This window comes from uncultured Dokdonia sp. (assembly GCF_947492815.1).
Taxonomy (GTDB): domain Bacteria; phylum Bacteroidota; class Bacteroidia; order Flavobacteriales; family Flavobacteriaceae; genus Dokdonia.
This window is the reverse complement of the sequence record NZ_CANLOB010000001.1, coordinates 230,686-287,911: the sequence shown is the minus strand read 5'-3', so window position 1 is coordinate 287,911 and position 57,226 is coordinate 230,686. Positions and strand designations below refer to the sequence as shown.

At 34.0% G+C, this 57,226-nt stretch carries 64 protein-coding genes and 1 tRNA gene (2 of these 65 running past the window's edge); 54 read left to right on the top strand and 11 right to left on the bottom strand.

Features of this window, described 5'->3' with window-relative positions; genetic code table 11:
- From Q1A01_RS01480 to Q1A01_RS01405, 16 genes are all read left to right on the top strand, one after another.
- A protein-coding gene (locus tag Q1A01_RS01480; protein ID WP_299674875.1) for an NHLP leader peptide family RiPP precursor crosses the window boundary here: on the top strand, positions 1–126 show its 3' portion. Its footprint begins 198 nt before the window's first position; only the last 126 of its 324 coding nucleotides appear in the window; its start codon lies off the left edge, out of view; it ends in the stop codon at positions 124–126.
- Positions 127–161: 35 nt separating this feature from the next.
- Positions 162–2,183: an adenylate/guanylate cyclase domain-containing protein gene (locus Q1A01_RS01475; protein ID WP_299674872.1), complete on the top strand. Its 2,022-nt coding sequence runs from the start codon at positions 162–164 to the stop codon at positions 2,181–2,183.
- Between the two features lie 236 nt (positions 2,184–2,419).
- Positions 2,420–2,758, top strand: a complete 339-nt coding sequence (locus Q1A01_RS01470; protein ID WP_299674869.1) for an NHLP leader peptide family RiPP precursor — start codon at positions 2,420–2,422, stop codon at positions 2,756–2,758.
- Between the two features lie 81 nt (positions 2,759–2,839).
- Positions 2,840–3,229 (top strand): NHLP leader peptide family RiPP precursor, encoded by a 390-nt coding sequence (locus Q1A01_RS01465; RefSeq protein WP_299674866.1) that lies wholly within the window; start codon positions 2,840–2,842, stop codon positions 3,227–3,229.
- 27 nt (positions 3,230–3,256) lie between these two features.
- Complete coding sequence (locus Q1A01_RS01460; protein ID WP_299674864.1) at positions 3,257–3,637, top strand: NHLP leader peptide family RiPP precursor; 381 nt, start codon at positions 3,257–3,259, stop codon at positions 3,635–3,637.
- A gap of 15 nt (positions 3,638–3,652) precedes the next feature.
- The gene (locus Q1A01_RS01455) at positions 3,653–4,033 is read left to right on the top strand and encodes an NHLP leader peptide family RiPP precursor (protein ID WP_299674860.1); all 381 of its coding nucleotides are present in this window, start codon (positions 3,653–3,655) and stop codon (positions 4,031–4,033) included.
- Positions 4,034–4,053: 20 nt separating this feature from the next.
- Positions 4,054–4,455: a hypothetical protein gene (locus Q1A01_RS01450; RefSeq protein WP_299674857.1), complete on the top strand. Its 402-nt coding sequence runs from the start codon at positions 4,054–4,056 to the stop codon at positions 4,453–4,455.
- A gap of 654 nt (positions 4,456–5,109) precedes the next feature.
- Positions 5,110–5,760: a helix-turn-helix transcriptional regulator gene (locus Q1A01_RS01445; protein WP_299674854.1), complete on the top strand. Its 651-nt coding sequence runs from the start codon at positions 5,110–5,112 to the stop codon at positions 5,758–5,760.
- Between the two features lie 228 nt (positions 5,761–5,988).
- Positions 5,989–6,240 (top strand): hypothetical protein, encoded by a 252-nt coding sequence (locus Q1A01_RS01440; RefSeq protein ID WP_299674851.1) that lies wholly within the window; start codon positions 5,989–5,991, stop codon positions 6,238–6,240.
- Between the two features lie 123 nt (positions 6,241–6,363).
- Positions 6,364–6,885, top strand: coding sequence for a cyclic nucleotide-binding domain-containing protein (locus tag Q1A01_RS01435; protein ID WP_299674848.1), 522 nt, complete (start codon positions 6,364–6,366; stop codon positions 6,883–6,885).
- Positions 6,886–6,897: 12 nt separating this feature from the next.
- Complete coding sequence (locus Q1A01_RS01430) at positions 6,898–8,463, top strand: TolC family protein (RefSeq protein WP_299674845.1); 1,566 nt, start codon at positions 6,898–6,900, stop codon at positions 8,461–8,463.
- Positions 8,464–8,475: 12 nt separating this feature from the next.
- Positions 8,476–9,735: an NHLP bacteriocin system secretion protein gene (locus Q1A01_RS01425; protein ID WP_299674841.1), complete on the top strand. Its 1,260-nt coding sequence runs from the start codon at positions 8,476–8,478 to the stop codon at positions 9,733–9,735.
- 33 nt (positions 9,736–9,768) lie between these two features.
- Entirely contained in the window at positions 9,769–11,958 is a 2,190-nt protein-coding gene (locus tag Q1A01_RS01420) for an NHLP family bacteriocin export ABC transporter peptidase/permease/ATPase subunit (protein WP_299674838.1), read from the top strand.
- A 5-nt stretch (positions 11,959–11,963) separates the two neighbouring features.
- Complete coding sequence (locus Q1A01_RS01415) at positions 11,964–14,882, top strand: NHLP bacteriocin export ABC transporter permease/ATPase subunit (protein WP_299674834.1); 2,919 nt, start codon at positions 11,964–11,966, stop codon at positions 14,880–14,882.
- 13 nt (positions 14,883–14,895) lie between these two features.
- A complete protein-coding gene (locus Q1A01_RS01410; protein WP_299674832.1) occupies positions 14,896–16,065 on the top strand; it encodes a hypothetical protein in 1,170 nt (389 codons plus the stop codon).
- Positions 16,066–16,083: 18 nt separating this feature from the next.
- Positions 16,084–16,239 (top strand): hypothetical protein, encoded by a 156-nt coding sequence (locus Q1A01_RS01405; RefSeq protein ID WP_299674829.1) that lies wholly within the window; start codon positions 16,084–16,086, stop codon positions 16,237–16,239.
- A gap of 143 nt (positions 16,240–16,382) precedes the next feature.
- Here the strand turns inward: Q1A01_RS01405 and Q1A01_RS01400 are convergent, their stop codons facing one another.
- Positions 16,383–17,414, bottom strand: coding sequence for a hypothetical protein (locus tag Q1A01_RS01400; RefSeq protein WP_299674826.1), 1,032 nt, complete (start codon positions 17,412–17,414; stop codon positions 16,383–16,385).
- A gap of 413 nt (positions 17,415–17,827) precedes the next feature.
- Here Q1A01_RS01400 and Q1A01_RS01395 point away from each other — a divergent pair, with 413 nt between their 5' ends.
- Both Q1A01_RS01395 and Q1A01_RS01390 read left to right on the top strand, forming a co-directional pair.
- Positions 17,828–18,397: a hypothetical protein gene (locus Q1A01_RS01395; protein WP_299674823.1), complete on the top strand. Its 570-nt coding sequence runs from the start codon at positions 17,828–17,830 to the stop codon at positions 18,395–18,397.
- 108 nt (positions 18,398–18,505) lie between these two features.
- Positions 18,506–18,682, top strand: coding sequence for a hypothetical protein (locus Q1A01_RS01390; RefSeq protein ID WP_299674820.1), 177 nt, complete (start codon positions 18,506–18,508; stop codon positions 18,680–18,682).
- A gap of 186 nt (positions 18,683–18,868) precedes the next feature.
- On the opposite strand, the gene Q1A01_RS01385 is transcribed toward Q1A01_RS01390, so the two are convergent.
- The 4 genes from Q1A01_RS01385 to Q1A01_RS01370 all read right to left on the bottom strand — a co-directional run bounded on the left by Q1A01_RS01385 (position 18,869) and on the right by Q1A01_RS01370 (position 20,216).
- Positions 18,869–18,994 (bottom strand): hypothetical protein, encoded by a 126-nt coding sequence (locus tag Q1A01_RS01385; RefSeq protein ID WP_299674817.1) that lies wholly within the window; start codon positions 18,992–18,994, stop codon positions 18,869–18,871.
- Between the two features lie 151 nt (positions 18,995–19,145).
- Complete coding sequence (locus tag Q1A01_RS01380) at positions 19,146–19,586, bottom strand: hypothetical protein (RefSeq protein ID WP_299674814.1); 441 nt, start codon at positions 19,584–19,586, stop codon at positions 19,146–19,148.
- Positions 19,583–19,912, bottom strand: coding sequence for a hypothetical protein (locus tag Q1A01_RS01375; RefSeq protein WP_299674811.1), 330 nt, complete (start codon positions 19,910–19,912; stop codon positions 19,583–19,585). The genes Q1A01_RS01380 and Q1A01_RS01375 overlap by 4 nt, the downstream gene beginning before the upstream one ends.
- A 223-nt stretch (positions 19,913–20,135) precedes the next feature.
- Positions 20,136–20,216 (bottom strand) — tRNA-Leu (locus Q1A01_RS01370).
- A gap of 145 nt (positions 20,217–20,361) precedes the next feature.
- On the opposite strand from Q1A01_RS01370, the gene Q1A01_RS01365 reads away from it, so the two are divergent.
- From Q1A01_RS01365 to Q1A01_RS01305, 13 genes are all read left to right on the top strand, one after another.
- Complete coding sequence (locus Q1A01_RS01365; RefSeq protein ID WP_299674808.1) at positions 20,362–21,303, top strand: ribose-phosphate pyrophosphokinase; 942 nt, start codon at positions 20,362–20,364, stop codon at positions 21,301–21,303.
- Between the two features lie 26 nt (positions 21,304–21,329).
- The gene (locus Q1A01_RS01360; RefSeq protein ID WP_299674805.1) at positions 21,330–21,947 is read left to right on the top strand and encodes a 50S ribosomal protein L25/general stress protein Ctc; all 618 of its coding nucleotides are present in this window, start codon (positions 21,330–21,332) and stop codon (positions 21,945–21,947) included.
- A 151-nt stretch (positions 21,948–22,098) separates the two neighbouring features.
- Entirely contained in the window at positions 22,099–22,728 is a 630-nt protein-coding gene (gene pth / locus Q1A01_RS01355; protein ID WP_299674802.1) for an aminoacyl-tRNA hydrolase, read from the top strand.
- A 2-nt stretch (positions 22,729–22,730) separates the two neighbouring features.
- A complete protein-coding gene (locus Q1A01_RS01350; RefSeq protein ID WP_299674799.1) occupies positions 22,731–23,666 on the top strand; it encodes a bifunctional riboflavin kinase/FAD synthetase in 936 nt (311 codons plus the stop codon).
- A gap of 6 nt (positions 23,667–23,672) precedes the next feature.
- Complete coding sequence (locus Q1A01_RS01345; RefSeq protein WP_299674797.1) at positions 23,673–25,016, top strand: HTTM domain-containing protein; 1,344 nt, start codon at positions 23,673–23,675, stop codon at positions 25,014–25,016.
- 155 nt (positions 25,017–25,171) lie between these two features.
- Entirely contained in the window at positions 25,172–26,443 is a 1,272-nt protein-coding gene (gene serS / locus Q1A01_RS01340) for a serine--tRNA ligase (protein ID WP_299674795.1), read from the top strand.
- 85 nt (positions 26,444–26,528) lie between these two features.
- Positions 26,529–28,322 carry a tetratricopeptide repeat protein gene (locus tag Q1A01_RS01335; protein ID WP_299674792.1) on the top strand — a complete coding sequence of 598 codons (1,794 nt, stop codon included), beginning with the start codon at positions 26,529–26,531 and terminating at the stop codon, positions 28,320–28,322.
- Positions 28,323–28,330: 8 nt separating this feature from the next.
- Complete coding sequence (locus Q1A01_RS01330; RefSeq protein WP_299674789.1) at positions 28,331–28,711, top strand: hypothetical protein; 381 nt, start codon at positions 28,331–28,333, stop codon at positions 28,709–28,711.
- Positions 28,708–29,022, top strand: a complete 315-nt coding sequence (locus Q1A01_RS01325) for a DUF4286 family protein (RefSeq protein WP_299674786.1) — start codon at positions 28,708–28,710, stop codon at positions 29,020–29,022. Before Q1A01_RS01330 ends, Q1A01_RS01325 begins: the two co-directional genes overlap by 4 nt.
- Positions 29,015–29,452 (top strand): hypothetical protein, encoded by a 438-nt coding sequence (locus Q1A01_RS01320; protein WP_299674783.1) that lies wholly within the window; start codon positions 29,015–29,017, stop codon positions 29,450–29,452. Before Q1A01_RS01325 ends, Q1A01_RS01320 begins: the two co-directional genes overlap by 8 nt.
- Positions 29,436–30,302, top strand: a complete 867-nt coding sequence (gene rsmA, locus Q1A01_RS01315; protein WP_299674781.1) for a 16S rRNA (adenine(1518)-N(6)/adenine(1519)-N(6))-dimethyltransferase RsmA — start codon at positions 29,436–29,438, stop codon at positions 30,300–30,302. The genes Q1A01_RS01320 and rsmA overlap by 17 nt, the downstream gene beginning before the upstream one ends.
- 37 nt (positions 30,303–30,339) lie before the next feature.
- Positions 30,340–31,686 carry a magnesium transporter gene (gene mgtE / locus Q1A01_RS01310; RefSeq protein WP_299674778.1) on the top strand — a complete coding sequence of 449 codons (1,347 nt, stop codon included), beginning with the start codon at positions 30,340–30,342 and terminating at the stop codon, positions 31,684–31,686.
- Positions 31,683–32,108 carry an acyl-CoA thioesterase gene (locus Q1A01_RS01305; RefSeq protein WP_299674775.1) on the top strand — a complete coding sequence of 142 codons (426 nt, stop codon included), beginning with the start codon at positions 31,683–31,685 and terminating at the stop codon, positions 32,106–32,108. The genes mgtE and Q1A01_RS01305 overlap by 4 nt, the downstream gene beginning before the upstream one ends.
- An 11-nt stretch (positions 32,109–32,119) precedes the next feature.
- Here the strand turns inward: Q1A01_RS01305 and Q1A01_RS01300 are convergent, their stop codons facing one another.
- Positions 32,120–33,505 (bottom strand): TlpA disulfide reductase family protein, encoded by a 1,386-nt coding sequence (locus tag Q1A01_RS01300; protein WP_299674772.1) that lies wholly within the window; start codon positions 33,503–33,505, stop codon positions 32,120–32,122.
- Positions 33,506–33,627: 122 nt separating this feature from the next.
- Between Q1A01_RS01300 and Q1A01_RS01295 the strand changes: the two genes are divergently transcribed.
- The 13 genes from Q1A01_RS01295 (at position 33,628) to Q1A01_RS01235 (ending at position 43,159) form a co-directional block, all read left to right on the top strand.
- Positions 33,628–34,035, top strand: a complete 408-nt coding sequence (locus Q1A01_RS01295) for a cupin domain-containing protein (RefSeq protein ID WP_299674769.1) — start codon at positions 33,628–33,630, stop codon at positions 34,033–34,035.
- 53 nt (positions 34,036–34,088) lie between these two features.
- Positions 34,089–35,027: a 2-hydroxyacid dehydrogenase gene (locus tag Q1A01_RS01290; protein ID WP_299675586.1), complete on the top strand. Its 939-nt coding sequence runs from the start codon at positions 34,089–34,091 to the stop codon at positions 35,025–35,027.
- A gap of 43 nt (positions 35,028–35,070) precedes the next feature.
- The gene (locus Q1A01_RS01285; protein WP_299674766.1) at positions 35,071–35,484 is read left to right on the top strand and encodes a response regulator transcription factor; all 414 of its coding nucleotides are present in this window, start codon (positions 35,071–35,073) and stop codon (positions 35,482–35,484) included.
- A 99-nt stretch (positions 35,485–35,583) separates the two neighbouring features.
- On the top strand, positions 35,584–36,078 hold the full coding sequence (locus Q1A01_RS01280) for a DUF4199 domain-containing protein (RefSeq protein WP_299674763.1): 495 nt from the start codon (positions 35,584–35,586) through the stop codon (positions 36,076–36,078).
- Between the two features lie 49 nt (positions 36,079–36,127).
- A complete protein-coding gene (locus Q1A01_RS01275; RefSeq protein WP_299674760.1) occupies positions 36,128–36,511 on the top strand; it encodes a VOC family protein in 384 nt (127 codons plus the stop codon).
- A gap of 107 nt (positions 36,512–36,618) precedes the next feature.
- On the top strand, positions 36,619–37,038 hold the full coding sequence (locus Q1A01_RS01270; protein ID WP_299674757.1) for an NINE protein: 420 nt from the start codon (positions 36,619–36,621) through the stop codon (positions 37,036–37,038).
- Positions 37,039–37,153: 115 nt separating this feature from the next.
- A complete protein-coding gene (locus Q1A01_RS01265; protein ID WP_299674754.1) occupies positions 37,154–37,477 on the top strand; it encodes a metalloregulator ArsR/SmtB family transcription factor in 324 nt (107 codons plus the stop codon).
- 4 nt (positions 37,478–37,481) lie between these two features.
- The gene (locus tag Q1A01_RS01260) at positions 37,482–38,927 is read left to right on the top strand and encodes an aminotransferase class V-fold PLP-dependent enzyme (RefSeq protein WP_299674751.1); all 1,446 of its coding nucleotides are present in this window, start codon (positions 37,482–37,484) and stop codon (positions 38,925–38,927) included.
- A 41-nt stretch (positions 38,928–38,968) separates the two neighbouring features.
- Complete coding sequence (locus Q1A01_RS01255; RefSeq protein WP_299674748.1) at positions 38,969–39,466, top strand: DUF6428 family protein; 498 nt, start codon at positions 38,969–38,971, stop codon at positions 39,464–39,466.
- A gap of 9 nt (positions 39,467–39,475) precedes the next feature.
- On the top strand, positions 39,476–39,979 hold the full coding sequence (locus tag Q1A01_RS01250) for a GNAT family N-acetyltransferase (protein WP_299674745.1): 504 nt from the start codon (positions 39,476–39,478) through the stop codon (positions 39,977–39,979).
- A 130-nt stretch (positions 39,980–40,109) separates the two neighbouring features.
- On the top strand, positions 40,110–40,529 hold the full coding sequence (locus tag Q1A01_RS01245; RefSeq protein WP_299674743.1) for an arsenate reductase ArsC: 420 nt from the start codon (positions 40,110–40,112) through the stop codon (positions 40,527–40,529).
- A gap of 180 nt (positions 40,530–40,709) precedes the next feature.
- Positions 40,710–41,741, top strand: coding sequence for a hypothetical protein (locus Q1A01_RS01240; protein ID WP_299674741.1), 1,032 nt, complete (start codon positions 40,710–40,712; stop codon positions 41,739–41,741).
- A gap of 2 nt (positions 41,742–41,743) precedes the next feature.
- Entirely contained in the window at positions 41,744–43,159 is a 1,416-nt protein-coding gene (locus Q1A01_RS01235; protein ID WP_299674738.1) for an MBOAT family O-acyltransferase, read from the top strand.
- A 41-nt stretch (positions 43,160–43,200) separates the two neighbouring features.
- On the opposite strand, the gene Q1A01_RS01230 is transcribed toward Q1A01_RS01235, so the two are convergent.
- Positions 43,201–43,953: a DUF5995 family protein gene (locus Q1A01_RS01230; RefSeq protein ID WP_299674735.1), complete on the bottom strand. Its 753-nt coding sequence runs from the start codon at positions 43,951–43,953 to the stop codon at positions 43,201–43,203.
- A 51-nt stretch (positions 43,954–44,004) separates the two neighbouring features.
- Here Q1A01_RS01230 and Q1A01_RS01225 point away from each other — a divergent pair, with 51 nt between their 5' ends.
- A complete protein-coding gene (locus Q1A01_RS01225; RefSeq protein ID WP_299674732.1) occupies positions 44,005–45,573 on the top strand; it encodes a M28 family peptidase in 1,569 nt (522 codons plus the stop codon).
- A gap of 139 nt (positions 45,574–45,712) precedes the next feature.
- Here the strand turns inward: Q1A01_RS01225 and Q1A01_RS01220 are convergent, their stop codons facing one another.
- From Q1A01_RS01220 to Q1A01_RS01210, 3 genes are all read right to left on the bottom strand, one after another.
- Entirely contained in the window at positions 45,713–47,527 is a 1,815-nt protein-coding gene (locus Q1A01_RS01220) for a lysophospholipid acyltransferase family protein (protein ID WP_299674729.1), read from the bottom strand.
- Positions 47,528–47,566: 39 nt separating this feature from the next.
- A complete protein-coding gene (locus tag Q1A01_RS01215) occupies positions 47,567–48,820 on the bottom strand; it encodes an aspartate kinase (RefSeq protein ID WP_299674726.1) in 1,254 nt (417 codons plus the stop codon).
- Positions 48,821–48,962: 142 nt separating this feature from the next.
- Positions 48,963–49,445, bottom strand: coding sequence for a GNAT family N-acetyltransferase (locus Q1A01_RS01210; protein WP_299674723.1), 483 nt, complete (start codon positions 49,443–49,445; stop codon positions 48,963–48,965).
- Positions 49,446–49,561: 116 nt separating this feature from the next.
- On the opposite strand from Q1A01_RS01210, the gene fbp reads away from it, so the two are divergent.
- From fbp to Q1A01_RS01185, 5 genes are all read left to right on the top strand, one after another.
- A complete protein-coding gene (fbp, locus tag Q1A01_RS01205; protein ID WP_299674721.1) occupies positions 49,562–50,569 on the top strand; it encodes a class 1 fructose-bisphosphatase in 1,008 nt (335 codons plus the stop codon).
- A gap of 77 nt (positions 50,570–50,646) precedes the next feature.
- On the top strand, positions 50,647–50,997 hold the full coding sequence (locus tag Q1A01_RS01200) for a fructose 1,6-bisphosphatase (RefSeq protein WP_299674718.1): 351 nt from the start codon (positions 50,647–50,649) through the stop codon (positions 50,995–50,997).
- 21 nt (positions 50,998–51,018) lie between these two features.
- Complete coding sequence (locus Q1A01_RS01195; RefSeq protein WP_299674716.1) at positions 51,019–51,816, top strand: cell envelope biogenesis protein OmpA; 798 nt, start codon at positions 51,019–51,021, stop codon at positions 51,814–51,816.
- Complete coding sequence (locus Q1A01_RS01190) at positions 51,803–52,297, top strand: Rab family GTPase (RefSeq protein ID WP_299674713.1); 495 nt, start codon at positions 51,803–51,805, stop codon at positions 52,295–52,297. Before Q1A01_RS01195 ends, Q1A01_RS01190 begins: the two co-directional genes overlap by 14 nt.
- Entirely contained in the window at positions 52,290–53,858 is a 1,569-nt protein-coding gene (locus Q1A01_RS01185) for an ATP-binding protein (protein WP_299674710.1), read from the top strand. The genes Q1A01_RS01190 and Q1A01_RS01185 overlap by 8 nt, the downstream gene beginning before the upstream one ends.
- Positions 53,859–53,901: 43 nt before the next feature.
- Here the strand turns inward: Q1A01_RS01185 and Q1A01_RS01180 are convergent, their stop codons facing one another.
- The gene (locus tag Q1A01_RS01180; RefSeq protein ID WP_299674707.1) at positions 53,902–54,333 is read right to left on the bottom strand and encodes a TerB family tellurite resistance protein; all 432 of its coding nucleotides are present in this window, start codon (positions 54,331–54,333) and stop codon (positions 53,902–53,904) included.
- A gap of 89 nt (positions 54,334–54,422) precedes the next feature.
- Here Q1A01_RS01180 and Q1A01_RS01175 point away from each other — a divergent pair, with 89 nt between their 5' ends.
- From Q1A01_RS01175 to Q1A01_RS01160, 4 genes are all read left to right on the top strand, one after another.
- A complete protein-coding gene (locus tag Q1A01_RS01175; RefSeq protein WP_299674704.1) occupies positions 54,423–55,016 on the top strand; it encodes a HupE/UreJ family protein in 594 nt (197 codons plus the stop codon).
- A gap of 101 nt (positions 55,017–55,117) precedes the next feature.
- Positions 55,118–55,546, top strand: a complete 429-nt coding sequence (locus Q1A01_RS01170) for a dCMP deaminase family protein (RefSeq protein ID WP_299674701.1) — start codon at positions 55,118–55,120, stop codon at positions 55,544–55,546.
- The gene (locus Q1A01_RS01165; RefSeq protein ID WP_299674698.1) at positions 55,546–57,132 is read left to right on the top strand and encodes a S41 family peptidase; all 1,587 of its coding nucleotides are present in this window, start codon (positions 55,546–55,548) and stop codon (positions 57,130–57,132) included. The genes Q1A01_RS01170 and Q1A01_RS01165 overlap by 1 nt, the downstream gene beginning before the upstream one ends.
- A 13-nt stretch (positions 57,133–57,145) precedes the next feature.
- Positions 57,146–57,226, top strand: partial view of a hypothetical protein gene (locus tag Q1A01_RS01160; RefSeq protein ID WP_299674695.1) — the 5' end (the start) only. It continues 213 nt past the right edge of the window; 81 of the gene's 294 nt are visible here — the first part of the coding sequence; it begins with the start codon at positions 57,146–57,148; its stop codon lies beyond the right edge, outside the window.

The window sequence follows — 57,226 nt, the reverse complement described above, 5'->3', positions numbered from 1 at the left end:
CCTGCGCAACCTTGTACAGATGATCTAGAACTTACTGAAGAACAATTAGAAATTGTAGCTGGAGGAGGTCAAATAGACCCTGTTATTATTATTGATGTAGCAGCTCAGATAGCTAATCTTTATTAAGTTTTTGTAAAAAAAGATGCTATAGCCATCAAACTATGAAGAAACAGTTCGCTCTTATTTTTTTGAGACATAAACAAAGTAAAGGGAAGTATTTGCATATTGCGCTACTTCTCTTTTTTAGTTTATGTTATTTTTTCGCTTTAAGCGAAAATAAGAGCGTACGCACTAAAGTTATTCTTCAAGAACCTCAAAAGCAACCTGTACCTTCCCTTAAGAAAACAGCCGATAGCCTTTTTAACCAAATAAATCTTCATATTCAAAAAGGGGCTTTTGCAAAAGCTGAATTGGTTGCTCAAAGTAGTCTTCAGATGTACAGATCTCTTGACGAAATTCCAGGTATTGGAAATTGTCTTAATAAAATAGCAACGATATCTTATTATATAGCCGACTATCCTAGAGCGCTAACATATTATGATCAAAGTATTGATGCGTATGAATGTATTGATTTTCAAAAGGGGGTAGCCTCATCGGTTAATAATAAAGGAGCTATTTATTATCATTTGGGAAATTATCCTGAAGCATTAGCTCATTATAAAAAAGCGGTTATCATTAATGAAACACTAGGTGCTATAAAACAAAAGGCATCTGCGCTACAAAATATAGGAGGTATTTATCTAGAATTAGAAGAATATACTCAGGCAATGAATTATTTAAAAATTGCCAAAAAAACGTATGAATCTTTAGATAATAAAAAAACACTTTCCCAGGTCAATAATGGAATAGGCGGCATATATCTTAAGCAAGAAAAGTATAAAAAAGCGTTAGCATTTGTCAACAAAGGATTACAACTTGCAAAAACTATAGAAGATAAACAGCGTATCCTAGAGTCAACCTATATTCTAGGTGCTATAAAAGAAGCTACTCACCAAACAACAGAAGCTTTACATCACTATAAAAACACACTTCAATTAGCAAACCAACTTGATAATAAGCGTTATAAATCATTATCACTTATTGCTTTAGGAGAAGTATATTATCAGTTAGATGATCTAAAAATGGGGCGTTCTCATTGCAAGCAAGGTTTAAAGATCTCTGAAGAGCTCAATATTATCTCTGCACAAGAAGAAGGTTGTGCTTGTTTGTATCAAATCAATAAATCGCTAGGAAATACTAAAACGGCACTTTTATACTATGAACAGTCTGTAGGGCTATCTGATAGTTTGCAAACTCGGAAGACAGCAAACCAAATGCTTCATATGGAATTTGAAAAAGAACAATTATTAGATAGTATTTATCATTCTGAAAAAGAGCGTCGAGTTAAAGAGCGTCATAAAGTAGCTATTGAAAAAAAAGAGAGACAACGTAATTTATTAATTATATCAGCTTGTTTTATTATTGTTATTGCAGGGACTTTATGGAGTAGGCTCAAGTTTACTAAAAAATCTAAAGCAAAACTTCAGCTAGAAAAAGATAGATCGGAACACTTACTTCTAAATATATTACCCGAAGAAATAGCCGAAGAATTGAAGACAAAAGGGTATGTAGATGCGCAAGATTTTGAAACGGCATCCATACTCTTTACCGATTTTAAATCTTTTACAGAAACGGCATCAAAATTATCACCTCAAGAGCTTGTAGAAGAGATCAATGTATGTTTCAAAGCTTTTGATGCGATTATGGAGACCTATCATATTGAAAAAATCAAAACTATAGGAGATGCCTATATGGCTGCTGGAGGTTTACCAAAACCTGATGCTCATGCAGTAAAGAACACCATTCTTGCAGCATTAGAAATGCAATCTTTTATCAGGAAAAGAAAAAAAGAAAATACACTTGCTCATAAACCTGCTTTTGATATGAGAGTAGGGATTCATGTAGGTCCTATTGTAGCAGGTATTGTAGGGGTGAAAAAATTCCAATACGATATATGGGGAGATACGGTAAATACAGCAAGCCGTATGGAAAGTAATGGGGAGGCAGGAAAAGTGAATATTAGTCAGGATACTTATAACGTTGTGCAAAACGAAGCTGACCTTGTATTTGAGTATCGCGGCAAAATAGATGCCAAAGGGAAAGGAGCACTTGCTATGTATTTTGTTTCAAAGAAAAATACTTAAATATCCTATTCATTACGAAAGATACTCCTTCTCCTCTGGTTAGAAGGTTAGGATGAGGAATATGTCAAAACCTTGGACTTAATTTTCTTCTCGCTTACAATCCCAGTCTTTTTTGTTTGAGTTTTCTAAAATAATTTTCCCATACATAATTGACAGTTTTTATGGCAGGATTGTCTTTGGGTATCGCAATACATTTACATCAAATAATAACAACATCAATTTTATAATATTTTATTATGGAAATATCAAATAAAGAAAATATACTTCAGTCTATTATTACAAAGGCTTGGGAAGACAAGGCTTTTAAGACTCAATTGCTGACAAATCCAAAAGAAGCTATAGAAGATTTTACAGGTCAAGCTATAAATCTTCCAGAAGGTAAACAGCTTATTGTGACTGATCAAACTAATGAAAGTGTCATTTATATTAATATTCCAACAGAACCTAATATGGAAAGCTTAGAGCTTAGTGAAGAACAGTTAGAAGCCGTTGCTGGAGGTAATCCTGTAGCTCCATTATTAGACGATACTTTTCAAGACTTAATGGACTTGCTATCTGGCAAAGATGGGCGATAATATAATGACATTAATCACAGTGTTTATGACACTTTTATCATAATAGACAACTATACATTTACATCATCTAAAATTAACATCATGGAATTAACAAGAGAACAACAATTATTTCAAAACATTATCAACAAAGCTTGGGAAGATGAAACTTTCAAAGCAGCATTAGTAGCAAACCCAACACAGGCTATAGAAAGCTTAACAGGTGAAAAAGTACACCTTCCAGAAGGAAAACAATTAGTGGTACGTGATCAGACGAGTGAAGAAACTATCTATATCAATATTCCAGCAGAACAAAAGATGGATGATGTAGAGTTAAATGAAGAACAGCTAGAAGCGGTAGCAGGAGGAAAAACATCATTATTAAGTGCTACAGCATATACATTACCTGCAATAATACTTGGAGACCCTAGTCAATGGACAACACCGCCAGTTTGGGAAGGACCTACTATACAAGCAACAGCTGCAACAAAATAAATCATACTTACTACAAACATTATAATTATGGAATTAACAAGAGAGCAACAATTATTTCAAACCATTATCAATAAAGCTTGGGAAGACAGCACTTTTAAACAAGAGTTGTTAAGTAATCCTCACGAAGCTATTGAGAATTTGACAGGAGAAAAAGTGCAACTTCCAGAAGGGAAAACATTAGTAGTGCGTGATCAAACAAGTGAAGATACGATCTATATCAATATTCCAGTATCACAAGAAATGGACAATGTTGAATTAAATGAAGAAGAATTAGAAGCTGTTGCAGGAGGAACCTATTCTCCTTTTGATCCAATTGGATCCCCTACGGTACCTGATATTTTTTGTGGAACTGGAGGAAACGGAGGCCCAATAATAATTGTAGATGGACCTGGAAATAGTACTAAATAATTAAAGAATTATACAATGGACAATAGTAAAATAGAAAGAGGACAAAAAATAGTTGAAAAATTGATTCAAAAAGCGTGGGAAGATGCATCATTTAAAGAGCAACTAGTTAACAATCCAAAGGCTACAATAGAGAACCTAATTGGTCAAAAAACATCATTTGGAGAGAATAAAACTTTAGTAGTTGAAGATCAAACAGATTCTTCTAAAATATACCTAAATATTCCTGCAAAAGTAAATCTTAATGATTTAGAATTATCGGAAGATCAATTAGAATTAGTTGCTGGAGGAGATCAAGGGGATGATTATTTAGGTCAATTTGTATATGATGTAGTGGCAGTTTCAGTGTTTATAACAGTAGATACAGCATTAAGTATTTGGGATTGGGCAACAGAATAATAACTAAAAAATAAAATATTATGAATACACAACAAATAAACGAAGGGAAATTTTTTTTAAATGATGTTTTTAATAAATGTTATAATGACTCAAACTTTAAAGAAAGCTTAGTTAATAATCCAGAAAAAACTTTAGAAAATTATATAGGTAAAGAATTAGAACTTCCTAAGAATACTCAAATTAAAGTAGAAGATCAAACAAATGAAAACGTTGTTTTTCTTAATATTCCAAGAAAAGTAGAAGTTACTGATTTAGAATTAACAGAAGAAGAATTAGAAAGTATATCAGGGGGAGCGGTTTTTGGTCTTGATTGTGCTGCTATCGCTATTGGAATTGCAGTAGGAGTTATTGCTAATACAATAGATGATGCAATTGACGGAGCAATTGATGGAGCAACAGCAGCTTGGAACGCTCATCAGTAAAATATTAAAAATCCTCTGAGAAATATACTCAGAGGATTTTTAACAAAAAAACAGTATCTTTCTACATTCAAATTTTGTCATTTTTATGAAAAACATAAGCGTCGTAGAAAAAATTGGTATCCTTTTATTAATTATTGGATTTATATCCATAGTTCTACTTAGAGTATATTCAGATAATTTAATTGCTACAATTGCCAATTATGGCAGTAAGGTTTTTGTATTTGGAGCTTCTATCTGGGCAGTTGGGTTTATTATTAGATTTAATAAGAATCGCAAATGACAAGAGTTTAAAATAAATAACATCTTTCTTAGAATGGTTTATTTTATTAGCGTCAATACTATATCAATATTTCAATAAATGAAACTGTCTTTAGTTTTAATTAAATATTTTTTTCAAATAAGTCAATCTAAATAAAAGTTTCTAAACGAACTTGTCTTAGATTACCTTCTAAATATTATAAACCGTCTATTCATTGTGAGTAGACGGTTTTTTTTACACCTATTTCTTTCCCCTGCAAGCTTTATGCAGTGTACGCTTTTACATTAGCATCAAGATAAGAACAACTGGCAGAAATGACCGTTTTCTTGTCGGTTTTATCATCTGGTCTCAGGCTAGATTTACATCAGTAAAACAAAACACATCGTAAAGCAAATATGAACAATCAAAACAACATAATAGACTGGAGTTCTCCAGATATCTTGTTGGAGCTTGTTCATCAGATTAAAGATCCGCTTACGGCTATTATGGAAGCAAATAAAGGAGTGGCTGACCAACTTTTTGGAAATAGTAACTCACAAAACGCTTCTGAAATTACGCTAGAAAATAGTCAGCGTATTGCTTCTCTTATAGAAGAAGTAATACGTAAGACAACCACTTCTCAAGAAGCAGACAAACAACCTCTTATTTTTGAATTATATGCCACGAATCCTCACATTCAGGAAATGTGTAATGGGGTAATAGATCCTAAAAAAATATCTCAAACAGATAAGGAATGGCTTTTAGAATTAGAAAGTGTTGTTTTTAATGAAGCTCAATTAAATCAATTAAGTCTATTTGCATTAGCTTTTGAGGTATCTGTAAGTGAGCGTCAACTACATAGAAATATTAAAAAATTCTTAGCGCTTACGCCTAATAAGTACATTAGAATTCTAAAACTTCACAAGGCAAAACAACTTTTAGAAGAATATGTGTACAGAACAATCTCTGAAGTTGCATATGCGGTAGGATTTAGTGATGTACATTATTTTTCAAAACTATTCTTCAAACAATATGGCACGATGCCTAAAGAGCTCCTTCCTTCTTAATTTGTCAAGTGATTTTTTAAAATCTCTGTGAAGGTAACTCCTTCTTTGTAAGCTTTCACGAAAGTGAAGTTTATACTGAGCCTGTCGAAGTACGAAAGCGTATACTTCAAAATTTCAACAGATAAAAATATATAGAATAGACGTAAAGTTTGTCTGGCATCAGTTTTTTTGGCAGTTACATCAATGAAAGTACCGCTACTTTTGACGTAACCTCTAAACCAAACCTCTTTGATTGTAACCAAAAAAATACTCGAGGCACAGCGTCTTATCCAACTTCTTATTGAAACGGCACTTCATAATGAGGAGTTTAAACAACGCCTTATTTCAGACCCTATACAGACTATTGAAAAGGTAACAGGTAAGCCAAGTCATTTTCCTAAGGGAATACGTATTCAAGTTGAAGACCAGTCGGACCCTTCTATTATTTACATAAACCTTCCTATAAAGCCTAGAAATCAGTATGTAACATCTGATTTTTAATTCGATTTGTGTTAAAAAATAGAAATGGCAGTTTTCTCGGTTTACTTGTCAGTTTCTATCATGATCACCCTGCTAAATTTGATATAACATTTAGACAACATCATTTTTAATATTTAGAAATATATGAAACGCGTACTTTTTTTATTAGGGCATCTTAATGATAGAGATATCGAATGGATGATTAACAACGGTCATAAAGAAACCGTAAAAACAGGAGAAATGCTTATCACAAGAGGTGAAGCTATAGATAATCTATTTATTGTGCTTTCTGGGCACCTATCCATACGTGATGGTATCACAAACATACACGAGATTGCTTCTATAGGAGCTGGAGAAGTTCTAGGAGAAATGTCTTTTCTAGAAGCAAGACCTCCTTCTGTGTCTGTTACTGCATCAGAAGATTGTGAGGTTTTTGTTGTTTCAAAAAAACATATTGAAGATCGCATGAAAAAAGATTTACAATTTAGATCTAACTTCTATTTTGGACTTGCTTTATTTCTTTCTAATAGGCTTCGTAAAACGACAGATCAATTAGGTTTTGGAGCTCCTGAAGAAACAGACTTAATAGATACCAATATACTTGATGGTGTTGCTAGAGCTGGCGCTAGATTTAGTGAGATACTTAAGAAATTTTCAGAGGTATAATATCCATACACTATGAAAACAAAACGGCCATTACTATTTTGTTACTTCTTTTTTTTGAGTTTATACACAGTATGTGCACAAACCACTATAGAAGGAAGTATTTTGAACTTCGCTGCTCTTACCTTGGATCAGAGTCCTATTGTAAAGCAGAATAATCTCCTTGTCAATCAGGCTGAAGCAAATTATCGTACTCAAAAAAGTATTTTTGACTATGAACTTTCTTCTGGATTTAGTTTGAGTAGGAATAAGCTTACTTTATTTGATGCAGATCCAAGAAGCGCTTTTCTGTCAGAAAAATTAGAGACCAATACTACGGGTCTTTCTTTTGGACTTCAAAAGAGATTTAGAACGGGTCTTATTGCAAATATAAGTACAGACTACTCAGGTATATCTGACAACTTTCCGCTGGATAGATTTAATCAACAAGTAGGAGCAGATATATCCAATCACGCAACGTCTACAACGTTATCTCTGACACAACCTCTTTTAAGAGGGAATAGAAAAAGTGTTGTTACAGCTTTTGAAAAAGCAGCGCAACTCACTATTGAAAGTACTAAAGAAAATAATACGTTAAATAATGCCTTTGAAATTTTACAAATGGGAACGGCTTACTGGCAATATGTAGGAGCTTATGAAAGTTTGAAAATTTTTGAAGCTAACGAAAGTCGTGTTCGCAATGTGCTAGATATCACACAAGAACTTGTAAAAGCAGATAAGCGTCCAGAAGGAGATTTACTTCAAATTCAAGCAGATCTTGCAGATCAAGAACGTCAAACAACAGCTGCCAAGCAGAATTTTTATAATGCAAAATTGAATTTGGGAAGAGTTGTAGGGATTAGTGAGGTAGAAAGTAAAACTATAGGAAATCCGTTAGATCGTTTTCCAACTACAAATGACCAGACTATTCAAGTAGGAGATATGATAGCGCTTGCGCGAAAAAAAAGAACAGATATTTCAGCAGTTCAACGTATTCAAGAAGGATTAGATCTTCAGCGTAAAGCAGCTAGAAATAGTAAACTCCCTCAATTAGATCTTACAGGTTTTTTTACCTATCGAGGCGAAGCTAGTGATGGTGGCGTAGAGCAGTTTTTTAGTGCTTTAGGCAATAGGCAAGGACGTAATCAAGTAGCTGGTCTCAGCCTAAATTTCTTTGTTCCTGTCAATAATAATAGAGCTAAAGCTGATTTCGCTTTAAGCGAAATAGCAGTACAAGATCAGCAAATTACATACGATAACCTGGTACGTAATATTGATCTCAATGTTAGTATTGCGCTCAATAATCTTGAAAATACAATAGTTATTGTTAAAAAAGCAAAAGAGTCTTTAGATTTTTCTAGTCGTGTATTTGAAAATGAACAAGTTAGATTTCGAAATGGGCTAACGACCTTACTAAATTTAATTCTTTTTCAAGACAGATTGACTTTTGCTCATTTAGAGTACTTAAGGGCAGAACAACAATATGCTGTTGCGTTATTAAATCTAAGATTTGAAACAGGGACATTACTTACAAAAAATGATGCGAATACGATCAGTTCTTTACAGCAAGAAACATTCTATACAATACCAAATAATAATTAAAATATATATACTATGCCACCTACGTTTTTTAGAAAATCAGCACTAGAGAAGCTCTCTACTCCAGAGAAACTGGATCAAATGATTAAGGTTACCGGACCTAAAGCATGGATAGCACTTACTGCCATAACCCTTATACTGGTTACAGCCATTATTTGGTCTTTTGGAGGGAATGTAAAAACCAAATTAAATGTTGTGGGTGTACTCCTTGGAGGAGAGGTTCACGAAGTAGTAGCAACGTCACGAGGACAACTTATAGATCTTAATGTACAGGTAGGGGATCAAGTACACGAAGGCGATGTTATTGCTACAATACAGCAGCCGGAACTCTGGCAACAAATTGAAGAAGCCAAAGCACTGTTAGAAGAGCGCAAATATCAATTGAAACAATTAGAATCTTTTGGTTCGCAGGATAGTAGGTTGCAAGGTGAATTTATTTCACAACAGCGATCTAGCATACAACTCCAGATTGGTACACAACGTAAAAATATGGAGTTTTTGAAGAATCAATTGGAGACAGAAAACGAGCTTAGAAAGAGAGGCCTGATTACCACAACACAGCTTGTAAATACAGAACAACAAATTGAAGCTGCTAGAAATCAGATAGAGAGTCTTAAAGCGCAAATGGCTCAAACATCTTCTCAGAAATTAAACCTTGATTTTGATGCCGAACAAAAAAGAGATGTCATTGAACAGCGTATTGCGCAAGCAGAGCGTAATGTAGCACAACTTAATGAACGTTATGAAGTGCAATCTAACATCACAAGTCCTTATGATGGAGAAGTGGTAGAAGTACTTACAGATGCAGGAATCATTGTAGGTCAAGGCACTCCTCTTTTTAAACTTAAAAATCAAAATGAAGCAGATGGTAACCTGAGAGGCATCTTGTATATACCTTCTCAAGATGGTAAAAAAATCAAGGTAGGAATGGAAGCTTTAGTGGCCCCATCAACAGTACAGCCACAAGATTACGGATTTATGAAAGCTAAAGTTACTTATGTGTCAGATTTTCCAATTACACAGCAAGGAATGATGACTTCTGTAAAAAATGATCAATTAGTTCAAGGTCTTATCGGTATGGGAGCTCCTTTTGAAGTACATGTAGAGTTTGAAAAAGATCCAAATGCCTATAGCGGATTCAAATGGACGTCCGCACAAGGACCAGAAGTACTTATCAATGAAGGTACTTCTTGTATGGGGAAAGTCACCGTAAAATCTGAACCTCCTATTGCCATTGTTGTACCTGCTCTTAAGAAGTTTTTTGACCTTTATTAATTTATTTTTTCAACCCTTTAGAAACGTAAGACAATGATAGCAAACCTTCTTCCTATAAATAATAAAAAGAATGTTGTAAAAACACCTACCGTCCTTCAAATGGAAGGGGTAGAATGTGGAGCAGCAGCGCTTAGTATCATTCTAGGGTATTTTGGAAAATTTGTCCCTTTAGAAAAATTGAGAATTTCCTGTGGAGTATCCAGAGATGGGCTCAAGGCTACAAATATTTTAAGAGCCGCGCGCGAATATGGCCTTGAAGCAAAAGGCTATGCAAAATCCATAGAAAAACTCAAGGAAATAAAAATGCCAGCAATTATATTTTGGAATTTTAACCATTTTCTTGTTTTAGAAGGATTCACAAAGGATAAAGTCTACTTGAGTGACCCTGCAGGAGGTCGTTATCACGTAAGTCATCAAGAGTTTGATGATGCTTTTACAGGGGTTGTTATGACCTTCAAACCTACCGAGGAGTTTGAGAAAGGAAATGAGAAAAAAGGCCTCATGCCAGCACTTGCATCAAGAGTTTCAAGTTCCAAAATGAGTGTGATATACATCATTCTTGCTAGTTTGTTTTTAGTTATTCCTGGGTTAGTGATACCATCATTTACACAGATATTCATTGATAAATATCTAGTAAATCAAATTTCTGGATTTGTAATGCCATTACTCCTTATCATGGGAGGAATGTTACTACTTAATGGAGCAACCGTCTTTATACAGCAGTATTATCTCTTACGTATGGAAACTAAGTTAGCACTTACGACTTCCAGTAAGTTCTTATGGCATGTATTCCATTTACCTATTGCATTTTTTACCCAAAGAAGTAGTGGTGAAGTGGGTAGTCGTGTAAGCCTTAATGATAAAGTAGCTCGACTGTTAAGTGGAGAATTGGCAAATGCAGCTCTTAATGCCATTGTTGTTGTCTTTTACGCTGTACTCATGTTTTCATATGATGTATTGCTAACAAGTATAGGTATCGTTATGGCAGCTATTAATGTATTTGCATTACAATATGTGTCTAGAGCTAGAAAAGATGGTAATCGAAGATTAATTAATGAAAATGGAAAGCTCTTAGGAACCACCACTTCTGGAATTAGTATGATCGAAACATTAAAAGCTTCTGGAAGAGAGAATGATTTCTTTATGAATTGGTCAGGGTATTTAGCAAAAGTAATTAATGCACAACAAGAGTTAGGATGGTTAACAACAAAATTGAATATCATCCCGCCACTTTTGATGTCTCTTAATACTACTCTGATTATGGGAGTAGGTGCCATGAGGGTTATGGATGGAGAAATGACATTGGGTATGCTCGTTGCATTTTTATACCTGATGAATAACTTTATGGGACCTGTAAATAAATTAGTTTCTGTTGGAAGTATGCTTCAAACAACAGAAGGAGATATGGGACGTATAGACGATGTTCTGAATTATGAAACTTCTAGTGAATTTGCAACAAAAGAAGATCAAGATACTAATGATACCCCTGTAGTGGCAGAAAAACTTATGGGACATTTAGAGATAAAGGACCTTTCTTTTGGGTATAGTAGAGTAATGCCTGCACTTATTGAAGATTTTAGTTTAAAAATCAAACCAGGAAGTCGCGTTGCCTTGGTAGGAGGTTCTGGTAGTGGTAAATCTACTATTGCTAGACTTGTTGCGGGGTTATATGATCCTTGGGAAGGAGATATCTTATTTGATGGTGTATCAAAAAGAGATATTCCAAGGCATGTCATCAACGAATCTGTAGCCGTCATAGATCAAGATGTATTGATTTTTAACGGAACTATTAAAGAAAATATTTCTTTTTGGGATGAACGTGTAAGTGAAGGTCAGGTCATTCAATCTGCTCATGATGCAGAGATACACGAAACCATTGCAGCAAGAGTAAATGCATACGATAGTGAAGTCATTGAGCGTGGTGCGAACTTTAGTGGTGGGCAACGTCAACGATTAGAAATCGCTAGGGCACTCACTTTAAATCCATCCATCCTAGTTATGGATGAAGGAACAAGTGCTTTAGATCCAAAATCTGAAAAGCTTGTGATGGATAATATCAAACGAAGAGGGTGTACTTGTCTTATCGTTGCTCACCGCCTAAGTACCATTAAAGATTGTGATGAAATTATTGTTCTTAAATATGGGAAAATAGAGGAGAGAGGAACTCATGAAGAACTCATTAGTAAAAACGGGCTTTATGCCGATTTAATTAGCTCAAAATAAAAATCATGACTGAAAATAAAAAAATTAATATAGGAGCAAGTGAGTCAATGATTCTTGACAGTCACGATAAATTCTGGATGGTCATATCTGGCGAGGTAGATATTTTTTATGTAAATATAGATGCAAACGGAAACTATAAAAGTAGACTCACCTATCTCTACAGAGCAAAAAAGGGAGAACTCTTATTTAGTTTATTAGTGAAGCCTCTAAAAGAAGGAATACGACTCTTAGCAATGGGCTCAGAGGCAAAATTATTAGAGCTTGATAAAAATAAATTAATAGGAGTAGATCATACGTTTTTAAAGTTTCATATAGAAAAGTGGATTTCAAATGTAACAGAAAGACTTCATCGTGCAAATATTCCTAGAGTATATACGCAATTGGAAAACAAGTCTGAGATCGTATTATCTAAAGATGAAATAGGTTATCCGTATAAAGGTATTGTTTGGTGTAAACTTACGAATGGTAGTGCCTCTATATACGGAGGTTCTTCTGAGCAACATGCGCATTCAAGTCCTGATTTTCATACTGTTGTGAGTAATTCACTTTGGGTGAAAGCATTAGAAAAAGAAACTGCCTTTGATATAGTAAGTACTAGAGAAATGCTTAAAGATGAGATTTACTTTATGCTTTCCTTAAAAAATCTTCAAACACATTTTTATAAAAAGATTATTGAAGATGAGGTAACTTCAAGAGAACAAGAAAAGCAACGTATTGTTTCTAAAATTGCAACTGATGGACAAAAACTAAATAAAACATTACGCGATTTAGGAGGAATTATCCCATCAGATACAGCGAGCTCTAAATCAACTTCAACTCAAGGTTCATCTTTTAATACAGATAGTGATTTGTTTGCTGCATGTCAGGCAATAGGAGATAAAGTAGGTTTCGATTTTAAGACTCCAAAATATATGGATTCTTATAAAGATAGTCTAACAAATCAGCTTTTTGCAATAGGACAGGCTTCCAATGTACGTATTCGTAAGATTATACTAAGAGGCACCTGGTGGAAAGATGAAAATGGACATATCCTAGCATTTACAAAGGAAGGAAACCACTCGGTCGCTTTGATTCAAAAAACAGCGCAAAGTTACAGCTATAAAAACCCTGAGACAGGAGTTGAAGAAACGGTTACAAATACAGTTGCAGAGTCATTGGAGCCAGTAGCATATATGTTTTTCTTTGCGTTTGATAAAAAAATGGATGCGGTAAAGAAAATATGGGAATTTGCAATTCAGGGGGTTAAAAAAGATGCAAAATTCTTAATTCTTGCCGCATTATCTGGAAGTCTCATAGGATTACTGGTTCCTATCCTTTCAGGGGTTATGTTTGATGATGTTATTCCTACAGCAGATAGAGGAATGCTTATAGAAGTTTTTGCCATTATGCTTATGATAGGTATTGTTTCTGCTTTATTACAATTAGTACAAGGAGTACTTCAGTTACGGGTGGAAACTAAATCAAACCTTAATCTACAAGGAGGAGTCATGGATCATTTGTTGAGATTACCAGTTTCTTTCTACAAGAAATACTCTTCAGGAGATCTTACCAATAGAGCGCTTAGTATTAATACGATTAGACAAATTCTTTCTAATACGGTACTAACAGCAGTGCTTAGCGGAACATTTTCTATTGTGAATTTAGGATTGCTCTTTTATTATGATACAGGTCTTGCCTGGATTGGAGTAGGTCTGGCTGTTATTGCGGTTATATTTATTGCAAGTATTGGGTGGCTTAAATTACAACAGGACCGGGATATTTCTAACGAGCATGGTGCTATTCAAGGGTTTTTATTTGAGTTTCTCTCTGGAATCACTAAAATTCGTATCACAGGAGCAGAAAAACGAATATTTACATTATGGGCAACCAAGTTTTCTAGATTGAAAAAACTTGGATTTAAATCTGGAAGTTATCAAAACTATATTGAAGTTTTTAACGCTTCTTATCCTTTGATGACGAAAGTCTTTTTCTTCTCTTTTATTTATTACGTCTATACGACAGCTACAACTGCAAGTGTAGGTCTTATTTCTGTAGGGGCATTTATGGCTTTTATGAGTGCTTTTAGTCAGTTTTTAGGGGATGCACTGCGTATGAGTATGTCATTAATTTCTTCATTAAATATTATCACACTTTATGAACGTGTACAGCCTATTTTAGAAGAAACACCAGAGTCTAGTGATGATAGTGTAGATCCAGGAGAATTAGCAGGAGGTATTGAGCTTAATTCAGTTTCCTTTAGATATAATGAAGAGCAACCACTTGTTTTAAATGATGTGTCTCTAAAGATTAATCCAGGAGAAATGGTCGCTTTTATTGGACCTTCTGGCTCTGGAAAATCTACAGTTATGAGAGTTTTATTAGGATTTGAAGAACCAGAAGCTGGATCTGTGTATTATGACGGTAATGCCTTTGACTCTATGAATAAAGATTTAGTACGACGTCAAATTGGAGTAGTACTTCAAAATGGTGCCCTAATGGCTGGAAGTATTTATAAAAATATTGTTGGTAACTCAGAACTTAGTTTAGATGATGCATGGGAAGCTGCTAGAATGGCGGGGATGGAAGAGGACATAAAAAATATGCCTATGGAAATGCATACCATGGTGAGTGAAAGCGGAAGCACATTTTCAGGAGGACAAAGACAGCGATTAATGATTGCAAGAGCTATTGCTCACAAACCACGTCTATTATATATGGATGAAGCGACAAGCGCCTTAGATAATCATACACAAAATATCGTTTCAGAAAGCTTAGATAATTTACAAGCGACTAGAATTGTCATTGCACATCGTTTAAGTACCATCAGAAATGCAGACAGAATTTATGTGATGGATAAAGGGACGATCGTAGAGTCAGGAACCTATGATGAACTTATTGAAAATGACGGCCTGTTCTCAACACTTGCCAAAAGGCAAATAGCTTAATTAAAACACCTAGATGGAAGATCACATAACAACAAATGTAGTACGTGAACTCACAGATGATCTATATGTGCAAGATGAGATTTTAGCGTATGCGAAAAATAAATTTGTTTGTAATGATATAGGCAGTAGCGCTGATTTTAAAAGGGAACTTGACGATGAGTATTTTGTAAAATCATGGTATGGATATCTAGAAGAAACGAAAGCTATAGGTGTTTTTGAAACATTAAAAAAACACTTAGTACAGTTACGCTTTCCTATTTCTGAAAATATAAGTAAGAATGATTCCTATAGAGCTGCTACGTTACGAGGAAAAGATACTTCTCATATACCTGAAGCAAAAGGATTGATGTTAAGGAACCCTGAAGGACTAGTGCTTCAAATATATCCAAGTATAGGGGGTAATATTCCTGTGTTAATTGTTGATGATAGTGAGGATTTTAAGTCATTGATACAAGCTTTTTGTTACAGAAATGAGCCTGTTAAAATTCCAGAATCGATGGGAGCGGTTATGATTAACGGACTTAATAATTGGAGTAAAATAGAGGTGTTAAAGAATGAGTTTTTAGCATCCAATTCGTCATCTGATTGGCCTAGTTATTTTAAAAATCAACTAATCCCAAACAAATCATTGTATCAGGACAAAATGATTGTTCTTGCTAAAAAACCATATAGTAATGTATCTGCTGAGGTCATTGGGATGAATCAAAAAGATTGGATCCAGCATTCATTAACCATTAGACTTGAACACGAATGCGCACATTACTTTACACTTCGTCATTATGGTACAATGGCAAATAATATGCACGACGAATTGATTGCTGATTATGCGGGTATATGTGCCAGTTACGGGCGTTATAATGCAGAATGGTTTTTAAAGTTTATTGGACTTGAAGCCTATCCAAATTATCGTAAAGGAGCTCGTTTAGAAAATTACTTAGGTTCTCCTAAACTTTCTGAGAGAGCATTTGAAGTTTTAAAAACAATCATTTACAAGGCTGTACGTAACATCCATACATTTGATAGTAAAATCTATCATCAAACAGATCATCTTCATAGAAGAGTTGCTTTAAAGACGCTTTGTTCTTTCTCTATAGTAGAAATGGCTCAAGATGATGGAGCAGATAAATTATATCTAAAATTTAATACACTTAAAAATACCAAGAATTTTCTTGACATAGCTTAATTAAAAATTTTGAAAATTATGAAAAAGCAAAAAACAGTCTTAGATCTTAAAAAGATGAAAATATCAAAAATTCAACCAGAGAATTTATCAAAAATTAATGGAGGAAATCAAGAATTTACTTCAGTTCTCACGGGGCCATTAGAAGATTTCCTTACCTATTTCTTTTGCGAATAAGATAAAGGTTATTTCCTATTTTTTAAATAAAGAGCCATTGTAAATCACTACAATGGCTCTTTATCTTTTTCTAGTTTAGATGCGATTTAAGATGAAGCGTGTAACCCTATGCAAAGTTTTCTGTATACGCTTTCGCGAAAGCGTTAAAACCGTATGACCCCAACAGTATCTGTCATCATTTCTGTAAACCACAAATTACCATCATCATCCATTTTGATACGATGCATCATAGTGCCTGTATTAGGTACGATATGAATACTAAATGGTACTTCTGAGATAGAATCGCTAGGTGTATTTCTAATAGATGCATCAAATTTAATAAGGTAATCACGTCCTTCAGGAGTAGGATTATTATGATCTACATATACCTGCACCCACAAATTATGATCGCGATCAAAGGAAAGTGATGCAAGGATATCATTCTTTTGAAGCGCTGGAACAGGATATTCTGTGATGGTTCCGTCCATCTCAATCTTTCCAATTTTCACACCTGTTTCTTCGGTAAACCACATACACGGTTCAGAAGGATCAGGAATGATCCCGATAGGACGACTGCTGGAGGTAGGTATCGTATGTTCTTTAACGGTCTTACCATTGGTTACTTGTAAGATGGCACTACTAAACAACTCTGTTCCCCACATGGTATTATCAGGTCCTGCCGATAAAAAAATAGGTAAGGAAGAAAGATTATCTAATTGAAAATGCTCTACGGCTTCTGTCTCAATGTTAAACTTGCCAACAGTACTCGTACGCTTTCCCGTAAACCAAATATGAGTACCCTCTGAATCTAATCCTATACCATGTGGCGCTACATTAATAGGTGTTTTTGCATCTTTCGCATAGAGTTGTACATCTATTTCTCTTACAATAGTACCGTTTGTGTCTAATTGTGCAACAGTTCCTTTAAATTCTAGAGACACCCAAAGATTTCCTTTGGTATCTAATAATAATCCATGCGGCCCACTTTTTTCTGGCATCTTATAATAGTCTAAAATGGTGCCTTCATAATCTAATTTGGCCACCATATCCATATTCTGTCCTGTGACATAAATGAAGTCTTTGTCAATGACCAATTCGTGTGTAGAGCATTTTTTATCACTAGGCCAACAGAGCGGATATTCTGTAACATTTCCAAGTATTTTTATAGTAGTATTTGTAGTGTGATCGTGATTCATAGTTGTTCTTCAGGTGGTTATCGTGATTCTTTAAAAATAAGCATTAAAGTATCTTATTTCCAAGTGTATTCTTTTTTATACGCTTTCGCGAAAGCGTATATATGAGATTCATAACTCTCAGAGAGGGAGTCGTTAAAATATATATCTGATTTTAGGAAGCTGTAATGTAGTAGTGCAAGAAATATGACAAACGATCCAGATGTTGCATTGGAGATCGATGCTGTTTGTTTTATGGGAGCGTAAGTTTATTATTTTGAAATGCACCAGTCACAGATGATCGCTAGCTAGCGATTTTTTTGGTGTCTTTTCGTGGATAACGTTTTATAACTCATCTTTTTTGAAGTGCCTAAGTATTTAAATGTCAGTTAGATTTGTATTGTTAATGAATAATTGCAAGAAATTATTAAGATAATATGAAAAAAATAATAGACCTATTTGTTGAGTCTTTTAGTTCTAAACTAAGAAATCCAATCATTGTAACATACATTATTTACTGGGTAATATATAATTGGAAATCCATATCTTATTTTATATTATCTGATGATGATATAGAAGATAAGATTCTTATAATTGAAACATCGTATCCTTTTGCTATATGGCAGCCTTTACTCTTTGCTGTCTTATTTATTATTCTAATTAATTTTATAATGTATGTTGTAGAAAAAACTCAGTCTTTTCCTAAATTATGGAGAGAACAAAGTAAAGCTAATGAAGAATCAAAGAAGTTAGATATCAAGGAAAAAATAGCTCTTAAAAGAGTAAATGTGGATTTAATAAATAGAAATCCTGATCAATATATTGACTTAGTTAAAACGAATAAAGAATTAATAGATGAAGTAAGTTTATTAAAATCAAAAGAAGAGAAGATTATCAATCTTCATAATACGTATAAAGATTTATTAAAATTTAATGATTATACAATTCCTTATTTTATAAGTGATGAAGAGCGTTTTAGTTTTAAAAAACAATTTCTAAACTTTTAAGAGTCATACCTTTATTATCCTTTTACTAGGATATTAGACCAGCTAAGAAAAGAAAAAACTAATATAGTTCCTCAGACAATTCTTTTAGCAAACAAAGGGACTGAATTAATGAGTGAGAATATTTTGGTTGGTAAATATTTTGATGATACTGATCATGGTCCTCTTGAAATAATATACTCCCAATTTGACTATGAAAATGATGATCATTATTCAGAAGTACATCTAGGAATAAAAGGGGCATATTTTAATCAGTTGATTAATTTAGATAGTTTAAAAGAATCATAATAGCTTGAGTATTTCCTCTAGATTATAATTGTAAAATACTACTCACTTAGACATTTTACAAAATTACAAAGTTTGTAATACCGAAAACTGTTGTAATACGGTAATCAAATAAAAATCAATAAGTTAAAGCGTAATATTACAACTATTACAAAAAACAGTAAATTGAAACTATTAAAACGATTATAATTAAAATTCAAAATCTATTTGTGCAATAGTATCGTCTCTTGAGTTATTTCTAGGGGTATACGTCTCTGTTATTTTAATATCATGATATCTGGCTTGGTCCCGTATTTTGATAAGCGGGACATTCATAAAAAACAGTTCCCATTTTGTAACTGGTACTCTACTAGCATTGATCTGTAACAGGTAACGTCAAGAGCAAGTAAAAAGACAATAAAAAACCCTAATCTAACATATAGATTAGGGTTTTAGTTACAAAAATAGAATTTGATCTTTTTCTTTATTAGAGACTTTTAAGTCTTTTCTTTATTTTTCTTACAACAGTATCTCTGTTCTTAGCTAATTTGAAATGCTTAGGGATATGATAAAAAGAGGAGCCATAATTGCTCGATTGTTCTCTGTTTTTAGATACGATGTATTCAAGTATTGCTTCCGCATGGCCTTTAGACCAAGCCCATAACATTTCGCCTTTAATATCAAATTTCCAATAGGCATCTTTTGGCCATAATACATGGCTTTCATTGGTGTATCCACAATGTATACAATTGAGTTTGGCAAGGAATTCTCCTTCTTTCTCAGAGATTTTTCCAGACTTGTATTTCTGTTTAATTCCGTTATAGTTTCCACTAATACAAGTTTCAGAGCAGTTGCTCTCCTTCTCACAGTTTGGACATATTACTGAGAAAGTGTCAGGAAAACGAAACCATTCATAAATATAAGTCATTTATTAGCTATCGTTTTTCTTGATTCTTTTAACCCTTTATTACAATTCTCACATATAGCATCAGTATAACAAATTAAAAATGAACTTGGTTTAACACCATATTTAATAAAAAACTTATCAGAAAGTCCTGGAAATCTGTTTTTTAGACATTCTTTTTCTTTTGTAGTTAATAAATCAGAATAACTAAGTCTAACAATAGCTTGACCATCTTTGGTCTGAGAAATACCTATTTCATTTAGCTTTTCCTTTAAAAAAGTATTGTCTTCAAATATTTTTAAATATTCTTCTTGACTCATTTCTTTACATACAGCTGTTACTTCACTCATCTTTATTTACCAATTTTGTTTAACATAATGATCTGCATTGTTGTTCATAAAGAAATACAGGACATATATTCTAATTACGGTTACTTTACAAATCTAATAGATTTATTGATATATAGTTATTTACAGAAATCATTCAACTAGCGTTCATCTATGAGGAGTAACGTCAAGAGCAAGTAAAAAGACAATAAAAAACCCTAATCTATCTACTAGATCAGGGTTTTAGTACCGAAAGTGGGAATCGAACCCACACTCCAAAGGAACGCGAGTTTGAGTCGCGCGCGTCTACCAATTCCGCCATTTCGGCTAAGTGGATGACAAAATTAAAGAATAAATTCGATCAAACAACATAAAACCCTTACTTTTCTAAGGCTAGACGTATTTTTATTCCTATTTTTGTACCTCCTTTTGAAAAAAGGAATAGTAATCAATCTGTTTAACCGTTACCAAAGATGGCAGCTACAGTACCACAACCTAAAATATTTGCTTGTCAAAAAAGTAAAGTTCTTGCCGAAGAAATCGCAAAAGCTTTCGGACAACCACTAGGAAATGTTATCACTTCTACCTATAGTGATGGAGAATTTCAACCTTCATTTGAAGAGTCTGTACGTGGATCAAGAGTATTTATCATAGGAAGTACCATGCCTAACAGTGACAACCTCATGGAAATGTTGTTAATGCTAGATGCTGCAAAGCGTGCATCGGCTAGACACATTACTGCAGTGATTCCTTATTTTGGATGGGCGCGTCAAGATCGTAAAGATAAACCTAGAGTTCCTATTGCCGCAAAGCTAAAAGCTAGCTTATTGGAAACAGCAGGAGCAACACGTATTATCACCATGGATTTACACGCAGATCAAATCCAAGGGTTTTTCGAAAAACCAGTAGATCATTTATTTGCTTCTACTATATTCTTACCATACTTACAAGACTTAGGATTGGATAATCTTACCATTGCTTCTCCAGATATGGGAGGTAGTAAAAGAGCCTATGCCTATAGTAAAGCGATGGAAAGTGACGTGGTTATTTGTTATAAGCAACGCGCTAAGGCCAATGTGATTTCTCATATGGAACTTATAGGTGATGTAGAAGGACAACATGTAGTGCTTGTAGATGATATGGTAGATACGGCAGGTACCCTTACAAAAGCAGCAGATTTGATGATGGAGAAAGGCGCATTAAGTGTACGTGCTATTTGTACACACGCTATTTTAAGCGGTAATGCCTATGAGAAATTAGAAAATAGTCAACTCAAAGAATTAATCGTAACAGATTCTATTCCTAGAGAGCACAGAAGCGATAAAGTAAAAGTATTGAGCTGTGCACCACTATTTGCAGATGTAATGCACCGTGTAAATAGCAACACGAGTATCGCATCTAAGTTTGTTATGTAATTAATTAATACTTAATATATTTTAAAATGAAGTCAATTTCGATCAAAGGATCTAAAAGAGAAAGCGTGGGCAAGAAAGCTACTAAGGCCTTACGTAATGCTGGACAGGTACCTTGCGTAATCTACGGAGGGGATCAACCAATGCATTTTAGCGCAGGAGAAATAGCGTTTAAAGGTTTGGTGTACACGCCAGATGCGCATACTGTAGAGATTGAGCTTGATGGAGCTACTTACCGTGCCATCCTTCAAGACATCCAATTTCACCCAGTAACAGATCGTATCATGCATATCGATTTCTATCAAATTTTTGATGACAAGGAAGTAACCATGATCATCCCAGTAAAATTTGTAGGAAGTTCAAAAGGGGTACTTAATGGAGGTGTTCTTCGTAAGAACAACCGTAAATTAAGAGTAAAAGCATTACCAGATAATCTTCCTGATTTTATCGAGGCAGATATCACAGAACTTAAGATTGGTAACAAATTATATGTAACTGCTCTTGAGAATGATGATTACACGTTCATGCATCCAGATAACACAGTAGTGTGTCAAGTAAGAACTTCTCGTAACGCTGTTGCAGATGACGACGATGATGACGATGAAGAAGAAACTGCAGATGCACCAGCAGAAGCTGCTGCAGAATAAGCAGAATATAGCTTAATGATATTTTAAAAGCGTCCTGATAAGGGGCGCTTTTTTTATGGTATCATAATAAGCGTATAGATTTTTAGTGCTCGTGATATTTGTCAAGGCGTGATGCATTTAGTACTTTTATGTTTTAAACGAACAGATCACTATGTTTTCTTTTTTGAATCGCATTTTTAAGAAAAAAGACACAGAACTCCCTGTTGAAGATCCTATGAAAAAATTTCTCATTGTCGGTTTGGGTAATATTGGACCCAAATACACAAATACACGACATAATATTGGTTTTAAAGTTTTGGACGCTTTCGCGAAAGCTAAAGAAGCCACCTTTGAAACAGAAAAACTAGGCGATATCGCCAAAACCAAAGTAAAAGGGAAAACAGTCGTTCTTCTCAAGCCTAGTACCTATATGAATTTAAGCGGAAAAGCAGTGCGATACTGGTTACAGCAAGAGAAAATCCCTTTAGAAAACCTATTAGTCATTACTGACGATCTAAATTTAGAATTTGGAACCATTAGAGTGAAAACCAAAGGAAGTGATGGCGGTCATAATGGATTAAAAGATATTCAGGCACAACTCAGCACAACAAAATACAATAGATTTCGGTTTGGAATAAGTGACCAATTCTCAAAAGGACGTCAGGTAGATTATGTCCTTGGAGAATGGACACCAGATGAGGAAGCAGCACTTCCAGAACGATTAGAAAAAAGTGGAGAAGTAATCACTTCTTTTATAGGAGCAGGTGTTTCTAATACTATGAATGCATATAACGGAAAGTAAGATTGAAAACACATTCAAACGCACATACATTTACCAGTAAAAAAGGTACTGTAGTTACTATAGGAACTTTTGATGGTGTTCATATAGGACATAAAAAAATAATAGCTAGACTTACAGAAAGTGCTCAGCGTAATGACTGGGAGTCTTTAGTGCTTACCTTCTTTCCACATCCTCGTATGGTCTTACAAAAAGATGCAGCTATTAAATTGATTAATACGATAGGTGAGCGAGGCGCATTACTTCATGATTTAGGATTAGACCATTTAGTCGTGCACCCTTTTACATTAGATTTTTCTAGAATGCATGCCGAAGAATTTGTAGAAGAGATTCTTGTAAACGCTCTAAATGCAAAGAAAGTAATTATAGGATATGACCATCGTTTTGGACGCAATCGTAATGCAGATATTGAAGATTTAAAACGCTATGGAGTGAAATTTGGTTTTGAAGTAGAAGAAATTTCAAAACAAGAACTAGAAGATGTTGCCATTAGTTCTACAAAAATTAGAAATGCATTAAAAGAAGGAGCTATTCAGAAAGCAAATGCATATTTAGGCTATCCTATTATGCTAGAAGGTATTGTTATACATGGAAAAAGCCTTGGAAAAAAAATAGGATATCCAACGGCAAACTTACACATAGAAGAAGACTATAAACTTATCCCTGCGCAAGGGGTATATGTAGTACGTTCTTTAATAGAAGGTACACCGGTCTATGGAATGATGAATATAGGAACGAATCCTACGGTAGGAGGGGTGGTACAAACCATAGAAACTTATTTCTTTGATTTTGATAGTGATCTATATGATAAACGACTGTCTATAGAGATTCTTTGTAAAATACGTAACGAGAAGCATTTTGAATCTGTAGACATACTTATAGAAGCAATGAAAGAAGATGAGGCTTTTTCGCGTACGTATATAGCTTCAATAAACGAATAAGAACCTATGAAAGTGAATCAATTTCTTTTTTCACGTATAGATAATAGCCCGCTCGTTGTTTTTAGAGTGTTTTTTGGCTTACTGATTATGCTAGAAGCTTGGGGGGCGATCGCTACAGGATGGGTACGACGTATTTTTGTAGATCCTGAATTTACATTTAATTTTATAGGGTTTGATTTTTTTCAAACGTTTCCTGGTACGGGACCACAAATGTATGTCTACTTTGTTGTGATGGGTATTTTTGGACTCATGGTGATGTTGGGCTACCGCTATAGGATTGCTATTATAGGATATGCTATCATGTGGAGTATTGTGTATCTCATGCAAAAATCTGCTTACAATAATCATTATTATTTATTGATGTTGTTATTGTGGATTATGGCATTATTCCCTGCACACACTTCCTTTTCTTTAGACGCTAAAAGAAATCCTGCCATACGAGATAATAGTATGCCTAGATGGGTACCGCTTTTAATCATTGCTCAATTATGGATTGTATATACCTATGCATCTATTGCAAAATTATATCCAGATTGGCTTGACGGAACAGCAACTCGCTTACTGATGTCAGGAAGAAGAGGCACTTGGCTTATTGGAGATATGCTACAATGGTCTTGGGTTCCTTGGGTAGTAGCATATGTAGGGATTCTTTTTGATGGTCTTATTATACCAGCATTACTCTGGAAAAAAACTCGAAAATGGGCTTTTGCAATTTCTATTTTCTTTCATTTATTCAATTCTGTCGTATTTCAAATAGGGATTTTTCCATATATGTCTTTGGCATTTACGTTATTTTTCTTTCCAACAGATGTGATACATCGCATATTCATTAAAAAATGGGAACCTTTTTATGAAAAAACACAAGAGATTAGAGTTCCAAAACTCAGAAACGTAGGACTGGTGGTTATTATCACATACCTAATCGTACAAATTGCATTGCCTTCTAGACATTGGTTGATAGAAGATAATGTACTTTGGTCTGAAGAAGGCCACAGATTAAGTTGGCGTATGATGTTACGCACAAAATCAGGAACAAGTCATTTTACGGTACTAGATAAAGCCACAAATAAAAGGGAAAATATTAATCTTAAAGAGTATTTATCTAAAAAGCAAATGCGAAATATCAGGACAAAACCTGATGTGATTTGGCAGTTTGCACAACGTCTTAAAAGAGAATATGCTGCTAAAGGTCAGGATATTTCTGTATTTGTCAATTGTCGTGTCCGAATAAATGGTCGGAAGTCGGCAAAATTTATAGATCCAAACATAGATATAGCTGCTACTAATTGGAATCCATGGGGTCATACAGAATGGTTAATAGATAGCAAAGATTATTTGGAGAAAGAATAGTGCTTCTTGTTTTACTATTTCCTTAAATTTGCCAACTTAAGTAAACTACCTCAGGGCAAGCCCATCAGGTATGTATATGAAACTAAATTTTAATTTCGAGGCAAGCCTCGGAGTAGTAAACCCTTTGGCGGAGCCAATAAAAAGACGATACGATCATGTTGGAAGTAGCTCAAATTAGAGAACACAAAGATGCTTTTGTAAAAGCACTTCAAAAAAGAAACATAGATGCAACTGCGCTATTAGATCAAGTACTAGTTGCAGATGAAACACGCCGTACATCACAATCTCAATTAGATCAAGTATTGGCAGATAGTAATAAGTTCTCCAAAGAGATTGGAATGCTCTTTAAAAATGGAGAAGCTCAAAAAGCAAATCTTCTTAAAGAAAAAACAGCTGGATTAAAAGAACAGTCTAAGGGATTACAAGAACAGTTAAATGAAGCGAGCGAGACGCTTAAAAAATTATTGTTTACCATTCCAAATATTCCTCATGAGAGTGTTCCAGAAGGAAATAGTGATGAAGATAATGAAGAAGTATTCCGAAAAGGAGACATTCCTACATTACATGACAATGCACAACCGCATTGGGAACTAGCAAAAAAATATGATATCATAGATTTTGAGTTAGGAACCAAAATTACAGGCGCTGGTTTTCCAGTATATAAAGGAAAAGGAGCACGTTTACAACGCGCATTAATCAGTTATTTTTTAGATAAAAATGCAGCGGCTGGATATACAGAATATCAAGTGCCTCATTTGGTAAATGAAGCGTCAGGTTATGGTACGGGACAATTGCCAGACAAAGAGGGGCAAATGTACCATGTGACTGGAGATGACTTATATCTTATCCCAACAGCTGAGGTGCCTGTGACCAATATGTTTAGAGGAGATATGATTGCTGCAAGTGATTTGCCTATTACCTGTACTGGATATACACCATGTTTTCGTCGTGAAGCAGGATCATATGGAGCACATGTACGTGGATTAAATAGATTACATCAGTTTGATAAAGTAGAAATTGTACGTGTAGAACACCCAGACAATTCTGCTGCAGCACTTGATGGAATGGTAGCTCATGTAAAAACAATCTTAGATGAGTTAGAGTTACCTTACCGCATCTTACGACTTTGTGGAGGAGATTTAGGATTTACAGCACACCTTACTTATGATTTTGAAGTCTTTTCTACAGCACAAGATCGTTGGTTAGAAATCAGTTCTGTATCTAATTTCCAAACCTTCCAAGCCAATCGTTTAAAGTTACGTATCAAGGATAAAGACGGTAAGAAAATGTTGGCACATACCCTTAACGGAAGTGCATTGGCTTTACCGCGTGTACTTGCTGGAATACTTGAAAACTGCCAAACACCTGAGGGAATTAAAATACCAAAAGCATTAGTCCCATACTGTGGATTTGAGCTTATAGATTAAGAAATTATACAAATTAATGTTAAAAGTCCCTTCTCCCGCTGGGGGAAGGGATTTCGAGTTAAGGGCTTTTGTGTATATTTAGCATATGAAGAAGAGAATCATTTTGATGTTGCTATTGGTTTTTGGGGTATTCGCTTTCGCGAAAGCGCAAACAGAACAACTCGCACGTAATTATTTTGATCAAGGGCAGTTTGAAAAAGCACGTATTTCCTATCAAAAAACATTAAAAAAACAACCCAATAATAACACTGTTCTTTTAGGGCTTATTAAGACATACCAGCAACTAGAAGACTATGCTGCTGTTGAAGCACTTATAGAAAAACAAGTTGATAAATCTCGATATAAAGGACTCTTACAAGTTGAGTTAGGGTACAACCATCAGTTGCAAGGACAAGACTCTATAGCAAAATTGAAGTATGATGCTGCCATACAATTGGTGAGAGATCGTATGACAAGTGCATATCGTGTGGGGAAAACATTACAAGACCATAACCTTCTGGAAGAAGCCGTAAAAGCATATGAAGCAGGTATGGAAGCCAATCCCAATAGTAATTTTAATAGACAATTGGCACGTATTTATGGAGAGTTGGGGCAGTTAGATAAAATGTTTGAAAGCTATCTAAATCTAGCAAATGAAAATCAAGCATATGTGGCTTCAGCGCAACGGAATTTTGCCATGTTTATCACAGAAGATCCTACCAATGAAGCAAATATTATCTTTAGAAAAACACTGCTTAAACGTCTTCAGTCAGAACAAAATGTTATTTATAACGAATTACTAAGTTGGTTGTTTATTCAACAGAAACAATATAAAAAGGCATTTGTACAAGAAAAAGCTATTTTTAAACGTACTGATGGAAACATTACAGGAGTGATTGACCTAGCAGGAATTACTATAGAGGCAAATGCACTGGAGGAAGCACAAGATATCCTTGAGTATATAAAAGAAGTTGCGGTAGATGATGAGACAAAATTAGACGCAGAGCAACAACTCTTAAAAATCGAAATCAAAAAAGCAACAACTACGGTAGCACAAGAAAATATACGTGGCCGTTATGAAGCACTTCTAGAGCAATACGGAATAAATAGTTATACCGTGCCTATCCAAATAGATTATGCACATTTCTTAGCTTTTGATATGAAAACTCCTGGAGAAGGTGCTACATTTTTAAAACAAAGCATAAAAAAACAACTCAATCGTTTTGACGAGGCAAGACTTAAAATGGAACTTGCCGATATTTTGGTTCTACAAGAAAAATTTAATCAAGCATTAATCTATTATTCGCAAATTCAGAATAAAATAAAAAACAGTGTGATCTCTCAGGAAGCACGTTTTAAAGTGGCAAGAACAAGTTATTATAAGACAGACTTTGAGTGGGCAGAAACACAACTTGATGTATTAAAATCTAGTGCAACGCAACTCATTGCTAATGATGCCTTAGAGCTCTTATTAGTGATACGTGATAACTCTCAAGAAGATACTTTGCAAACAGCATTAAAAAAGTATGCAAGAGCTGATTTGTTAGGCTATCAAAATAAACCAGAACTTGCCATAAAGAAGTATGATGAGATTTTAGAACAGCATAAAGGTGAGAGTATAGAAGATGAAGCATTACTTTCTCAGGCTACGCTGTATGAGCAGAAGTCCGCTTTCGCGAAAGCGGAAAAAAATTATATCACCATTATTGAGTTTTATAAAGATGGTGTTATCGCAGACGATGCGTATTATAGATTGGCAAAACTCTATGAAGGACCATTACAACAACCTGAAAAAGCCAAGAATAATTACGAAAGAATCATCTTTGATTTTGCAGATAGTATTTATTACGTAGAAGCTCAAAAACGATTTAGAGCATTGCGTGGTGATGCAATTAATTAATCTTTTTTATGAAAATTTTCATAATCGTTTTTATAATTTCTAATGCCCTAATAGGGCAAAACCTTAAATATCCAAATTCCGTAGAAGAAATTAAAAAAAGTCTAGAAGGAGAATGGGTTTTAGATGGTGACGATTCTGATGAACATACTCATTTCTGGTTTTCAGAAAAATCAGGAGGTATAGAATATAAGGATGTTAAAACAGGTATGATAATAGATGATCATACGATAGTAGAAATCATAGAAAATGAGTATCAAGGGTTCTTGATAAAATTTACTAAGTTATTGTCAACACGTACATATTCCATACAATTATTAAATGATGACTATTTTGTTTTCCGTGCTGAATGGGAAGATGTTCGTTATAAGAAAATTAAAACAATAGAATGATCATATATAATGTCACTATAAATATAGAAACCTCAATAGAGCAAGAATGGCTTGTTTGGATGAAAGATGAGCATATTCCTGAAATGCTTGCAACGGGTAAATTTATAAAAGCTTTAATGACCAAAGTTCTTGTAGAAGAAGAAATGGGTGGCGTTACCTACTCAGTACAATATACATGTGCAGATATGACACAATTACAAGCTTATTATGCTCAAGATGCTGAAAGATTACGTGCGCAAAGCAATAGATTTACAGGAAAGTTTGTGGCTTTTAGAACAGAGTTGGAAGTGATTTCAGAACAGCATGCATAAAGAGTATTATATATCTAGATATTCTTTATGGTTTATAGCCAAGATTCTTATTTATATAGGAATGGTAGTTTATTTTCTTAAATACATATATGTTATTCTTATTATAGATTTTCTTGCTAACTGGTTACTAAATGGGCATGGTCCTTTTGAATTTGTAAAATCTTATTGGCAAGGAATTCAAGATATTTTATTTAATAAAGGAGGTGTGCGTTTTGTCATAGGTATTTATGAAGAAAATGTAAAGACAAAGGATGGAGATTTTCTATACCCTTATATAAAACTTTACGAAATATCTAGGGGAGGAAGTGAGCCTTATTTAATACTCATTAATGGAAAGAGAGTAGATTTAAATATTTCATGGCTAAAAAAATCAGAACAATTAGAAATCGAAGCTTATCTTCAAAACAGAATTAATGGGAAAAGGGCATAAGTCAAAACGAACTTTTGAAAAGTCACACAAAAAATCTACAAATCGGGATCGAGGTGTTGTTGCAAAAAAACATCTAGGACAACATTTTTTAGGAGATGAAGAGGTAGCAGCACGTATAGGAGATACACTTACATTAGATGGGTATTCAAATGTATTAGAGATAGGTCCAGGAACAGGCGTATTAACTAAATATATTCTTGGTAAATCAGTACAATTGATTGCTATGGATCTGGATACAGAATCTATCGCATATTTAAATGGTTCTTTTAAGCTGGAACAAAAAGTAAGTAGTCCAGATAAATTCCAAGTCATCGAAGCCGATTTTTTAAAGCATCCTATAGAAGCGTTGTTTCCTGAAGCACCTTTTGCAATTACTGGTAACTTCCCGTATAATATATCTACTCAGATAGTATTTAAAACATTAGAACATAAAGAGCGCATTCCTGAGTTTACAGGAATGTTTCAAAAAGAAGTAGCGCAACGTATTTGTGCTTCTCATGGGAGTAAAACCTATGGTATTCTATCTGTGCTAGCGCAGGCTTTTTATGATGCAGAATATCTCTTTACGGTACCTCCAACTGTTTTTATCCCGCCACCAAAGGTAGATAGTGGAGTGCTTAGGTTGAGACGTAAAGAAAATTATAAAGACATTGGTTGTGATGAAAAGCAATTATTTAAAGTGGTGAAAATGGCATTTCAGCAGCGACGTAAAACATTACGTAATAGTTTAAAAGGGATGATGTTGAGTGACCGCTTTCGCGAAAGCGAAATTCTTAATAAACGCCCAGAGCAATTATCTGTTCAAGATTTTATAACATTGACTAGCGATATTACGTCGGATTTAGAATAGGGTTTCCCTATATTTGTGGCTGCCTAAAACTAGAGGTATGTCATTTGAAGTTACAGACATCTTATTAGAGGAGATAAAAGTTCATATACGCAATGAGGCTGACAGCATATTGCTTGAACTTTTTGAAGATGTGCATCATGCCGATGTCGCAGAGATTCTTGATGAAGTAAACTGGGATGATGCAGTATACCTTGTACGTTTATTAGATAGTGAGACGACTTCTGAAGCTCTGATGGAACTGGATGATGATGTTCGTGAGCGATTACTAGAGAGTCTTACGCCTAAAGAAATTGCTGAGGAGATTGAAGAAATGGATACCGATGATGCAGTAGATGCTATTGCAGAGTTGGATGAAGAAATCCAAGAAGCCGTTATTGAGCAGATTGAAGATGAAGAGCATAAGGCTGATATCCGTGAGATGTTGCAGTATGATGAAGATTCTGCAGGAGGTCTGATGGCAAAAGAGCTTATTAAAGTAAAAGAGACATGGACCGTAGCGGGTTGTGTGCGAGAAATGCGTCGTCAAGCAGAAGAGGTAACACGCGTGCATTCTATTTATGTAGTTACTAAAGAAAATGTACTTATAGGAAGGCTTTCTTTAAAAGACTTATTGACATCAGATACAAAGACTAAAATTTCAGAAATATACATACCAAAAGTAGATTCAGTTCATGTAAATGATGATGGAGAAGATGTAGCTAAGTTGATGCAGAAATATGACTTAGAAGCTATTCCAGTAATAGATGATGAAAATAAATTATTAGGACGTATCACCATAGATGATATTGTAGATTTTATACGTGATGAAGCAAAAGAAGATTATCAACTTGCGGCTGGTATTACACAAGAGGTAGAGGCAGATGATAGTATTTTAGAGCTTACACGTGCACGATTACCTTGGTTATTTTTAGGATTGATAGGTGGAGTAGGAGCTGCAACTATTATGGGAGGTTTTGAAGATATTCTGAAAGATTACGCCTTATTGTTTTTCTATACACCTCTTATAGCTGCAATGGCCGGAAATGTAGGAGTGCAGTCTAGCGCAATTATTGTACAAGGACTTGCTAATGATGATGTAAAAGGAAGTATTGGGAATAGATTGCTTAAAGAAATGTTTCTTGCAGCACTTAATGGTTTAATATTAGGAATTGTTTTATTTGCGTTTACTGCTGTTTGGTATGGCGATTTTAAGGCAGCTATGGCGATATCTATATCACTGTTTGTCGTGATTATTATGGCAGGAATTATAGGTACATTTATTCCTTTATTTTTAGATAAAAGAGGGATTGATCCTGCGATTGCAACAGGACCTTTTATTACTACAAGCAATGATATTTTTGGTATTTTAATTTATTTCTGGATAGCCAAACTTATTTTATTTTGAAATCTCCTTCATTTGAATATACGCTTATTGTTCCTGCGTCTGCTATAGATGTAATGGGACATGTTAATAATGTGGTGTATTTGGATTGGGTGCAAATAGCAGCTTCAAAACATTGGAATCACGCAACGGCTACTTATTTTAAAGATGAAGATCCTAATGAAGAGCGTATAGGAATCAAAAAGATGGCTTGGGTAGTATTAGATCATCATATTAGTTATAAAGCCGAAGCTTTAGAAGGAGATGAACTTGTAATAACCACCTTTGTAGAAAAGATGACAGGTGTTCGTTCTGAACGTCATACAAAAATCATCAGGAAAAGAGATCAAAAACTACTAGTAACAGCAGTAACAAACTGGTGTTTACTGAAAATGCCAGAAGCAAAACCAATGCGTATCCCAGAAGAGATATCTATCTTATTCTAAATAAAAGTAATTTATAAATTTAAAGCATCAAGCTTTTTGTTTATATCTGAATCAGAGGGTCTTGTAGCATCTGCACTTACAATATTACCTTCTGGATCAATGATAATAAACCTTGGAATAGCATCGATTGCATATGCTTCTATAAACTTAGATTTAAAAGCATTTTCTGTTATAAGTTGTGTGCCTCCTAGTTCTTTATTAGCAACCATCTTACGCCATTTTGTATAATCATCTTTTTCATCTACAGAAATGCTTACAAATTCTATATTCTTGCCTTCATAGGTATGTTCTAATTCTTTTAAATAAGGAATCTCTCCAATACATGGTCCGCACCAAGTTGCCCATACATCTATATATACATATTTACCTTTAAGATCTTGTAATGCTGTTTCTCCTCCTTTAAAATTTTCATAGTCAAAAGTAGGTGATGGCTGTCCTTTTACAAGTTTTTTAATCTTGTCATAACGTGTTGTAATGGCTTCTTTTAGTTTCTCATCTGAGGCTAGTGCTAATAACTTGTCTTTCATGGTATGTACATCACCTTCACTGGGGCCATACATATATAACATACTACCTATCACATCGTTTTTGATACTTGGGCTTTTATAGTTTTTTAACTCATTTACAATACTCTCCAAAAAAGTAGTGTTTGTATCTTTTTTTGCTTCTAGTGTATTCATAAGATCGTTTGCAACGATTTCTAAATACATACTATTATATTGTTTTGCGTCTGTATCGTTGTCTTTATCTAATGCGATTACATCATCTAAAAATCCTTCGGGAATCATGGAGTCATCTCCATTTGCTAAATACTTTTGATGACTAACATATCTCATCTTTAGATTCATTTGGAAGAGTGTCAATGCCTTTGATTCTATTTTTTTGAATGCTTCAGGAAAGACACTAGAATCGAGCGCTTTCATTTGACGTTCTTTTAAACTATTGATATCACTTATGAAAGTCTCAGGTTCTTGACCGAAAAATAATTCATAATCCTGCATCAGACTTACTTGACCTTCATTTTTAGTCATAATATATTTCTGTATTGCGGCATTTTTCCCTGTAAAAACAGTTGGGCTATCTTGTGAGGCAATATCTGTAGAGAATGTAAGTTCATCTCCTTGAGATAAAAATATATCAATAGTACTATAACCAGCTCTTAATTTTATATATCCGTTTTGAGATAGATGTAATGTATCTGTAAAAGTTCCATCTGGATTAACAGTGATAGGACCATTAACATCGGGATTATCAAATAAAAATACTTTTAAATCTCCAAGGTTTTTAATATTGCCGTGTAAAATGGCATAATCAATGACTTCTTCTTTCTCTTTTTTCTCACAAGATGTCATACTTAATAAGCATATTGCTACAATTAATAGGATATTTGTTTTCATAAGATTGAATGATAATTGTGAACGTAGCTAAATGTATAATTTTAAAATGGATATAGATGTTAAGAAAAATATAGTTTCTTCTTAAATATCAATATCTTAGTCTATAAAAAGAATTGACAGATATGAAACCAATAAATATTAAAGAAAAATACACCAAGTTTAATAAGCAGTGGCATCCACATCAGATTGCTTTAGTAGATGATATGCAAGTGATTTTAGCTAAAATTTCTGGAGAGTTTGTGTGGCATAGTCATAAGGATGAAGATGAATTGTTTTATGTGCAAAAGGGTACGTTATATATGCGTTTTCGTACATCAACGGAGCTCAGTATAAACTCCAACGATGGTTATAAGGAATGGTCTGAAACAGTACAGGAAGGAGAAATCATAGTAGTACCAAAAGGGGTTGAACATTGCCCTACTACAAAAGAAGGTGAAGAGGTACATTTACTGCTTTTTGAAAAACAAAATACAGCACATACTGGAGAAGTACAGCATGAGAAAACACAAACGGAATACCCTAAAATATAAAACGAATTACACATAAAACCAATGCGTATCTTTGCTATAAACTACACTCAATGATGCGTATTCTTCATCTCGATCAAAATCATCCATTACTTCTTGAGCAATTAGCGTTTGCAGGACATCATAATGATGAAAATTATACAATTTCAAAAGAAGCTACCGAAAAGATTATTTCTACATATGATGGTATTGTGATACGTAGTCGGTTTAAAATTGACAAACAGTTTATAGATGCCGCATCCCAATTAAAATTTATTGCAAGAGTTGGTGCTGGATTAGAAAGTATCGATATTCCATATGCAAAAAGCAAAGGAATTCATTTGATAAGTGCTCCTGAAGGAAACCGTAATGCGGTAGGAGAACATGCGTTAGGTATGATTCTTTCTCTTTTTAATAAACTACATCAAGCAGATATTGAGGTAAAAGCAGGTTCTTGGAATCGAGAATCCAATCGTGGCTTAGAACTAGAAGGAAAAACGATTGGAATTATTGGATATGGAAATATGGGAAAAGCGTTTGCAAAAAAACTACAAGGCTTTGACTGCGAAGTGTTATGTTACGACATCTTAGATCATATAGGAGATGCCAATGCGCGTCAAGTATCACTTCAAGAATTACAAGAGAAGACAGACGTATTGAGTTTACACACCCCTTGGACGCCTCAAACAGATAAAATGATTGATGATGCTTTTATAAACGCTTTCGCGAAAGCATTTTACCTCATAAACACGGCGAGAGGGAAAAGTGTGGTTACCTCTGCTCTGGTCACCGCTTTAAAAAACGGAAAAATAAAAGGAGCAGGACTCGATGTATTAGAATATGAAAAACTATCTTTTGAAAATCTCTTTACCTCAAAAGAAGAAATGCCAGAACCGCTTCAATATCTTATCACAGCGCAAAATGTATTACTAACTCCTCACATTGCTGGATGGACTGTAGAAAGCAAGCAAAAACTAGCACAAACCACTGTAGATAAAATTCTCGCTACCTTTTAGTATTTTTAAGAAAGATAAAACAAGCATTAAGAAATTTAAATGTGTGAAAAAAACAGTTTTAATTTTTGGGATGTTGGCTTTAGCCATTTTGGCATTATTACAATTGAGTAGTTATAGCTTAATTTCAGGAGATTTAACTATCGAATTTGTTATAAGCGGTATTGCAATAGTTTTTTTTATTATAGGCGTATTTATTCAGAAAAAATTCAAAAAAGAAGCAGTTGTCTCTCAAGAAATAGATCGAGAACAAATTGATGCTATCGGGCTGAGTAAACGAGAATATGAAGTATTGCTTGAAATGGCTTCAGGATATAGTAATAAAGAAATAGCTGAACATCTATTTGTCTCTGAAAGTACCATTAAAACACATGTATCTAATGTCCTTTTAAAATTAGATGCAAAACGACGTACGCAAGCCATTCAAAAAGCAAAAGAGCTACACATCTTACCTATTTGACAGGATTCCTACCAAAGTAGGATGAAATTGGTACTTTAGTATGAGACCGTTTTTTCAGCTTTCTGATACTTTTGACTCAACATTTTAAATAAGTAGATTATGAAAAAAATAGTTTTTAAATATGTAGCATATGCCATGCTTACAGGAATGGTGGCGTTTGGATTTTCGTTATTCTTAGGCGCTTTAGAAGTATTAGGATATACGGCAATTTTTGTAGCATTATCTTTTGTTTTTTTTGGCGTCAAATATTATAGAGATACTGAAAATGCAGGCAAAATAAGTTTTACAAAAGCATTTATAATAGGGATTTCTATAGCGCTATTTACAGCATTAGGGATTGCTATTGTAGATGGATTATATGTCACTGTTATTCATCCTGATTTTTATCAAGAATATGGAGAAGCTGCTTTAGTAGCAGCTCAAGAAACAGGAGATGCAGTAAAAATCACTGATGCAGAAACACAATTAAAAGAATTTAATGCGATGTCACTTATGCAACTAGGCTTCTTTTCAGGAGGATTTATGTTTGCACTAGTAAGTGTAATAGGATTAATCATTACTATAATTTCAGGATTAATATTACAGAGAAAATAACATATAGTTTAATCATTAAAAGATATCACGCTAAGGGCGTGACAAGAATATGAAACGAGTTACAGGAATAGGGGGGATGTTTTTTAAAAGTGAAAACCCTGATGCACAAAAAGAATGGTATAAAAAACACTTAGGTTTACCAACAGATCAATATGGATGGACCTTCTGGTGGCGAGACGAAAATGGAAATAAATGTTCTACACAATGGAGTCCTATGAGTGCAGATACTACCTATTTTTCTCCAAGCGAAAAGCCATTCATGTTTAATTTTCGAGTAGATAATTTAGTAGAATTACTCAAAGTGCTTAAAGAAGAGGGGGTTACTGTGGTTGGTGAAGTAGAGGAGTATAGCTATGGGAAATTTGGATGGATTTTAGATCCAGAAGGAAATAAAATAGAACTCTGGGAGCCTATAGATAGTGCCTTTTTGTAAGATTATACTGCTTATCATGATGTATTTACTTTGAAAAAAGAGTGTTTTTTTAGATTTCTGCACTTTTTTTAATAGCTTTAAGTTCTAATTAACTAATCAATACAACAATGAGCGAAGAAACGAACGAAGGTCTAGGGGATGATCTTAAAGACAAAGCAAAAAAAGCAGCTAGTGAAGCTAGTGAGAAAGCAAGTGAATTTGCAGATGATGTAAAAGAATCTGCAAAAGAGTTTTCTGATAGCGCAAAAGAAGAATGGAATAAAGTGACTGACAGCAAAGAAAATAAAAAAATGCTTGCAGGATTGCTTGCTATTTTTCTTGGGAGTCTTGGTATTCATAAGTTTATTTTAGGATACCAAAAAGAAGGAATTATTATGCTCGTTGTGGGTGTTGTAGGTTGGTTTCTTTGTGGTATTCCAACAATGTTAGTATGGGCAGTAGGAGTTATAGAAGGAATTATGTACCTCACAAAATCTGACGAAGAATTCTATAATACATACCAAGCAGGACAAAAACCTTGGTTCTAAAATAGCATAAACTAAAGCCTAAAGATTTTCTTTGGGCTTTTTTATTAAATTTAACATCGTAATATTGCTATATTACTTTTTATTTGTAATTTTGGATTATTAAAACACATATACTATGGGCGTTACAAAAAGGCATATTCACTCAATGAGAGCAAATCAAATGGCAGACTTGGCAAAAGTGCTATCTAATCCTGCTAGAGTAGCTATTTTAGAATATATAGGAGATTGTGACGGCTGTTTATGTCAGGATATATCAGAAAAAATAAGATTATCGCAACCCACAACTTCACAACATTTGCAAGTGATACGTAAAGCTGGATTGCTTAAAAGCCAGTTTAAAGGAAAGGCACAATACTATAGTATTGATGTGAGAAAATGGGAACAATTACAACAACATTTTCAAGATTTCTTCGAAGCAACTAAAGCAAAATGTTGCTAATTTTATGAGTACAGCATTACTACATAAAGCATATAAAGGAGATCTTTTTAAAGAAGAAGGTAATGATCTTATAGCATTACTAGCAGATCACCTTACAAAAACAAAAGAAGGAACCCCTTCTAAGGTAACCCGTTGGGTCCCTCCACAAGTTGAATATGATTTTTGGCAAGAGTATATAAAAGAAAAACACAGTACTAAAGAATTTTTTTCAACCCTTTTAGAGCGTTCTATCCATACACATCACCCCAAATATATAGGACATCAAATAGCATCTGCAGTGCCTGTTTCGGCTTTAGCAACCTTTTTTAGTGCACAACTCAATAATGGGATGACAGTGTATGAGATGGGGCAAGCAAGTACCGCAATAGAAAAAAACGTCATAGACATGTTTTTGAAAGCTATAGGCTATGCACAAGGAGATGGTTTCTTGACTTCAGGTGGGACATTAGCAAATCTTACAGCAATGCTTGCTGCTCGTAAAACCATTGCAAATGATGATATATGGAATGATGGTCATAATCACAAATTAGCAATTATGGTTTCAGAAGAAGCACATTATTGTGTAGATAGAGCTGCTCGTATTATGGGATTAGGAAGCGAAGGAATTATTAAAATTCCAGTTAATGAAGACTATGCGATTCGTACAGAAGTATTAGAAACGTATTATGATAAGGCGCTTGCAAACGGACGTCAAGTGATTGCTATTGTAGGAAGCGCTCCCTCTACAAGTACAGGTGTTTATGATAATTTACAAAAGATTTCCGCTTTCGCGAAAGCAAAAAAAATATGGTTCCACGTAGATGGAGCTCATGGAGGCGCCGCTATATTTTCATCAAAATACAAACACCTTCTTAAAGGCATTGACCAAGCAGATTCTGTGATTATAGATGGCCATAAAATGATGGGAACCTCTTCAATAACAACAGCAGTATTATTTAAAAACGATGTAGATAGCTATACTACTTTTGAACAAAAAGCACAGTATCTCTGGGATAAAAATGATGATCCAGAATGGTATAATCTAGGAAAGCGCACTTTTGAATGTACAAAAAGCATGATGAGTTTACGCTTTTTTGCCATTATGAATGCTTACGGAACGCAGTTTTTTGATGATAATGTGACCGTATTATATGATGCCGGACGTGAGTTTGGAACTTATATTGAAGCACATCCAGACTTTGCATTAGCATTAACACCTATTTCAAATATTGTATGTTTTAGATATATAGGAAACCTACATCCAGAAGCCTATGAAGAAGTAAATAGAAAAATCCGCCAAACATTATTGGAAGATGGAGAGTTCTATATTGTCTCCACCTTACTTAAAGGAGAATTTTTCTTACGTACTACATTTATGAATCCATTTACCAATAAGGAGCATATGGAGTTATTACTGGAAAAAATCAAAGAAATAGCTGTAAAAATTGAACAAACAACAATCAATATATAAAACCAAGTGTTGTTATAACATACACTAAAAATACATACACTATGAAAACACAAGAATTTTTAGAAATACTAAACGATCACAACGGAAAATCATTATTATTTGAATATGCACCCAATTTATTGGTAGGTGCAAACTATCACATTACAGAAGTAAAGCACGTTACTATTGATTCTGTAGATTGTGGCGCTGGCACAGATGCATGGAAAGAAACCATTATTCAACTATGGGAAGATCCTAATGAATTAGGGAAGACAGAATTTATGAGTGCTTATAAAGCCATGGGAATTCTATCTAAAGTAGGTCATATGAAACCGTACGTAATGGATTCAGAAGTACGTATAGAGTATAGTAATGCAAACTTTCATACAGCGCAACTATATGTTAACGATTACGAAATACGAGGAAATAATCTACTTCTTAAATTAGCAAGCCAGCCTACAGACTGTAAAGCAAAAGAAGCTTGTGGTATTCAAGCTCCAGCAACCGTTGGTGCAGAAGCGCAAGTTGGCGGATGTGCTCCAGGAAGCGGGTGTTGTTAATAGCGTGATATGAGTGTGTCTCAACCAGATATTCAAATACGTTTGTTTCATAAAAAGGATTATCCCGCTTGCGCGAAAATCTATAAAACAGGCATGGATACAGGGATTGCTACATTTGAAACAAAAGTACCTGATTGGGAAAAGTGGAATGCTAAGTTTTTAAAACAATGTCGTTTTGTAGTCGAAAAAGATCAAACCATTTTAGGATGGTGCGCACTTACTCCTTTTTCATCAAGAGAAGTCTATAAAGGAGTTGCTGAGGTGACTATTTATGTAGCTACAGAAGCACAACAAAAAGGAATAGGAAAACTGCTATTACAACATTTAATAAAAGAAAGTGAGAAAGCAAATTTTTGGACCTTACAAGCAAAGATATTTCCACAAAATCTTGCTAGTATTACCTTGCATGAGAATTATGGATTTAAAAAAGTAGGGATACGAAAAAAAATCGCAATGCGGGATGGTATTTGGTATGATAATGTGTTATTAGAGAGAAGAAGTGGTTTTATTTAAAATGTCTGGTCGAGCGCAGTTGAGACCTAATGAATATATAATAGAGACTTAGAAATATATATAAAAGATACCCGCCTTCGCGGATATGAAATATGAATTAAATAAGTACCCGTTTACACGGGCATTGAAAATGAAAAAAAACATACTCGTACTTTGTACAGGAAATAGCTGTCGTAGCCAGATGGCACATGGATATTTAAATCTATTAGCAAGTGATAAAGCAACGATCTATTCGGCGGGAATAGAAACGCATGGAATCAATCCTGGAGCTGCAGCAACGATGGCAAAAGACGGCATAGATATTACTAGTCATACTTCAAATAATGTAAATGAGTATGAAGGTGTCCAGTGGGATTTTATCATTACTGTGTGTGATCATGCTTATGAAAACTGTCCATTTATTGCAGCACCTAATGCTACACGTTTACATCATAACTTTTATGATCCTTCAAAGTTTGTGGGATCTCCAGAAGATACAGAGGCAGCTTTCGCGAAAGCGAGAAATGAAATAAAAGCATATTGTCAAGATTTTGTGTCAAATCATTTGTAGTTTTCTTGATTTAATAGGATTTTCTTACAAAAACAGGTGTAAATGCCTGTTTTTGTAATTATATATTTTCATACATTTAAGGCTATAATTAACTAACCAATCCATTTTAGACAATTTCCTTGTCAACATTAAAATAGTCAAGTTCCCTCGTATTGTCATTGGGTTACCAATAACAATAAAATGAATCTTAAAAAATCAGTAGGCATCGCCGTAATACTAGGCATTGCCTTTATTGCCATTTGGGAACTTTATGTCCAATCACTAGGATATGTTTCAGAGCTTGATGATAATAAAGCACTCTGGGCTATTCAAAGAGCCAAAGTAGATAAGCTCTCTTCAGATGATGTCGTATTATTAGGCTCTTCAAGGGTTCATTTTGATATTCAACTCAATGAATGGGAAGAAGCTACTGGCGTGCGCCCTATCATGCTAGCTTCTGATGGTACAACACCCACTCCTATTTTTAAAGAAATTGTTGAAGAGACTGATTTTAATGGCACCGTAGTCATAGGTGTAGCTCCTGCATTATTTTTTTCACAACCAGAAAAAGGGTTTATGTGGGATCGTCCTACCAAAAGACTCCGTCATTATTATGATAGAACCTATGCGCAACGCGCCAACCATTACCTTTCTCTTCCTTTAGAACGCACCTTTTCATTTTTGAACGCATCAGAAGAAGAATGGTCTGATGATATAGATTTAAAAACCTTAGTGAACAATATTACAATAGGCAATAGAGGTCCAGAAGCAAGGCCACCTTTCAATAATTTTGGATTCGTAGATGCCGATCGAAATGTGACCATGTTTGAAAAGACCAAAACAGATACAGCCTTTGCAAATGGAATTGTCAAAATATGGTTAGGAGGGATAGAGCGACGACCCGCACCCGTTGTAGATTCTGTAATACTTTATTACCAGCCTTTAATAGAAAAATTTAAAAAACGTGGAGGAAATGCTATTTTTTTAAGATGCCCTTCTAGTGGAAAACTCAGAGAAAAAGAAAATGAAACATACTCCAGAACTATCTGTTGGGATGAACTGCTTTTACAATCTGGACTTAATGGCTATCACTTTGAAGATTATACACAGTTAAATCAATTTACCTGCCCAGAAGAATCACATCTTTTTTCTACAGATGCTCGTATTTTTACCAAAGAGCTAGTGAAAATCCTTCTAGAAGATCAACAAATCCCTAACCTTAAAACTCGATAATTATGTTATTTAATTCACTCAGTTTTGTGGTTTTTTTGATCATTGTTTTAGCGCTTTATTATGCAAAAATACTATCCTGGACGGGAAAAAAACGCATGCTTTTACTCTCTAGTTATGTGTTTTATGGAATGTGGAATCCACCCCTAGTTATTTTACTTTGGATTTCTACCGTCGTAGATTGGACTGCAGGAAAAAAACTAGCAACGCTAGAAAATAAAAAAAAGAGAAAACTATGGCTCTTATTGAGTATGGTTGTAAATCTTGGGTTTTTAGGATTCTTTAAGTACGGTAATTTTTTATTAGAAAACTTTACAGCGATACTCCAAAGTATGGGAATAAAGTATGAAGCACTTCCGATGGATATCATTTTACCAATGGGTATTTCTTTTTACACGTTTCAGACCATGTCCTATACTATAGATATGTATTATAGAAAAGGAGAACGTGCCCGTACTTTCCTAGATTTTGCATTATATGTGACCTTCTTTCCACAATTAGTTGCGGGACCTATTGTAAGAGCAAAAGATTTGATCACACAATTTTATGAGCCTAAAAAAGCAACTGTTAACCAGTTTTTATGGGGATTATTTTTATTGACCATAGGGGTGTTTCAGAAAGTAGTTTTGGCAGATGCATTACTCTCTAGTACATCAGATAAGGTTTTTGATGCAGGTAAACTACTCCACGGGCTAGATGCGTGGATAGGAACTCTAGCTTTTTCAGGACAAATATTTTTTGATTTTGCGGGCTATTCTACCTGCGCAATTGGTATTGCATTGATGTTAGGTATTGTATTGCCAGATAACTTTAGATATCCCTATGCATCTATAGGTTTTTCTGACCTTTGGCGAAGATGGCATATTTCTCTGTCTAGTTGGTTGCGGGATTATTTATATATCCCATTAGGAGGAAATCGTCATGGTATTACAAGAATGTATGTAGCGCTTATGCTTACGATGTTACTGGGAGGATTATGGCATGGTGCCGCTTGGACATTTGTAATCTGGGGTGCTTTGCACGGCATATACTTGGTGGGAGAGCGGTTACTTAAAAAACTAATCTCAATAAAGATTAATGCTTGGAATGGGATTTTCTTTGCATTCTTAACTTATACATTAGTTAATATTACGTGGGTGTTTTTTAGAGCAAAAGGATTTGCTAATGCAAGTGATATGATTACCTCTATGTTTTTTATGAATTCAGAGGGAAGTAAGATTTTAGGAATCGCAGAAATAGGCAAGGTGGTGATTGTGATTACAGGGCTATTTTTATGTCATTGGTGTATGCGCAATACTTCTATGAAAGAGGTGTCACTTAAAACACCTTCCTGGGTATTAGGTGTTGGTTGGGCAGTATTATTCTTTTTGATTTGTTTAGCGCAAGGAAGTGGAGAACAGTTTATTTACTTTCAGTTTTAAGGGGTTCATAATTCCGCTTTCGCGAAAGCGTATAAAGAGACTTAACTACTTAATACATCTGCCACTTTTGCTATATTTTTACTCTCAAACCAGCGTATAAATCGGATGACCCATCGCAATATCCTGCTTTTTGTAGTAGAAAGTTTCAGGGCTAATTTTCCAATGGATTCATCGCGTGTTGAGAAAACGGTTTCTTTGTCTGTAGCATCATGATATTCATTAGCAAATATCCATGCTTCATCACGAGCGATATTGATACTAAACGTAGCGATAAGATCTTCTTTTCCGTCTGCTACTTTATCAAGTAGATAAAAGAAAGGAGATACGCGTCCTATTTTTTCTTGTACGCCATCTACCATACTCGCTAAAATGGTATTGATTTTATTAAAATCATTATGGATATCGTCTAGCTGTCCTTCTGGTCCTATAGTTTCAGAAACGGCAATTCCTAAGTCTAAATTAATATGTGCATTAATTCCTAAAAGAAGATGCTGAAGGATTAATAATTTTTGACTTTTTGCAGCCTCAAAAGCATTCTTCCATGATAGTGATGGTTTCTTACCTTCTTTATAAGTAAAATATGCAGCTAAGTATCTATTGGCAAAAATGACATCAAGACGCTCCATTCTGGGGTTATCTTCAAATTCTTGTTGAGCAATTCCTTCTTTGATACGCTCTGTTACTTTTTTATAAAGTATTGGGAAAAAGGCAAGATTGCTGTTGGCAGTTATTTCATCGGTAATAATATCTCCCAAAATGGCGATGACTTCATCTATCGTAGTGGCTTGTGTCATGGTATACTAATCAGATAGTTACAGAAATTAAAGTTAGAGATAAGTCGCTATATGATCAAATTATTTGGGCACTATAATTTTGAAGTAAGTCATTTGCTACGTAAATATGATACAGAATACTTATTTTTAAAGCATAAATCAGATATCATGAAAAAATCGATACTATTATTTTTAGTCCTAGTGAGTACTGCTATTTCTTTTGGACAAAGTGAGAAAAGTAAAGTACAGGAAACCGTCGCAAAGTCAAAGATAGAAGGTCATATTTATTTCTTAGCAGATGATTTATTAAAAGGAAGAGAAACAGGAACTCCAGAAAATAAGATAGCGGCTTCTTATTTAGCAAATACATTACGCAGTTATGGTGTGCAACCTAATCCTAAAACAGGAGATTATTATCAAGAAGTAACTCTTCAAAAAACGGCTCCGCCTAAAGATGTTACAATCGCTATAAATGGCAGCACTATAAAAGATTATGCAGTGTTAGATGTAGCTGCTACAGATTTTTCTAAAGGCGCTGTATATCTAGGATATGGATTAGAGCAAGATTATAAAGGAAAATCGGTAGATGGGAAGCTTGTTGTTGTAAAAGCAGGTAGTGCTGATGCAAAAGATGCACGTGCTGCTTTTGGACTTCTGGATCAAAAACGACAATTGGCTAAACAAAATGGTGCTGTAGGTGTCCTTGAACTATTAAATGCAGAGGAACAAATGTGGGGATTTATAGAGCATAATTTTAATGCTCCATCGCTTGATATTGTGAAGGAAGAAAGTAAGACGGCTAGCATGCCTTACGTCTGGATATTAGATAAAGGAAATAAAATGGCAAATAGCCTTACAGCAAACAAATCAATAGCAGCTTCGCTTAAGATGAGTGGCTCTCAAAAAGAGATTGTAAAATCTCAAAATGTGATAGGTGTTATAGAGGGTACAGATCCAATATTAAAAAATGAATATATTATATACTCAGGTCATTATGATCATGTAGGTATAGGTACACCAGATGAGACAGGTGATACGATTTATAATGGAGCTCGTGATAATGCTATAGGAACGACTACAGTTTTAAGTATGGCAGAAAATCTTGCAAAATACCCAACAAAACGATCGGCGTTATTTATTTTGTTTACAGGAGAAGAAAAAGGGTTATTAGGGAGTTCTTTTTATGTAGAAAACCCTGTGCTTCCACTGCATCAAATGGTATATTGTTTTAATAGTGATAATGGAGGGTATAATGACACATCTCTGGCTACTATTATTGGATTACCAAGAACTACAGCATCACAGCATATAAAAGATGCGGCAAGTGCTTTTGGACTAACAGCTATAGACGACCCTGCACCTGAACAAGGTCTTTTTGATAGAAGCGATAATGTGAATTTTGCGGCAAAAGGAATTCCAGCACCTACTTTTTCTTTAGGTTTTACCGCATTTAATGGAGATGTAACTAAATACTATCACAGACCTGGTGATGAGGCAAACACATTAGATTATGATTACTTATTTAAGTTTTTTAGTGCTTATGTGCTTGCAGGGAGAAATATTGGAAATGACCCAATAACCCCTACTTGGACTGCTGGTGATAAGTATGAAGCGGCTGGAAAAGCGTTGTATAAAAATTAATCTTATTAAAGCATACGCTTTAACGTTTTACTCTCTTTACAGTCGTGAACCTGTCTGCTGGTAGGTAGGTCTCGTAATTTTGATTTCGCGAAAGCGGAATAAAAATATAAGATATTGAGGTTGAAAAGAACCCTATAGATTATTCTTCCTCTGAATTTCTATGTCCGTATTTTTTTTCTAGTTCTGCTTCAAACTCTTCCATTACAGGCTTTACAGTGCTTTCAGGTAAGTCTGCAATACGTATATACATAAGCCCATCTACCGCATTGTTAAATAATGGATCTACATTAAAAGCAACTACTTTGGCGTTTTGTTTTATGTATTTTTTGATAAGTACGGGAAGTCTTAGAGAGCCCGGTTCTACTTCGTCAATAAGTTTATCAAACTTATTGAGATCGGCTGCACTTTCGTCAAAGACAAATTCTTTATCGGCATCTTTAAGGCGAACTTTAAATTCTTTTTTAGGCCTGATATATTGGGCTACATACGGATCCCAATAATGGGATTTCATAAATTCAATCATCAAAGATTTAGAAAAATTTGAAAACTGATTAGAAATACTTACCCCTCCAATAAGGTATTTGTGTTTTGGGAAGCGTAATGTAGTATGAACAATACCTTTCCATAATAAAAAGAGTGGCATTGGTTTTTGCTGATATTCTTTGATGATAAAAGCACGTCCCATTTCAATACTTTGACTCATCATAGTGTGCAATTCGGTATCAAAACGAAAAAGGTCTTGAAGGTAAAACCCATCAATGCCATACTTATCATAAATTTCTGAACCTAATCCCATACGATAGGCACCTGCTATTTTTTTTGCATCACTATCCCATAAAAACATATGATGATAATAGCGATCAAATTTATCCAAATCTGTAGCTTCATTCGTTCCTTCTCCTATGGCTCTAAATGTGATTTCGCGCAAGCGACCTATTTCTCTAAGAGTATTAGGCATCTCATCTGCAGGAGCTAGAAAAACTTCGTAATTTTTAGATTGTAGTAGGCGTTTATCGTTAGATCGTAATTGGTCAATCTCTTCATAAATTAAATCGCTACTTATAGAGACAGCAATTTCTTTAGGTTCTTTAGGAACTTTAAGCGTTTGTGGAATGCTACTAAGACGACTTTTAGTTTCGAAAGACTTGGCAAGCATGTATGTTTTTTTACGGAGAAACTCTGTAAAACTAGAAAGGTTTTGATATTCTTTTTGTGCTGTTACTTTTATAGGATTTCCAATACGAACTTTAATCACTCTGTTTTTTTGAGTAAGAAGTTCACTAGGTAACTTAGCGGTACGTAAAGTACTACTAATGCGTGATAATTGATAAAACAGTCTGCTATTTTTTGCATGAAAATAGATAGGAACAATAGGGACTTCTGCTTTTTTAATAAGCTTTATTGCAGCTTCTTCCCAAGGTTTATCAATAATGAGCTTATCATCTTTATAAGTAGATACTTCTCCTGCTGGAAAAATCCCTAGAGGGCACCCATTTTGGAGATGTAATAATGCATTTTTAAAACCAGCAATACTTGATTTTACATCTTTGCGATCCTCAAAAGGATTTACAGGCATTACATATGGTTTTAAAGGATCTATGCGGTGTAAAAGGAAATTGGCAATGATCTTAAAATCTTCACGTTGTTCAAGCATGAGTTTAAGTAAAAGAATACCGTCAATCCCTCCTAATGGATGATTTGATATAGTGATATAAGCACCATTTTTTGGAAGTCGTTTAAGATCTTCTTCTGGGATATCAAATTTGATTTGAAATTCATCTAGAAGTGCATTTAAAAAGTCGAGATCACTTAAATGCTTATTGCGATCATAAATTTTATTTAGACTTGAAATTTTAAGTATTTTCATAAGTGACCAGCCTAAAAAAGTACCTATAAAGCCAAATTTATTGACGTTTATGGCTTGGGCAACTTCTTTTGCGGTAACTAAACTCATGAAATGTTATTTATAACGATGTAATCAAATATACAATACTTACGCTTCTTTTAATACAAACTGAGTTACTGTTCTGTTTTCTTGTTTTAAAAGCACTTTTCTTCCATGTAAAAGCATATGTATTTCGTTTGCTGAGGCATGTCTAGCAGTAAGTAATGTCACTCCTTCATTCCATCTTACTTTATAGGTTGCTCTTAGTTTTTTTAGTAACGGTTCTAATGTGTTAAACTTATTTTCAATGCAAACAGAAAAACTAATGGCAGAGTTCTGCATCATCGTTACCTTCATTTTATAAATGTGAAGTAAATTAAAAATATCACTTATGTTTTCTTCCATAATAAAACTAAAATCGATAGAAGATAATGAGATAAGTATCTGATTTTTCTTTACGATAAAACAGGCAACCATGGGGTCTAGTTGTATGCCTTTTCCTATAAATGTGCCAGGACTTTCAGGAGTAATAAAAGATTTCACATATAATGGTATTTCTTTTCTCTGTAGTGGTTGAAGTGTTTTGGGGTGTATTACAGAAGCCCCATAAAATGCCATTTCTATAGCTTCATTATAAGAAATACGTTGTAATAGTTTTGTGTTTTTAAAAACTCTAGGATCACCATTTAATACACCAGGTACATCTTTCCAAATAGTGAGGTTGTCTGCATTTAAGCAGTACGCAAAAATAGCGCCTGTATAGTCACTACCTTCTCTACCTAGCGTTGTTGTAAAGTTGTTTTCCTCTGAAGCTACAAATCCTTGCGTAATAAATAAACCTTCTTTTTGAATTGCTTGTTGAATGTTTTTTTGTGTGACATCCCAGTCTACCTTAGCGTCTCTGTAGCTAGTATCTGTTTTGATAAGTTCGCGAGCATCAATCCATTGATTTTTAATGTTGCTTTCAGCAAGAAATGCACTTACAATTTGTGTAGAAGTAAGTTCGCCATAACAGATCACTTGATCATATACAAAGTCATAATTAGGAGATTTATTAATAGCTAGAAAGTCTTCTAAGTTTTTAAATAAGGTGTGTACGGTTTTAAAAATAGCATGTCCTTTAGGGAAAAGAGTCGTAATTATATCTATATGATACTTACGAGATGCTTCTATTGTTTCAGATAGTTTTGTCTCATCATTAAAATAGGCATCTACTACTTCTTCTAATGCATTGGTAGTTTTACCCATGGCAGATAGTACAATAAGCTTGTTTTTGACACCTGTCTTTTGTAGAACAGTCACTATATTTTTTACGCTATCTGCGTCTTTTACCGAAGCACCTCCAAATTTAAATACCTGCATTTTCTTAGTTCTTCTTTATAAGATTATGACAAAAATGATACAAAAGAGCAAATGTACTCATTCCTGAATTTTTTATACGCTTTCGCGAAAGCGTATATAGGAAATACATACATTATAGATGATGTTTATAAAAAGATACCCTTTATGATATGGAGTCTATATAGTTATGTAACCGTTCTCTATTCATTTGAGCTAGATACCAGTCTTTTAATAACAATGCACCGCTATTTTCATAAAACGTTATTGCGGGTGTATTCCAATCTAGTACTACCCATTCAACTCTATTGACATCCTGTTGTATAGCATAACGCATAACTTCATTATATAATGCTTTACCAAATCCTTTGCCTCTATGTATATCAGAGACAATTAGATCTTCAAGATGTAAAGATTTACCTTCCCATGTGGAAAATCTAAAATACACTAAGGCCATTCCTATAATTTTTGCTTCGTGTTCTGCAACAAAGCAAGTAAATAAAGGATTTGTACCTGTGCCATTTTTAATAAGTGTATCTACTGAAATTTTTACAGCATCTGGCTCTTTTTCATAAACAGCAAGCTCATTTATAAGAGAAAGGACATCAGGCATATCTGTTGCCTGAGCCTTGCGAATAAGATAATTCATAAGAAATATGATCTAAGCAAGCTAAAGTAAAAAATTATATAGATAAAAGAATACGAAATCGTTATAGTTATGGTGTTTTTTTGAATATTTTTGCAAAAAATAATGTTACATACCACATGGCACGTAAAAATCAAACTTTAGGAGAATTTATAATCGAAAACCAATCAGAGTTTAAATATTCTTCTGGTGAATTATCTCGACTGATTAACTCAATTCGATTAGCTGCAAAAGTGGTAAATCACCAAGTAAACAAAGCTGGATTAGTAGACATACTAGGCGAAGCTGGAGATACAAATATACAAGGAGAAGATCAGCAAAAGCTTGATGTTATCGCAAATGAAACCTTTATAAATACACTGAAAAATAGAGAAATTGTTTGTGGTATAGGAAGCGAAGAAAATGATGATTTTATTACCATAGAAGGACATAATGATGATCATCAAAATAAGTATGTAGTGTTGATGGATCCTCTAGACGGGTCTTCAAATATAGATGTAAATGTTTCTGTAGGGACTATTTTTTCTGTTTACAGAAGAATTACACCTCCGGGAACTCCTGTAACAATTGAAGATTTCTTACAACCAGGACGTAACCAAGTAGCAGCAGGATATATTATTTATGGAACAAGTACCATGCTAGTGTATACTACAGGTCATGGTGTTAATGGCTTTACATTAAACCCAGCTATTGGAACATTTTATTTGTCGCATCCTAATATGAAATTTCCTGAAGAGGGGAATATTTATTCTGTAAATGAAGGAAATTATACTCATTTTCCTCAAGGTGTTAAAAATTATATTAAATATTGTCAAGAAGAATCTGGAAATCGCCCGTACACTTCTAGATATATAGGTTCGCTAGTTTCTGACATACATCGTAATATGATTAAAGGAGGTATATATATGTACCCAAAAAGCTCTTTAAATGCTAAAGGAAAGCTTAGATTATTATACGAATGTAACCCAATGGCATTTATTACTGAGCAGGCTGGAGGTAAGGCTAGTGATGGGTATACTTCAATATTAGATCTGAAACCTACAGAGTTACACGAGAGAGTTCCTTTCTTTTGTGGAAGTAAAAAAATGGTGGAAAAAGCCGAAGCTTTTATGGAAGAATCATTATAATCCCTATATATTTAGGCGCTTATCGTCATTTTTTATATATTTGATTTGCTATAACGCAATGAATCCCTCATCAAATTATGTCTAAAGGAAATAAAGAGCAAAGCAATCAAAGTCAATTAGAAGCAAATTCTAAAATTGATGCAATTAAGCAGCTTATTTTTGGAGAAAATATGGCTGAGTACAGCCAAGAATTTGACACTCTAAAAAAAGAACTAGAAAAAAGGCGCCAAGAGCTATCAGATTATATTGATGATACTCGTAAAGAGCTTATGACTGCTATTGATAATTTAAGTACAGATGTTAATATTCGTATTTCTGACTTAGAAGAATCATTAAATGATAAAGCAACATCTTTAGATGAGAAAAAAGTTGACAAATCGCAATTAGGTAATTTACTTATAAAGTTAGGCGAGAGTATCAAATCCTAATAGTTCTAACGATTCTCTGTCATGAATTCTAAGGAAAGACTTGAGATTTTAAAAGAAATCTTACTTACAGAAGAACGTGAGTTTGACAGAGATCTTGTGCTTAAAATTGAACAATTAAGATCAGAACAAGAAAATCTTTCTGATAGAGTTACTCCAATACTTGACGAGCGCATGGATGATTTTGTTCAGAAAATGCCTAAAGCCTTAGGTCCTGTAATTACAGAAACACTCAAAACAGAAATTAAAAAATCACAAGAAGCCGTTGCTGAAGCATTGTATCCAATAATGGGTAAAATGATTAAAAAATATGTTCAAGCTGAGATCAAAAAACTTAACGAAGATATCAATCAAAGGCTTAACAAGACATTTTCATTTAGAAATTGGTTTTCTGGAAAAGATAATGATATTGATGCAGCAGCATTGATGTATGAGCAATATGAAGCAAGAATTGAGCAAATCATGGTGATTGAAAAAGGATCAGGATTGCTTAAGGCAAATTATGCAAAAAGGGAAACTCTTGATGAAGATATGTTAGCGGGAATGTTAACAGCTATAAAGAGTTTTGTAGAAGATGCTTATAATCAAGGAGAAATGGAATTGGAGAGAATTGATTATGAATTATTTACAATTCATCTTCAAAACTTTTCAAATTACTATATTGCAGTTGTTATTACGGGGATCTATGACGATAATTATAAAGATAAGCTAGAGGATGTGCTATTGGATTTTGCACAATTTGTTGTTAATAAAAGCGATTTAGAAAACCCAGAAACTTTTACCAAAAAATTAAAATCATATTTTACAGATGAGCGTATCTAAAAAAGTTGTACTGTTAGGGCATTTTGGTGTAGGAAAATCTTCACTTCTTAGGCGTTTTGTAGAAAATACCTTTTCAGAAAGCTATACTGTTACTATTGGGGTTCATATCATGAAGAAAGAAGTGCACCTAGAAAAAGAGAGTGTTACGTTAGTTATATGGGATGTTGAAGGAACAGACGATTTTACAAAATATAGACCCTCCTATCTTATGGGTGCTTCTAGCTTTATTTATGTTTTTGATGCTTCTAGACCAGTTACTTATAGTGACATAAAATATAACTTAGAACATTTAAAAGAGAAATATCCTCATATTTCTGTGCACATTATCGGCAATAAAGTGGATTTGGTCGATCCTGAAGTAATTTTAAATGAATTAAAAGCACAAGATATTCAGCATTCTTATCTTTCTAGTGCTAAAACTGGAGAAAATGTTGAATTGCTGTTCGAAAATGTAGCAGCACAATTACTTGAGAATGCTTGATAAGCTTAGACAAGAATTTTTAGAGAACACCACTCAGATACTTATTTTAGATAGTACAAATCGAGTTTTAGAAACAGATAACTCTTTGTTTTATATAAAGAAGGATTCTGATATCACCGACTTTCACCCATTCTTTCATGTGATTTCATCTCTTTTTGATGACGATAGAAAAGAACAAAAATTCTATTGTGTACAAATGGAAGTGAAAGGGAAAACATGTTTTTATGATATAAGAACTGTCGTCCATTTTGAAAAAAAGCAAGTAGTATTGTTTGTAGAAGATCTTACAGATCATTACAAAACAGTGCATCAGATAAAACAAGTGCGTAATGAATCTATTATAAATTTTAATATTACGCAAGAGCTTAATCACGAGCTAAACGTTCAAAGAGGATTTAAGAATAAATTTCTAGCAAATGTTAGTCATGAAATTAGAACACCTCTTAATAGTATTTTAGGTTTTCTTAGTGTACTTGAAAATACAAACTTAGATAGAGAGCAGTTAGATTTAATAGGTATTATTAAAGATTCTTCTAAAAACCTTGTTTCTATTGTAGATGATCTTTTAGATATTTCAAAGATAGAAGCTGGTAGACTTGAGATAAAAAACAAACGATTTAATTTTAGAAGATTTACAGAATCACTTATAAAAACATATGAATTACAAGCTGAGGAAAAACGGTTAAAGTTTGTATCTGATATTGGAACAAATCTTCCTCGTTTTCTTATTGGAGATCAACTTAGGCTAAATCAAATTTTGATCAATTTGCTTGAAAATGCCTTGAAATTTACCCATCAAGGTACGGTTACATTACGTGTATCTACTAATTCACGTAATATGCGTCGTATTCCTGTAACTTTTGAAATTATAGACACAGGAATAGGAATACCTAAAGAGCACCTTACTACCATTTTTGAAAGTTTCACACAATTAGAAAAACGTGGTTTATTTGGTGGTTCTGGATTGGGACTTAGTATTGTAAAACAGCTTACGCAATTAATGGAGAGTGACCTAGAGGTACAAAGTATGGAAGGTGAGGGGTCTACATTTAAGTTTACAATTTTTATGGGAGTTTCTCATGATCAGAAGGAAGAAAAAGAAATTTCGCGCATAAAAAAATCAGAAAAAAGAATAGGAGGATCAAAAAAGAGAAAATATCGTATTCTTTTAGGAGAAGATATAGAGGTAAATCAGCTTCTGATGATGCGTCTTTTTGCAGATGAAGGAAGCTATAGTTTAGATATTGCAAAAAATGGAGAACAAGTTGTTTTATTTCTTGAAAAATATCAATACGACCTTGTTTTAATGGACCTTTCTATGCCTATTATGGATGGATATGATGCAGCAATGCGAATTCGAAATCACAGTGATAAGAAAATAAAGAAAATTCCTATTATTGCTCTCACAGCACGAACTACAGAAGAAGAGAGAGATGCTGCAAAAGAAAGTGGGATGAATGCCTATTTAACAAAACCAATAAATGCTGAGATTTTGTTTAAAACAATAGATAGGTTATTACATCGCTATAAGAATAAAAAGAAGGAAGAAGTAAAAGAATAAAAAAAGCGGCACATATGCCGCTTTTTTTATTGAATATGTATTATTAACGATTCATCAATTTGATTTCTTCCTTAAAAGTATCTAGATCTACTCCTTCATTAACAAGCGATAGTGCCTTGTCAACAACATATTTTACATTATTTACTGTAAACCCTAAACCTACAGCAAGCCTTTCGAGCATAATAGTTTGCTTGTCACCAAGCTCATGATCAGCAAAAACCATTCTTCCTAAGTCAAAAAGACGCTCTAGACGACTCTCATAAGTGATAGGAGGATTAATTTTATGTGTCTTATAATCTTTTAATATTGCTTTGTAATCTTCTTCTGAAATATCAAGATTACGAGCTGTTCTATCTAGGAATTTTTTTTCATCTTCAGTAATGATGGTATCACTCATTGCAATACGTACCATTGCTGCAAAATGATCTTCATTACGCTTGCGGAAACCGCTATCATACAAATCTGAAATAGACATAGTTTTATCTTTATAATTAAGTCGCAAATATAGCTATTCTTGCATCATTTTTAATTTGTACATTTGGAAAACTCCCTAATATATTTTTAATGGATTCTTTTTGGTTTTATTTTAAAGAAGGTCTTCTTCATGTGTTGGATTGGAATGCGTATGATCACATCCTATTTATTATTGTCTTGACGGTCCCTTATACCTTTTCTAGTTGGAAAAGATTACTGTCGTTAGTAACTATATTTACAGTAGGACACACTATATCATTGAGCTTATCGGCCTATGAAGTTGTTAAAATTAACACGACAATTATAGAGTTTTTAATTCCTGTGACCATTTTGATAACAGCGTTTTACAATATTTTTACAGCAGGTAAAAAAGGGAGAAAAGAACAAATAGGAGTCTATTTTATAAGTACTTTATTCTTTGGGCTCATTCATGGTTTTGGATTTTCTACGTATTTCAAAATGATGACGGCTAGTAGTGATCATAAGTTTGTACCCTTGTTAGAATATACATTAGGGATAGAAGCTTCTCAAGTTATTATTGTGCTTTTAGTATTAATTGTTAGTTTTTTAGGACAGTTTGTGTTTCGTTTTTCACTAAGAGATTGGGTGATGGTTGTTTCTGCAATTGTTATTGGTGTTGCGATTCCCATCTTTAGAAACGCACTAATTGCGTTAAATATTTAATAATCGATTGCATATCACGTAAGAGGCACTTACTTTAGTGCTTATAAATTAATTTATTTTTTATACGCTTTCGCGAAAGCGTACACCGCACATTAAAATATATGGCTTCAAAGCAACATAAATACGATATCGCATATTTGAGAATGGCAAGGGAATGGGGTAGATTATCTTATTGTGAGCGTAAACAAGTAGGGGCAATCATTGTGAAGGATAAAATGATTATATCAGATGGATATAATGGCACACCTACAGGTTTTGAAAATTTTTGCGAGGATGAAGAAGGCTATACAAAATGGTATGTTTTACACGCCGAAGCAAATGCTATTTTAAAAGTAGCATCGTCTACACAATCCTGTAATGGAGCAACATTATACATTACATTAAGCCCTTGTAAAGAATGTAGCAAACTTATTCATCAAGCAGGAATTAAACGTGTTGTGTTTAAAGAAGGTTATAAAGATCAGAGTGGTGTGAAATTTTTAGAAAAAGCAGGCGTTGAGATAGTACATCTTTCAAATTTAGAAGATTAATGAAATTAAAAAAGAAATACGTACCCCTCCTTTTTAGCTTAGGAATTGCTTTAGGAATTCTCTTAGGTAGTTTTTTAAATATAGGATCTTCTACAGATACGGCTTTTTTTAGTTCAAACGCTAAGAAAGAAAAACTTAATAAACTTATTGACTATATAGATTATGAGTATGTAGATACTGTAAATACAGACAGTATTGTTGATGTAACTGTTAATGGGATTTTAGATAATCTTGATCCACATTCTACATATATACCGCCAGAAGAGCTAAAAAGAATTGAAGAAAACATGAAGGGTGATTTTGTAGGAATAGGTATTCGCTTTTATCCCTATAAAGATTCAATTGCAGTTATTCAAGCAATAGAAGGTGGTCCTAGTGCTAAAGTAGGTATACGTGCAGGAGATCGTATTGTCTATGCTGATGATATCCCTCTTTCAGGAAAAGCTATCGGTGATGATTCTTTATCAAAAATTTTAAAAGGTCGTGTCAATACTTCTGTAAATCTTAAGGTAAAGAGACAAGGGGAAGATGTACTTATTCCCTATCGTGTAAAAAGAGATTTGGTTCCTATATCCAGTGTTATAGGGAGCTATATGCTTACAGATGAATTAGGGTATATCAAGATTAATAGATTTGCAGAATCTACCTATGATGAATTTAAAAAAGCATTGAAAGATCTTAAATCACAAGGAGCAACACAATTAGCGCTTGATTTAAGAGATAACCCAGGGGGATATGTCGCTAGCGCCGAAGCAATTGCTGATGAGTTCTTGAAAAAAAATAAACTTATCTTGTTTACTAAAAATAAGACAGGAAAAATAAACAAAACCTATTCAAATAGGGGTGGACTTTTTGAAGATGGAGAAGTATTTATTCTTATTAATGAAAACTCAGCTTCTGCTAGTGAAATTGTAGCAGGCGCATTGCAAGATAATGACAAAGGACTCATTATAGGTAGAAGATCGTTTGGAAAAGGACTTGTGCAAAGAGAGATGTCTCTAGGAGATGGTAGTGCAGTAAGACTTACAATTGCTAGATATTATACACCTACAGGGAGGTCTATTCAAAGACCTTATGAGTTAGGGAATAAAGACTATTTTGAAGATTACTTAGAACGTTATGAAAATGGAGAACTACGAAGTGCAGATAGTATCAAAGTAGCAGACTCACTTAAATTTAAAACTCCGTTAGGTAAGGTGGTGTATGGAGGAGGCGGAATTATTCCTGATGTTTTTGTGCCTAAAAATATAGATTTTGAGATGCGTAATCTTAATTATTTACTCAGATCAGGAGATATGCGTATGTTTATTTTTGAAGAATTAGAAAAAGATCGCTCATTTTATAATAACCTCTCTCTAGAAGAATTTCAAAATGAAATTACGATATCTGACACAATTGTAGAAGATTTTATATCTTACGCCCAATTAAGGGGAATTAATTTAAGAGCAAAAGATTATAGGGATGTTTATAAAAGCTACCTAAAAGCCACTATGGCAAAACAGCTCTTCGGTAATAATGCTTTTGAACAAATTGTTAATCAAGATGATGCGATTATTCAAAAAGTCATAAGCATAAGTACTAATTAGGGGATATACTATTATGGTTATAATTGCATCAGTTTTTGTGTTTATTATTGCTGTTATCTTTAGACTATTAGATAACAGTGCCAAACTATTTATT

Excerpts from the sequence above, each read along its gene's own strand:
- Q1A01_RS01455 (WP_299674860.1), top strand. The coding sequence starts at position 3,653 with ATGGACAATAGTAAAATAGAAAGAGGACAAAAAATAGTTGAAAAATTG.
- Q1A01_RS01295 (WP_299674769.1), top strand. The coding sequence starts at position 33,628 with ATGAAACCAATAAATATTAAAGAAAAATACACCAAGTTTAATAAGCAG.
- Q1A01_RS01210 (WP_299674723.1), bottom strand. The coding sequence starts at position 49,445 with ATGAATTATCTTATTCGCAAGGCTCAGGCAACAGATATGCCTGATGTC.
- Q1A01_RS01395 (WP_299674823.1), top strand. The coding sequence starts at position 17,828 with ATGAAAAAAATAATAGACCTATTTGTTGAGTCTTTTAGTTCTAAACTA.
- Q1A01_RS01245 (WP_299674743.1), top strand. The coding sequence starts at position 40,110 with ATGAAAAAAAACATACTCGTACTTTGTACAGGAAATAGCTGTCGTAGC.
- Q1A01_RS01200 (WP_299674718.1), top strand. The coding sequence starts at position 50,647 with ATGTCTAAAGGAAATAAAGAGCAAAGCAATCAAAGTCAATTAGAAGCA.
- Q1A01_RS01165 (WP_299674698.1), top strand. The coding sequence starts at position 55,546 with ATGAAATTAAAAAAGAAATACGTACCCCTCCTTTTTAGCTTAGGAATT.
- Q1A01_RS01280 (WP_299674763.1), top strand. The coding sequence starts at position 35,584 with ATGAAAAAAATAGTTTTTAAATATGTAGCATATGCCATGCTTACAGGA.
- rsmA (WP_299674781.1), top strand. The coding sequence starts at position 29,436 with ATGGGAAAAGGGCATAAGTCAAAACGAACTTTTGAAAAGTCACACAAA.
- Q1A01_RS01255 (WP_299674748.1), top strand. The coding sequence starts at position 38,969 with ATGAAAACACAAGAATTTTTAGAAATACTAAACGATCACAACGGAAAA.
- Q1A01_RS01415 (WP_299674834.1), top strand. The coding sequence starts at position 11,964 with ATGACTGAAAATAAAAAAATTAATATAGGAGCAAGTGAGTCAATGATT.
- serS (WP_299674795.1), top strand. The coding sequence starts at position 25,172 with ATGTTGGAAGTAGCTCAAATTAGAGAACACAAAGATGCTTTTGTAAAA.
- Q1A01_RS01435 (WP_299674848.1), top strand. The coding sequence starts at position 6,364 with ATGAAACGCGTACTTTTTTTATTAGGGCATCTTAATGATAGAGATATC.
- Q1A01_RS01320 (WP_299674783.1), top strand. The coding sequence starts at position 29,015 with ATGCATAAAGAGTATTATATATCTAGATATTCTTTATGGTTTATAGCC.
- Q1A01_RS01330 (WP_299674789.1), top strand. The coding sequence starts at position 28,331 with ATGAAAATTTTCATAATCGTTTTTATAATTTCTAATGCCCTAATAGGG.
- Q1A01_RS01465 (WP_299674866.1), top strand. The coding sequence starts at position 2,840 with ATGGAATTAACAAGAGAACAACAATTATTTCAAAACATTATCAACAAA.
- Q1A01_RS01260 (WP_299674751.1), top strand. The coding sequence starts at position 37,482 with ATGAGTACAGCATTACTACATAAAGCATATAAAGGAGATCTTTTTAAA.
- Q1A01_RS01250 (WP_299674745.1), top strand. The coding sequence starts at position 39,476 with ATGAGTGTGTCTCAACCAGATATTCAAATACGTTTGTTTCATAAAAAG.
- Q1A01_RS01445 (WP_299674854.1), top strand. The coding sequence starts at position 5,110 with ATGAACAATCAAAACAACATAATAGACTGGAGTTCTCCAGATATCTTG.
- Q1A01_RS01375 (WP_299674811.1), bottom strand. The coding sequence starts at position 19,912 with ATGAGTGAAGTAACAGCTGTATGTAAAGAAATGAGTCAAGAAGAATAT.
- Q1A01_RS01275 (WP_299674760.1), top strand. The coding sequence starts at position 36,128 with ATGAAACGAGTTACAGGAATAGGGGGGATGTTTTTTAAAAGTGAAAAC.
- Q1A01_RS01270 (WP_299674757.1), top strand. The coding sequence starts at position 36,619 with ATGAGCGAAGAAACGAACGAAGGTCTAGGGGATGATCTTAAAGACAAA.
- Q1A01_RS01365 (WP_299674808.1), top strand. The coding sequence starts at position 20,362 with ATGGCAGCTACAGTACCACAACCTAAAATATTTGCTTGTCAAAAAAGT.
- Q1A01_RS01345 (WP_299674797.1), top strand. The coding sequence starts at position 23,673 with ATGAAAGTGAATCAATTTCTTTTTTCACGTATAGATAATAGCCCGCTC.
- Q1A01_RS01420 (WP_299674838.1), top strand. The coding sequence starts at position 9,769 with ATGATAGCAAACCTTCTTCCTATAAATAATAAAAAGAATGTTGTAAAA.
- Q1A01_RS01360 (WP_299674805.1), top strand. The coding sequence starts at position 21,330 with ATGAAGTCAATTTCGATCAAAGGATCTAAAAGAGAAAGCGTGGGCAAG.
- Q1A01_RS01425 (WP_299674841.1), top strand. The coding sequence starts at position 8,476 with ATGCCACCTACGTTTTTTAGAAAATCAGCACTAGAGAAGCTCTCTACT.
- Q1A01_RS01180 (WP_299674707.1), bottom strand. The coding sequence starts at position 54,333 with ATGTCTATTTCAGATTTGTATGATAGCGGTTTCCGCAAGCGTAATGAA.
- Q1A01_RS01190 (WP_299674713.1), top strand. The coding sequence starts at position 51,803 with ATGAGCGTATCTAAAAAAGTTGTACTGTTAGGGCATTTTGGTGTAGGA.
- Q1A01_RS01220 (WP_299674729.1), bottom strand. The coding sequence starts at position 47,527 with ATGAGTTTAGTTACCGCAAAAGAAGTTGCCCAAGCCATAAACGTCAAT.
- Q1A01_RS01185 (WP_299674710.1), top strand. The coding sequence starts at position 52,290 with ATGCTTGATAAGCTTAGACAAGAATTTTTAGAGAACACCACTCAGATA.
- Q1A01_RS01235 (WP_299674738.1), top strand. The coding sequence starts at position 41,744 with ATGTTATTTAATTCACTCAGTTTTGTGGTTTTTTTGATCATTGTTTTA.
- Q1A01_RS01405 (WP_299674829.1), top strand. The coding sequence starts at position 16,084 with ATGAAAAAGCAAAAAACAGTCTTAGATCTTAAAAAGATGAAAATATCA.
- Q1A01_RS01225 (WP_299674732.1), top strand. The coding sequence starts at position 44,005 with ATGATCAAATTATTTGGGCACTATAATTTTGAAGTAAGTCATTTGCTA.
- Q1A01_RS01380 (WP_299674814.1), bottom strand. The coding sequence starts at position 19,586 with ATGACTTATATTTATGAATGGTTTCGTTTTCCTGACACTTTCTCAGTA.
- mgtE (WP_299674778.1), top strand. The coding sequence starts at position 30,340 with ATGTCATTTGAAGTTACAGACATCTTATTAGAGGAGATAAAAGTTCAT.
- Q1A01_RS01240 (WP_299674741.1), top strand. The coding sequence starts at position 40,710 with ATGAATCTTAAAAAATCAGTAGGCATCGCCGTAATACTAGGCATTGCC.
- Q1A01_RS01325 (WP_299674786.1), top strand. The coding sequence starts at position 28,708 with ATGATCATATATAATGTCACTATAAATATAGAAACCTCAATAGAGCAA.
- Q1A01_RS01475 (WP_299674872.1), top strand. The coding sequence starts at position 162 with ATGAAGAAACAGTTCGCTCTTATTTTTTTGAGACATAAACAAAGTAAA.
- fbp (WP_299674721.1), top strand. The coding sequence starts at position 49,562 with ATGGCACGTAAAAATCAAACTTTAGGAGAATTTATAATCGAAAACCAA.
- Q1A01_RS01290 (WP_299675586.1), top strand. The coding sequence starts at position 34,089 with ATGCGTATTCTTCATCTCGATCAAAATCATCCATTACTTCTTGAGCAA.
- Q1A01_RS01410 (WP_299674832.1), top strand. The coding sequence starts at position 14,896 with ATGGAAGATCACATAACAACAAATGTAGTACGTGAACTCACAGATGAT.
- Q1A01_RS01195 (WP_299674716.1), top strand. The coding sequence starts at position 51,019 with ATGAATTCTAAGGAAAGACTTGAGATTTTAAAAGAAATCTTACTTACA.
- Q1A01_RS01175 (WP_299674704.1), top strand. The coding sequence starts at position 54,423 with ATGGATTCTTTTTGGTTTTATTTTAAAGAAGGTCTTCTTCATGTGTTG.
- Q1A01_RS01460 (WP_299674864.1), top strand. The coding sequence starts at position 3,257 with ATGGAATTAACAAGAGAGCAACAATTATTTCAAACCATTATCAATAAA.
- pth (WP_299674802.1), top strand. The coding sequence starts at position 22,099 with ATGTTTTCTTTTTTGAATCGCATTTTTAAGAAAAAAGACACAGAACTC.
- Q1A01_RS01170 (WP_299674701.1), top strand. The coding sequence starts at position 55,118 with ATGGCTTCAAAGCAACATAAATACGATATCGCATATTTGAGAATGGCA.
- Q1A01_RS01450 (WP_299674857.1), top strand. The coding sequence starts at position 4,054 with ATGAATACACAACAAATAAACGAAGGGAAATTTTTTTTAAATGATGTT.
- Q1A01_RS01265 (WP_299674754.1), top strand. The coding sequence starts at position 37,154 with ATGGGCGTTACAAAAAGGCATATTCACTCAATGAGAGCAAATCAAATG.
- Q1A01_RS01335 (WP_299674792.1), top strand. The coding sequence starts at position 26,529 with ATGAAGAAGAGAATCATTTTGATGTTGCTATTGGTTTTTGGGGTATTC.
- Q1A01_RS01430 (WP_299674845.1), top strand. The coding sequence starts at position 6,898 with ATGAAAACAAAACGGCCATTACTATTTTGTTACTTCTTTTTTTTGAGT.
- Q1A01_RS01215 (WP_299674726.1), bottom strand. The coding sequence starts at position 48,820 with ATGCAGGTATTTAAATTTGGAGGTGCTTCGGTAAAAGACGCAGATAGC.
- Q1A01_RS01385 (WP_299674817.1), bottom strand. The coding sequence starts at position 18,994 with ATGAATGTCCCGCTTATCAAAATACGGGACCAAGCCAGATATCATGAT.
- Q1A01_RS01400 (WP_299674826.1), bottom strand. The coding sequence starts at position 17,414 with ATGAATCACGATCACACTACAAATACTACTATAAAAATACTTGGAAAT.
- Q1A01_RS01300 (WP_299674772.1), bottom strand. The coding sequence starts at position 33,505 with ATGAAAACAAATATCCTATTAATTGTAGCAATATGCTTATTAAGTATG.
- Q1A01_RS01470 (WP_299674869.1), top strand. The coding sequence starts at position 2,420 with ATGGAAATATCAAATAAAGAAAATATACTTCAGTCTATTATTACAAAG.
- Q1A01_RS01390 (WP_299674820.1), top strand. The coding sequence starts at position 18,506 with ATGAGTGAGAATATTTTGGTTGGTAAATATTTTGATGATACTGATCAT.
- Q1A01_RS01230 (WP_299674735.1), bottom strand. The coding sequence starts at position 43,953 with ATGACACAAGCCACTACGATAGATGAAGTCATCGCCATTTTGGGAGAT.